Genomic DNA, 55,268 nt, shown 5'->3' with positions numbered 1-55,268 from the left:
AGCAATTCAACCTGCTGCCGTTTCTTTCGGTACGCGAGAACGTCGAGTTGCCCTGCCACTTCTCCAAACTGCGTGCCGAGCGGGCGAAACAGCGTCACGGCAGCGTCGACCAGGCCGCCGCCACCCTGCTCGCTCACCTGGGTTTGAAGGACGAAAGCATCCTCGGCCGTCGCGCCGATTCACTGTCGATCGGTCAGCAGCAACGGGTCGCCGCCGCCCGGGCCTTGATCGGCCAGCCGGAACTGGTGATCGCCGACGAACCGACCTCGGCGCTGGATTACGACGCCCGGGAAAACTTCATTCGTCTGTTGTTCGCCGAATGCCGCGAGGCCGGTTCCAGCCTGTTGTTCGTCAGTCACGACCAGAGCCTGGCGCCGCTGTTCGACCGTCACCTGTCCCTGGCCGAACTCAATCGCGCCGCCACGTCTGCCGAGGTCTGAGATGTATCTGTTTCGTCTGGCCATGGCCAGCCTGGCCAACCGCCGCTTCACCGCCCTGCTCACCGCGTTCGCCATTGCCCTGTCGGTGTGCCTGCTGCTCGCGGTCGAGCGCGTGCGCACCGAGGCCAAAGCCAGTTTCGCCAGCACCATCAGCGGCACCGACCTGATCGTCGGCGCTCGCTCCGGTTCGGTGAACCTGCTGCTGTACTCGGTGTTCCGCATCGGCAACGCGACCAACAACATTCGTTGGGACAGCTTCGAACATTTCGCCAGCAACCCGAAAGTGAAATGGGCAATCCCAATGTCCCTCGGCGACTCCCATCGCGGCTACCGGGTGATGGGCACCACTGAAGCGTATTTCGAGCATTACCAGTACGGCCGCCAGCAGCACCTGGAACTGGCCGACGGCCGCGCCTTCGCCACCGATCCGTTCGAAGTGGTGCTCGGCGCCGAAGTCGCCGAGGCGCTGCATTACAAGCTCGGCGACCAACTGGTGCTGGCCCATGGTGTGGCGGCTATCAGTCTGGTCAAACACGACGACAAGCCGTTCACCGTGGTCGGCATTCTCAAGCGCACCGGCACGCCGGTAGATCGCACGTTGCACATCAGCCTCGGCGGCATGGAGGCGATTCACATCGACTGGCACAACGGCGTGCCGGCCCGGGGCAACGGCCGGATCACCGCAGATCAGGCACGCAACATGGACCTGACGCCACAGGCGATCACCGCGTTCATGCTCGGCCTCAACAGCAAGATTTCCACCTTCGCCCTGCAACGCGAAATCAACGAATTCCGTGGCGAGCCAATGCTGGCGATCCTCCCGGGCGTGGCCTTGCAGGAACTGTGGAGCCTGATGAGCACCGCTGAAAAGGCACTGTTCGTGGTCTCGCTGTTCGTGGTGCTGACCGGGTTGATCGGCATGCTCACGGCGATTCTCACCAGCCTCAACGAGCGCCGCCGCGAGATGGCGATTTTGCGTTCGGTCGGCGCGCGGCCGTGGCACATCGCGAGTCTGCTGGTGCTGGAAGCCTTCGCGCTGGCACTGACCGGCGTAATCGCCGGACTGGCGCTGCTGTACCTCGGCATCGCCGCCGCGCAGGGTTACGTGCAGGCCAATTACGGGCTGTATCTGCCGCTGGCGTGGCCGAGCGAGTATGAATGGACGCTGCTCGGTGGCATTCTGGCGGCCGCGCTGCTGATGGGCAGCGTGCCGGCCTGGCGCGCGTATCGCCAATCCTTGGCCGATGGCCTGTCGATCCGTTTATGAGGATATTCACCATGCCCCGCGCTGTGCTTGCGCTGCTGTTGCTGGTCGCCCTGCCCGTGTGGGCAGCGGCACCGAAAGACCTGACCTGGTCGGAGATGATCCCGCCGGACGCCGCGCCGGAAGTGCCGAACATGACGCCGTTGCACGACCTGTCGAAGATGGGCGACGCGCTGTCCGCCGAGTCGGCGCCGGCGGCGAAACAGGACATGCCCAACGCGCCGGTGGTGCAGAGCCTGGACGGGCAGAACATCCGCCTGCCGGGCTACATCGTGCCGCTGGAAGTCAATGAAGAAGGACGCACTACGGAGTTTCTGCTGGTGCCTTACTTCGGCGCCTGCATCCACGTGCCGCCACCGCCGTCGAACCAGATCGTGCATGTGAAAAGCGAGCTGGGCGTGAAGCTCGACGAGCTGTATCAGCCGTACTGGGTCGAGGGACCGCTGCAGGTCAAGGCGTCCACCAGCGAACTGGCCGATGCCGGGTATCAGATGGCGGCGGACAAGATTTATGTGTATGAGCTGCCGGAGTAATTCCGGCACTTCTGTGATGTTTTTAATGGCCCCTTCGCTGGCAAGCCAGCGAAGGGGTCGGCAAAGGTTCCACAAAAAACCGGGGCATCACTGTTTCATTGAGCTGAGTCAAAAGACCGTATCAGTTGGCTTCATACCATAGGACATCAGACATTTTTAACGTCCTTTTGGAGCTCCCATGAACAAGTCCTTGCTCAGCGCCTCGCTGTTTGCAGTCGCGCTCGCAGCCCCGCTCGCCCACGCTCACGAAGCCGGTGACATCATCGTTCGCGCCGGTGCGATCACCGTCAACCCGAAGGCCGACAGCTCCAGCGTCAAAGTCGATCAGGGTCCGTTGAGCGGCACCAACCTGGGCGGCAAGGCGACCATGAGCAGCGACACCCAACTGGGTCTGAACTTCGCCTACATGCTGACCAACAACATCGGGATCGAGTTGCTGGCGGCCTCGCCGTTCGAGCATGACGTGAAGATCAAAGGCACCGCGCTGCCAGCGGCCAACGGCAAACTCGGCACCCTGAAACACCTGCCGCCCACCCTCAGCGTCGTGTACTACCCGCTGGATGCGAAATCGCCGTTCCAGCCTTACATCGGTGGCGGCATCAACTACACCTGGATCTACGACGAGCACGTCGGCAGCGAAGCTCAGTCCAACGGCTTCAGCAACTTCAAGGCGAAAAACTCCTGGGGCCTGGCCTGGCAGGTCGGCGCCGACTACATGCTGACCGACAACATCATGCTCAACGCCCAGGTGCGCTACATCGACATCGACACCCGCGCGACTGTCGAGAACAACGCCGTTGCACCGGGCACCCGTGCCAAGGTGAATGTTGATGTCGATCCGTTTGTGTACATGGTGGGTCTGGGCTACAAGTTCTAAGCAACATTCGAACATTCGCGTGGTGGTGAATGCGGGCTAATGTGGCGAGGGAGCTTGCTCCCGCTGGGCTGCGAAGCAGCCCTGAACCAGGCAAAAGCGGTGCTTCAGAAAAACCGCGTTGACTGAATTTGCGACTGCTGCGCAGTCGAGCGGGAGCGAGCTCCCTCGCCACAGGGATTGCACAAGCGTCAAAGCGATACCCCGCCCACAAAAAAGGCGCCTGCAAAGGCGCCTTTTTTGTTTTTTCGATTTAGCGTCCCAGCAACCGCGCCAGTCCCACACGCATCGGCGTCGGCTCTGGCAGCTTGAAGCGTTGCAACAAACGCGCGTTGTTCGCCCGCGAATGACGGATGTCGCCGGCGCGCGCCGGGCCATAGCTGACCGGAGGTAACTCGCCGACCACTGCCTGCAGCGTTTGCAACATCTGCTTGAGGTTCATCGCCTGGTTCCAGCCGACGTTCATCGCGCCCACTTCCACTTCAGGCTTGTCGATTGCCTGCACCAGCACGTCGACCAGATCCTCGACATAGAGGAAATCGCGGGTCTGCTCACCATCGCCGAACACGGTGATCGGCAGACCTTTCTGCGCCCGCTCGCTGAAGATGCTAATGACCCCGGAATACGGCGAGGACGGATCCTGGCGTGGGCCGAAGATGTTGAAGAAGCGGAAGATCACCGGCTCCAGACCGTGCTGGCGACGGTAGAAATCGAAGTAGTGCTCGCCGGCCAGTTTGTCCGAGGCGTACGGGGTCAGCGGGGCTTTCGGCGTGTCCTCGTCGATGGACTCGCCCTCGCCATTGTTGCCGTACACCGCTGCGCTCGACGCATAGAGCACACGCTTGACCCCGGCCTGGCGCATGGCTTCGCAGACATTCAGGGTGCCGATGAAATTGCTCTGGTGCGTCTTCACCGGATCGTCCACCGACGCCTGCACCGAAGCGACTGCCGCCAAATGCGCAACGGCGCTGCAGCCTTGCATGGCCTGCGCGACCAGCGCGGCATCGGCGACGTCACCGACGATCAGTTCGACCTTCGGGTTGTCCAGCGGCAGGTTGGCGCGTTTGCCGGTCGACAGATCATCGAGAATCCGCACCGAATGGCCGGTGGCGAGCAATGCGTCCGTCAGGTGCGAGCCGATGAAACCGGCGCCGCCGGTGATTAAAACAGGGCCTTCAGCCATGACGATAAAACCTATCCAGTAAAGCCGGGAGTGCGGCGCGCCAGGCGCGAGGCTTGATCCCGAAAGTGTGCAGAATTTTCTTGCAGGCGAGTACCGCGTGCTGCGGTTCCTCGGCGGCATCCGGCCGCGCGGCATGGGCCTGAGCGGTCGGTGCTTCGATCGCCAGCGGATGCAGGCTGCGTGCTTCGGTCAGAATCGCCTGACCGAGCGCCAGCGGTGTGGTCGCCTCGTGGCCGGCGTAATGGTAAGTGCCCCACAGCGGCGCCGCGCAATCGAGTTGCTTGAGCACCGAAATGATCACTCGCGCCGCATCGTCCACCGGGGTCGGATTGCCCCGGCGGTCATCGGCCATGAGCAATTCATCCGGCTGTTCGGCGCGGGCGAGGAAACGTCCGAGGGTGCCTTCAGGGCTGTCATCGAGCAGCCAGCCGAAGCGCAGCAACACGTGTTGCGGGCAGGTCGCGCGGACACTTTGCTCGATGCGCCACAGCGCCTGGCCGCGCAGGCCCAGCGGCACCGGCTCGTCTTTTTCGCTGTAGGCAGTCGCCCGCGAACCGTCGAATACCCGGTAACTGGACGGTTGCACAAGAATGATGTTGTGGTGCTGGCACAGTTCCGCCAGCCGTTCGATGGCGCGCTCCTGGCCGGCCAGACGGCTTTCGCTGACGGTCTCGGCCTGGAACCAGTCGAAATAGTAGGCGAGGTTGATCAACGCATCCGGACGGGTATCGTCGAGCAGTTGCGTCAGGCTCGCGGCATCCCAGCCGTCTTCTGGCGGGCGGGGGGCGAGGAAACCGATGTCTTCTTCCGCACCGAGGCGAATCAGCGCCTGCCCAAGGGCATTTCCGCCGCCCAGTAACATAAGGCGCATTCGCATAGAGTCAGCAGGCCCAGTCTGATTGGAACGATGGCTTTAGCGACGGTGCTGGTGACACCGTCATCGATAATTGCCGGAATCGTTGCATTTTGCGGGTTTAGTGCGCAACCGTCACCCGTAAAGTGTAGATCGCCGGGAATTGTGCTGAATCAACTGGCCCCATCGCTGGCAAGCCAGCGCCCACAGGGTTCAGTGTTGATTGCCAAACTGTTGAACAACAACAATCACTGTGGGAGCTGGCTTGCCAGCGATGAGGCCCTGATGAACAGCGCAGATCCCCAGCGGTACTTGCATCTTGCCGCCCCCACCCGCATAACTTGAGCATGAATCTGCCCATCCCCAAGGACGCCGCCCTGGCTGGCTTTCACCCCGCCGTCAGCGCCTGGTTCAGCAGCACCTTCCCGTCGGTCACCGCCGCCCAGGCCCGCGCATGGCCGTTGATCCGCCAGCGCCGCTCGACGCTGATCGCCGCGCCCACCGGCTCCGGCAAAACCCTCACCGCATTCCTCGCCGTACTGGACGACCTCGTCCACCGTGGCCTGGAAAACCCCGACGGCGTCCCGGACGAAACCTTGGTGGTCTACGTTTCACCGCTCAAGGCTTTATCCAACGACATCCGCATCAACCTGCAAAATCCGCTGGCCGGAATCACCGAGCAGTTGCGCCAGATGGGCCTGCCCGAACTGCAAATCACCACCGCCGTACGCACCGGCGACACTCCACAGAAAGATCGCGTCGCCATGCGCAAGAGCGCGCCGCACATCTTGGTGACCACCCCGGAATCGCTGTACGTGCTGCTTGGCTCCGAGTCCGGACGCAAAATGCTCGGCAGCACGCGCACGGTGATCATCGACGAGATTCACGCCATCGCTGCCGGCAAACGCGGCAGTCATCTGGCGCTGAGCCTCGAGCGTCTGCAGGCGCTGTGCGCCGAACCCTTGACCCGCATCGGTTTGTCCGCCACACAGAAGCCGATCGAGGCCGTGGCACGGTTTCTGGTCGGCACTGATCGCCCCTGCGAAATCATCGACATCGGCCACGCTCGCCCCCGAGACCTCGGCATCGAAGTGCCGCCGGTGCCGTTGTCGGCAGTGATGGCTAACGACGTCTGGGAGCTGGTTTATGACCGGCTCGCCGAACTGGCCCGCGAACACCGCACCACGCTGATTTTCGTCAATACCCGGCGCTTGGCCGAACGCTTGAGTCGACACCTCAGTGAGCGCCTCGGCAAACACGCTGTGGCCGCGCACCACGGCAGCCTGGCCAAGGAATTCCGCCTCGACGCCGAACAGCGGCTCAAGCGCGGCGAACTGCAAGTGCTGATCGCCACCGCATCGCTGGAATTGGGCATCGATATCGGCGAAGTCGATCTGGTCTGCCAGATCGCCTCGCCGCGTTCGATTGCCGGGTTTCTGCAAAGAGTCGGTCGTTCCGGGCACCAGGTCGGCGGCACGCCCAAAGGTCGCCTGTTCGCCACCACCCGCGACGACCTGATTGAGTGCGCCGCCCTGCTCGACTGCGTGCGCCGTGGCGAACTCGACACCCTGCACATCCCCGAAGCGCCGCTGGATGTACTGGCGCAGCAGATCATCGCCGAAGTCAGTTGCCGGGAATGGGCGGAAGATGTGCTGCTGGCGCTGTTCCGCCAAGCCTCGCCGTACCGCGATCTCGACGAAAAACACTATCAGGCGCTGCTGACCATGCTCGCCGAAGGCTACAACGGTCGTCAGGGCATCCGCAGCGCCTACCTGCACCGCGACGCCGTCAGCCGCACGCTACGCGGCCGCCGTGGCGCGCAACTGACCGCCGTGACCAGTGGCGGCACCATTCCCGACAATGCCGACTACAGCGTGTTGCTCGAACCGCAGGGCCTGAACATCGGCAGCGTCAATGAAGACTTCGCCGTGGAAAGCATCGCCGGTGATGTGTTCCAGCTCGGCAATACCTCCTACCGCATCCTGCGGGTGGAAACCGGCAAGGTGCGCGTCGAGGATGCCCAGGGCCAGCCGCCGACCATTCCGTTCTGGCTCGGCGAAGCCCCGGGGCGCAGCGATGAATTGTCGGCGGCGGTGGCGCGCCTGCAAGCGACCCTCGATGAACTGCTTGGCGTCCGCCCCGGCGATCTGCAACCGGCGCTCGACTGGCTGACCGCAACCCTGGGCCTGAACCGTGCCAGCGCCGAACAACTGGTGGAGTATCTCGCCCGCGCTCGCCTGACCCTCGGCGCCCTGCCCTCGCAGGACACGCTGCTGATGGAGCGGTTTTTCGATGAGTCCGGCGGTACTCAGTTGATCATCCATTCACCGTTCGGCAGCCGCATCAACCGCGCCTGGGGCCTGGCCTTGCGCAAGCGTTTCTGCCGCACGTTCAACTTCGAGTTGCAGGCAGCTGCCAGCGAAGACGCGATCGTCCTGTCGCTGTCCACCAGCCACAGTTTCGAACTGGATGATGTCTGGCGGTACCTGCACAGCAACAGCGCCGAGCACATCCTGATTCAGGCGATTCTCGACGCGCCGCTGTTCGGCGTGCGCTGGCGCTGGAATGCCGGCGTGGCCCTGGCGTTGCCGCGTTTTACCGGCGGGCGCAAAGTCGCGCCGCAGTTGCAGCGGATGAAAAGCGAAGACCTCATTGCCAGTGTGTTCCCCGATCAGATCGCCTGCCTGGAAAACCTCGCCGGCGAACGGGAAATTCCCGAGCATCCGCTGGTGGAACAGACGCTCGACGATTGCTTGCACGAGGCCATGGACAGCGCCGGCTGGCTCACGCTGCTGCGGCGCATGGAGCGTGGCGAGGTGCGGTTGATCAGCTGCGATCTGCCGGCACCATCGCCGCTGGCGGCGGAAATTCTCAGTGCGCGACCGTACAGCTTTCTCGACGATGCACCGCTGGAAGAACGCCGCACCCAAGCGGTGATCAACCGACGCTGGAGCGATCCGCAATCCACCGATGATCTCGGTGCACTCGACGCCGACGCCATCAACGCGGTGCGCGAGCAAGCGTGGCCGACGCCGGCCAACGTCGATGAAATGCACGAGGCGCTGATGAGCCTGGCGTGCGTCAGCGACCTTGAAGTTCAGGCTGGCGAACACTGGCGCGAATGGCTTGACGCGCTGACTGCGAGCGGTCGCGCCTGCCGCTTGACCGTTCCGCCAGCAAAAGAAAAGCTTCGCGAGCCTGCTCGCGAAGACAGCCTCACAGTCACTACTCATCCGCAACCTGGCTCGTTGTGGCTCGCGCGCGAGCGCCTGAAGTGTCTGCAAGCGCTTTATCCACAGGCCACGTTGCAACCGCCGCAAGCAGCGCTGCCCGGGTTCGATGATATCTGGACGGTCGATGACGCATTGATCGAAGTGATCCGCGCCCGACTCGGCGCCTTCGGTCCGCTGCCGTTAGCCGCCATTGCCGAACCACTCGCGTTGCCGATACCGCAGGTCAATCAGGCCCTCGCGCAACTGGAGCGAGAAGGCTATGTGTTGCGCGGGCATTTCACCCCGGGCGTAGCCGTTGAGGAGTGGTGCGAACGGCATCTGCTGGCGCGCATTCATCGCTACACGGTCAAGCGTCTGCGCCGGGAAATCGAGCCGGTGGCGTTGCAGGATTTCATGCGCTTTCTGTTCGACTGGCAGCACCTGTCCGCTGCTACGCGCGGTCAGGGCCACGCGGTGCTGCCGGCAATTATCGGCCAGTTCGAAGGTTACCCGGCAGCGGCTTCGGCGTGGGACAGCGACCTTCTCCCGGCGCGCCTGAAAGACTATTCGCCGAGCTGGCTTGATGAGCTGTGTCGCAACGGCAAACTGGTGTGGACGCGCCTCAGCGCCCGACAGAAAGTCAGCGGCACGGCGTTGCGCAGTACGCCGATTGTGCTGCTGCCGCGCAGTCAGGTCGGCTTGTGGAGTGGACTGGCCGAGCAGACGCCGGTCAGCGAACTGTCGCCGAAAACGCAAAAGGTTTATGAGGCGCTGAGTCAGCACGGCGCGCTGTTTTTCGATGAGCTGATTCACGAGGCGCATCTGCTGCGCACCGAGCTGGAAATCGCCTTGCAGGAACTGGTCGGCGCCGGCCTGGTAAACGCCGACAGCTTCGCCGGCTTGCGCGCCTTGATCACCCCGGCGAGCAAGCGCCAGCAACGCAGCAGTCGTCGTGGGCGCGGCGCGTTTGTCGGTGGCATGGACGATGCCGGGCGCTGGGCGTTGTTGCGCCGCGGGCCACGGCAGGAAAGCGCTCATATGGCCTCACCGGAAACCCTCGAACATGTCGCCATGACGTTGCTGCGCCGCTATGGCGTGGTGTTCTGGCGCCTGCTGGAGCGCGAAGCGGAATGGCTGCCGAGCTGGCGCGAATTGCTGCGCACGTTTCATCGGCTGGAGGCCCGTGGCGAGATTCGTGGCGGGCGCTTTGTCAGTGGTCTGGCGGGGGAGCAGTTTGCCTTGCCCGAGGCGATTCCATTACTGCGCGAGGTTCGGCGCCGGGCGCATGACGGCAGTCTGGTTGCGGTGTGCGGGGTTGATCCGCTGAACCTGGCCGGGACGTTGTTGCCAGGGGCGAAAGTACCGGCGTTGGTGAGTAATCGGCTGGTGTATCGCGATGGGATGCCGGTTGCTGCCGAGATTGCTGGCAAGCAGGTTTTCTGGACTGAGCTGGATCAGGTGGCCATGGAGCAAGTGCGCAGCAAGCTGATCCGGCATTGATGTCGACAGTTCCGGCCCTTTCGCGAGCAAGCTCGCTCCCACAGGGGATCTGCGTCGTTCACAAATCCAATGAGGGAGCGGGCTTGCCCGCGAAGAGGCCGGCAATCCCAGCACAAAATCCGGCGGTCAGGTACTCGACCGTTGTGGCGCCTCGCTCGCCACCAACTCCCCCTCACCCTGCCGCCTCGGCAACAAAACCTGCTGTGGATAAGTCTGCGCGAAATGCACCTCGGCGCTGTTATCCACAAGCTTTTTCAAACGCTGATTGAACGCCCGGCTCACCGCATACTGCCCGCCCGACACGGTACGGAATTGCGCGGTCAGCACCACGCCGTTCAAGTCCATTCTGTCCACGCCAAATACATCCAGCGGCCCTTGCAGGTTGTACTTGAGGAACGGGTCTTCGCGAATTGAATCACCGGTCTGGCGGATCAGTTCGATGGCCTTGTCGACATCGGTGTCGTAGGTGAACTGCACCGAGAAAAACGCGAAGGCAAACTGGCGTGACTGGTTGGTGACTGCCTTGATCTGACCGAACGGCACCGAGTGTACAAACCCCTTGCCGTCACGCAGGCGCAGGGTGCGAATGGTCAGGCCTTCGACGGTGCCGGCATGCCCGGAATCGAGCACCACCCAGTCGCCGATCGACAGCGTGTCTTCAATGATGATGAACAGCCCGGTGATCACATCCTGCACCAGTTGTTGCGAGCCGAAACCGATGGCCAGACCGACCACCCCGGCACCCGCCAACAGTGGTGCGACGTTGATGCCGAGGTTAGCCATGGTGGTGATCGCGCAGATCACCACCAGGATGATTTTGATTGCGTTGCGCAGCAGCGGCAGGATGGTTTTCACCCGGGTGCTGGGCTGGCGCGACGAGCGTTTGCTGACCGGTGGTTTCAGCGCTTCCTGAATCGCCGTGTCGAGCACCACCCACAACAGCCAGGTGACGAGGAAGATCAGGCCGATGCTGCTCAACGCATTGCTGATCGCCCGGCCGACGGTGCTGCTCTGGGCAAAATCGAGCAGCGAAACGCCCCAGATCCGCCCGAGAATATCGATGAAGGCGATCGCCATGACGATCCGCAGCAAGGCGTGCAACAGGCTGAGAAAGCGTTCCTTGTAGGCGCTGCTGCGCTGAATCGCTTCGGCTTTGCGCGACTTGAACAGGTGCTGGAGGATAGTGCTGAGGAACACCGTGCCGATCAGCAAAACCGTGGTGAACAACGCGCAGCGCAGGGCCTTCTGGTTGTCCTCGCCGATGCCGATCAGATTGACCGCCGAAACCAGCACCATCAACACAATCGGCCAGTACCAGAGCCCGGAAAAAATCCGCAGTGATTCCTGCATCGACGGCTGCTTCAGGCGCTGGGCCAGCGGCCGGTTGCGGATCAGATGTGCCACCGGCCGGCGCAGGCGAATCACCAGCAGACCAAAGATGATCGAGGCGATCAGCCCGGTGAACACCGCGACGCTGCTGGTGATGTTGCCGCCCAGCTGACGGGCGATCTGCGGGCTGGTCAACGCGTCACTGAGGGCCGCGAGGAAGCCGATCAGGAACAGCGGTTTCGGGCAGTAGTCGCGGATGATCCGCGCGGCAGGCCGTTTGTGCCCGACGTTGAACATCACCACCACACACAACAACATTGAGGTGGAGAAAATACCGCTGCTGGTGGCATACGCCAGACACAGCGCCAGCGCCCGACCGACCGAGGCCTGCAGAAAGTGGCTGACGTACAGTGTCAGCGGCAGGCAGATCAGCGCTGGCACTGTGTACGGCAGCAAGTAACCCACCAGGTCCTGACTGCGCTGGCGGGTGCGCAGCCAACGGCCCTGACTCAGCCGCTTGGCCAGCAGGCTGCCGAGCACCGTGAGCAGCGCGAAGGCGCCAAGCCACACGCCGGACAACATCAGGAAATCCCCGGCGACACTCCAGCCGGAGCGGTTCGACGGCTGGTTAACCAGCTTGTCGACCTCGTCCGCCGCGCGATCGGCACGCAGGCGCCAGGCGTCGACCAGATGTTCATTGAGGTCGAGTTTGTCTTGCACGTCGTCGATGCTCGAACTGATCGCGCCGAGCAGACCGCCCTGCACAATCGGCTCGGGTTTGGCCGGCTCTTCAGCGGCAGCCGGAACCCCCGGCAGCGCGGCGGCTTCGAGTTCGCTGGCGCCGAGAAACAGCAGCGCTCCCAGCAGAATGGCGATCCTGAACTTGATCAAAACTGCGATCCCTCTTGGCTGAACCTGTAAGGAACTGATCGGTGAATGGCGGACAAGTTCGGTTTTTGCCTGAATAACCCCAGTGCCCACTGCATTCCCCTCACCACAGGGTTCACAGCAGACTGTGGATATTTGCGTCAGCGGCAAATATCAAATGCCCAGCCCTGTATTTTTCCGCACAAGCCAAACCTCGACACTGCGCTCCATTCAAACCTCTACCGGAGTGCTGTCATGCCCATTGCCTTGCTCGCGCTGACCCTCAGCGCCTTCGCCATCGGGACGACCGAGTTCGTCATCGTTGGCCTGCTACCCACCATCGGCGCCGACCTCGGCGTCAGTCTGCCGTCCGCCGGCCTGCTGGTCAGTCTCTATGCCCTGGGCGTTGCCATTGGCGCGCCGGTGCTGACCGCCCTGACCGGCAAAGTCCCGCGCAAACTGTTGCTGTTGTCGCTGATGGTGCTGTTCACCCTCGGCAACCTGCTGGCCTGGCTGGCGCCCAGTTATGAATCACTGGTGCTGGCGCGGATCGTCACGGGCCTGGCGCACGGGGTGTTCTTTTCCATCGGCTCGACCATCGCCACCAGCCTGGTGCCCAAGGAAAAAGCCGCCAGCGCGATTGCGATCATGTTCACCGGCCTCACCGTGGCGCTGGTCACCGGCGTACCGCTGGGCACGTTCATCGGTCAGCATTTCGGCTGGCGTGAAACCTTCCTCGCGGTCTCGGCGCTGGGTGTGATCGCCTTCATCGGCAGCCTGCTGTATGTGCCGAACAACATCGCCCACAGCAAACCGGCGTCGCTGTTGCAACAACTGCAAGTGCTGAAACAACCGCGCCTGTTGCTGGTGTACGCCATGACCGCGATCGGTTACGGCGGCTCGTTCATCGCCTTCACCTTCCTGGCGCCGATCCTGCAGGACATCTCCGGTTTCAGCGCCAGTACCGTCAGCCTGGTGCTGCTGGTGTACGGCGTCTCGGTGGCGGCCGGCAACATCTGGGGCGGTAAAATGGCGGACAAGCGTGGGCCGATCAGCGCCCTGAAAATCATCTTCGCCCTGCTCGCCGCCGTGCTGTTCGTACTGACCTTTACCGCCAGCAACCCATGGCTGGCGCTGGCCACGGTGCTGGTGTGGGGCGCGGTGGCGTTCGGCAATGTGCCGGGGCTGCAAGTGTACGTGGTGCGTCAGGCTGAACATCACACGCCGCAGGCGGTGGACGTGGCATCGGGGCTGAACATCGCGGCGTTCAACCTGGGGATTGCCGGTGGCGCATGGGGCGGCGGGCTGATCGTCGAACACCTTGGCCTGATTCACACAGCGTGGATCGGCGGGCTGGTGGTGTTGGTGGCGCTCGCGCTGACGGCCTGGAGCGGGCGACTGGATCGCCTTGGTCCGACCTATGCCGAAAGCACTACACGAGTCGTCACCGGTCACTGATCAAATAGCTGTCTCAATGATATCCCCCTGTAGGAGCTGACGAAGGCTGCGATCTTTTGATCTTGAAAAACAACATCAAAAGATCGCAGCCTCCGTTAGCTCCTACAGACTACCGTCCGTAACGCCACCGAAACTTTCCCGAACCGCCCACAGTCATCAACAGACACAGGCTGTATGAGGACTGACCACGGGAGGGGCGGCATGGCAACGATTTACATCGGTATTTCCGGCTGGCGCTACGCTCCGTGGCGCGGGGATTTCTACCCGAAGGGACTGACCCAGAAGCGCGAACTGCAATTCGCATCACGGGCGGTCAACAGCATCGAAATCAATGGATCGTTCTACGCCCTGCAACGGCCCGAACGTTATGCGCAGTGGTACAGCGAAACGCCGGACGACTTCGTCTTCAGCGTCAAGGCGCCGCGTTTCATCACTCACGTGCGCCGCTTGCGCGAGATCGAAAAACCGTTGGCGAATTTCTTCGCCTCCGGGGTGCTGGAGCTCAAGGAAAAGCTCGGGCCGATCCTCTGGCAGTTTCCGCCGAACTTCAAATTCGACCCCGAGCGCTTCGAACACTTCCTCTCATTGTTGCCCCACGATACCGAGGCGGCCGCCGCCCTCGCCCGTCAGCACGACGCGCACCTGCACGGCCACGCCAGCCTGAAAGCCTGGCGCAAAAAACCGCTGCGCCATGCCGTGGAAGTGCGCAATGACACGTTCATCGACCCCGACTTCGTGCGTTTGTTGAAACGCTACAACACCGCCCTGGTGATCGCCGACACCGCCGGCAAATGGCCGTACCGCGAAGACCTCACCAGCGATTTCGTCTACCTGCGCCTGCACGGTGCCGAAGAACTCTACGCCAGCGGCTACAGCGAATCGGCGCTGCAGAACTGGGCCAAACGCATCGACGCCTGGCACCACGGTCAACAGCCCGGCGATGCGCACCTGATCGCGCCACGCCTCAAGCCCCGGGCGCGCAAGTCCCGCGAAGTGTTCTGCTATTTCGACAACGACATCAAAGTCCGCGCGCCCTACGACGCGCGCCGGTTGCTCCACTGTTTTGAGCTGGATAAAACACTCGCCACCGCCCCCGGCGAACCCGCTGCCGAAGGGGTGCTGACATGAGTATTCCAGAGCCGGTCGGGTTCACCGACGAGCAGACCAGCGTTGAAGTGTCGGTGCGTCGTTTCACCGTGCTGACGGTCAACACCCACAAGGGCTTCACTGCGCTCAACCGACGTTTCATCCTTCCGGAGTTGCGCGAAGCCGTGCGCAGCGTGGCCGCCGACGTGGTGTTTCTGCAGGAAGTCCACGGCACCCATGAGCATCATCCCAAGCGCTACAGCAACTGGCCGACGATGCCGCAATACGAGTTCCTCGCCGACAGTCTATGGCCGCAATTCGCCTACGGGCGCAACGCGGTGTACCCGGAGGGCGATCACGGCAATGCATTGCTGTCGAAATTCCAGATCATCCGCCACGACAACCTCGACGTGTCGATCAGCGGCCACGAGAACCGCGGGCTGCTGCATTGCGTGCTACGCATGCCGGGCGATGGCGTCGAAGTGCATGCGATCTGCGTGCATCTGGGTCTGCGCGAAAGCCATCGTAATGCGCAATTGAAACTGCTCGGCGAGCGCATCGCGCAACTGCCGGCTGATGCACCAGTGATCGTCGCCGGTGACTTCAATGACTGGCGCCAGCGCGCCGATGCGCTGCTCGAACCCTGCGGCCTGCGCGAAGTGTTCGCCGAACATCACGGCAAACCGGCGCGCAGTTTTCCGGCACGTCTGCCGATCCTGCGCCTGGACCGCATCTACGTACGTAACCTCAAGGCCAGCGAGCCAAACGTGTTGACAACACGGCCCTGGTCACACCTTTCCGACCACGCCCCGTTATCGGTGGAGATCGAACTATGAGCAGCGCACCGCTGGAGAAATCCGCCGTGGAACCGATCAGCATCAACCCGCCGGTACGCGAGCCCGGGCCTGTCGATGTCGAGTACAGCTGGCAGGGCAACAACCGCGTCGAATTGCTGGAAAACGGCGAGGAATATTTCCCCCGGGTGTTCGACGCCATGCGTGCGGCGCAGAGTGAAATCCTGCTGGAGACCTTCATCGTTTTCGAAGACAAGGTCGGCGCAGAGTTGCAGCAGATCCTGATCGACGCCGCCCGGCGCGGCGTGCGCACCACCGTCAGCCTCGACGGTTTCGGCTGTGGTGAGTTGACCACTGGTTATCTCGCGGCATTGAGCGACGCCGGCGTGCACTTGCAAATGTTTGATCCGGCGCCCAAGCACCTGGGTTTTCGCACCAACTGGTTCCGCCGTCTGCACCGCAAGATCGTGGTGGTCGACGGACTGATCGCGTTCATTGGCGGGATCAACTTTTCCGGCGATCACCTGGCCGACTTCGGCCCCGAAGCGAAACAGGATTACGCGGTGCAGGTTCAAGGGCCGGCGGTCGCTGACATCCATCATTTCGCCCTGCTGCAAAGTGGTCGGCCAGGCCGTGCACGCTTCTGGTGGCAACGTCGGCGCCAGCGTCGGGCAGACATGGCTTTCAACGATCACGACGGTCAGGTGCGCCTGGTGTTTCGTGATAACGATCAGCACCACACCGACATCGAAGACGTGTACTTGCACGCATTGCGCCGGGCCAAACGCCGGGTGGTGATCGCCAACGCCTACTTCTTCCCCGGCTACCGCCTGCTGCGCGAGCTCCGCAACGCGGCGCGCCGAGGCGTCGAGGTGCGCCTGATCCTGCAAGGTCAACCGGACATGCTGGTGGCCAAACTGGCGGCGCGCATGACCTACGACTATCTGCTCAAGGCAGGGGTGCAGATCCACGAATATTGCCAGCGCCCGCTGCACGGCAAAGTCGCCTTGGTGGATGAGGAATGGAGCACGGTCGGTTCGAGCAATCTCGACCCGCTGAGCCTGTCACTGAACCTGGAAGCCAACGTGCTGATCCGCGATCGCACGTTCAATCAGCACTTGTTCCAGCGCCTCGAAGACCTGAGCCACAACCACTGCAAGGCGATGGACCCGAGCAAGGTGCCACGCGGACGGATCTGGCACATGACCGTGGGGTTTCTGGTGTTCCACTTCCTGCGGCATTTCCCGGCAATGGCCGGTTGGCTGCCGGCGCACAAACCACGGCTCAAGCCGTTTCGGGGGCGCATGTCATGAGCCATTCCTCAGCGCAAGCAGCGCCCGCCGTGCATTCTCGATGGAGTCGCTGGAAACGCCCACTGACGCTGCTGTTCTTCCTCGCGTTGATCGTGTTGCTGACGATGTTTGCCACGCGCATCGAATGGGCGGAAGTGCTGCAGACCCTGGCCGACTTCAAGGTGCGCACACTGCTCATCGCCGCCGCCGTGACCCTGTTGAGCTTTCTCACCTACGCCAGCTTCGACCTGATAGGGCGCACCTACATCCGCCAGGACCTGACCTGGAAACAGATCCTCCCGGTGGGGATCATCAGCTATGCGTTCAACCTCAATCTCAGCGCCTGGGTCGGCGGGATCGCCATGCGCTATCGGCTGTATTCGCGCCTGGGGGTGAGCAAAGGCAACATCGCCAAGATTCTCGGTTTGAGCCTGGCCACCAACTGGTTCGGCTACATGACGATTGCCGGCGCGGTGTTCAGCAGTGGCCTGGTGAGCATGCCGCCGGGCTGGAAAATCAGCAGCGATGCGCTGCAGGGCATTGGCGTGCTGTTGCTGCTGCTGAGTGCCGGTTACCTCGCCGCGTGCCAGTTCTCCAAGCGCCGCGAGTGGTCGATTCGCGGGGTGGAAATCAACCTGCCGTCCCTGCGCATGGCCGTTCTGCAACTGCTGCTGGGTGCGCTGAACTGGTCGCTGATGGCGGCGGTGATTTTCACCTTGCTGCCGGGCAAGCTGGATTATCCATTGGTGCTTGGCGTGCTGTTGATCAGTGCGATTGCCGGGGTCATCACCCACATTCCGGCGGGGCTTGGAGTGTTGGAAGCGGTGTTCGTCGCGCTGCTGCAGCACGAAGTTTCGCGGGGCAGTCTGGTGGCGGGATTGCTGGCGTATCGGGCGATTTATTTTCTTTTGCCGTTGTTGATCACGGTGGTGATGTATCTGCTGGTCGAGGCCAAGGCGAAGGCGTTGCGGATCGAGAAGAAGCCCTAGTCATCCTTCGCCACAGGGGGATGTGCTCAAGTGGACTGAATGATGCTCAACCGCTCCCCGACCACCATCTCGGTAATCCAGTCCACCAGAATCGAGGTGTAGGCCTGCTGCGAAACCGGGTCGCTCAGCGCATGGTCAGCACCGTCGATGATCCGGTGCGTCAGCGAATGCGTCTGCTGACACGCGGCGCGATAACTCATGATCGTGGCGTGGGGCACGTAGTCATCGGTTTCCGATTCCACCAACAACACATCCCCGGTGAACTGCGAACAGGCGTGCAAGGCGCGGTTACTGTCGGCACGCACCAGCGTCGCCCGATAGTCACGCAGATCAGCCTTGTCCAGATCACGCTTGGGCGTATGCCATTGTTCGTCGCGATACAGCGCCGGCACCCGCAACGCCAGCCAGCGCACCGGGCGCAATGAGGTGAGAATCGACGCGAGATAGCCGCCATAACTGGTGCCGACTACCGCAATCGCCGAGGTGTCGAGCGCCGGATGCGCCAACAGGCGATCATAGGCCGCGAGCAAGTCACGCAGGTTGTCTTCGCGCGTGACCCGGGTCAGCGGAATGCCGGTGCCACCGGTGTGTCCGCGCAGGTCGAAGGTCAGGCACACACAACCCAGCCCGGCGATGCCCTTGGCGCGCTCCAGGTCACGCTCCTGGCTGCCACCCCAGCCGTGCACAAACAACACGCCGGGGACTTTCGATTTGGGACTGAGAAACGTCCCGCTCATCTGTTCGTCATCAATGTCGATCTGAATGCTTTCGCTTCTAGCCGTCATAGGATTTGACCGTTACGTATTTGAGGAGAAAGTCGCTGTTCTCGGCCGGGCCGCGATAGATTTCGATGGCGTCCGCCGGCAGGCTTTGATCACCGTAGGTTTCTACGGTCGACACACGGATCGCCCGCATCTGCGGAGCGTTGACGAAGCTCTGCAGCGCGGCCAGTTCAGCGCTGCTGGCACCGCCCATACGCCAGGATTGTTCGAGCACACCGCTGCGCGGTTTGCCATTGCTGTCCAGGCCTTGAGCGATGTCGTAGTTGCGCCGCGAGGCATAGAAACCCGGGTAGGCCTCGTCTGCCGCCCGGTCAAACATCCGCGCTTGCTCGATGGCCAGCCGCACGTCATCCGCTAAATCCAGCGCCAGCAACTGATCGTAACCGCCCTGCACCACCAGCAGATTCGAACCGCCGTAGACGTCCTCGCCATGGGCGTCCTGAGTCAAGTATTGATCACCGCAGTAGCTCAGCACCTTGCCGCCGATGAATGACTGACCGACGCTGTGGGTGACGACCTTGCTCAAGTCCTGCTCCAGCACCACGCCATCGCGGAACAACGCTGCTGCATCCACTCGAGCGAGGACCTCGTCGAACGCGTCGAGGCTGTTGATAACTTCCTGACCGCGACCGGCACAAGCGTGAATCGGCTTGAGGCGAATGGGGCCGCTGTACAGCAAGTGCTCGGCGGCGGGCCGCGCGTCTTCCAGGGCAAACACGGTCAAGCCATCGAGCACCACGTCGCGCACACGCTCGCAGAACTGCGGCGCCCAGCCTTGCGGCGCGTGGGCCAGGTGGCTGCGCAGGCCGTGACTGATGGCTTTGGTGCAGATGAAATCGTGTTCGACGAATCCGCCCCATAAATCATCCGCGCTTTTGATGCCCAAGGCCTGTGCCTGACTGGCGCCGACAATGGTTTGCGTCGGCAGCCAGTACAGATCCCGACCACGGTGCTTTTCCGGGTCGTAGCTGCCAGCAAATCTGAGCCCGAGAATCTGCGCCAGCCAACGGGCCAGCGCCTTGTTGGTCTGCACTTCATGGTGTGGCGCGCCAGCGCGCACCGAGTGCGCGACGACGATTTTTCTGCCTGGCGTCGGGGTCATGCGTCCCCCTTGCAGCGGATGGGTGAATGGAGTGATGAACGGTGCAGAGATCAGGCCAATCGGGGGTCTGTGGAAAACTTCGGTGAATCAAATGCTTGCGGAAAACGTGATGGCATCAGGCCCGTTTCAATCTGCACGACCGGGCGCCAGGGCCCGGTAATTTGCACGATTTCAGCGCCCCAGATTTCAATGTGGGTGGGGCTTGCTCCCACAGGTCATGGCGTGTCTGGACTATCCCGAGACACCAAACCGCGCCCGATAATCACTTGGCGTCAGCCCGGTGATTTTCTTGAAGATCGCGCGAAACGCTCCCGGGTCCTGATAGCCCACCGTCCATGCAATGTGGTCGATGGTGCCATTGGTGAATTCGAGCAGTTCTCGCGCCTTGCCAACCCGCAGATGCTGGCAATATTCGGTGGGTTTCAACCCGGTCGCCGCACGGAAGCGACGCAGAAACGTGCGCTCCTCCAGCCCCGCCCGCTCTGCCATCGAGGTCAGCGAAACATCAGTGGCGCCGGTGCTTTGCAGCCAATGCTGAACCTTGAGAATCGCCGCGTTGCCATGACTGAGGATCGGTGCAAAATTGCTCCCGCAGGCACTGGCGCTGTCGCTGTGTTCCATCACCAGAAAGCGCGCGGTGCCGCTGGCGATGCTCGGCCCGAGCAGCCGGTCGACCAGGCGCAAACCCAGCTCCGACCAAGCCATCAGCCCGGCAGTGGTGATCAAGTCGCCGTCATCGACAATCGGCGTATCCGCCTTGAGCCGGATGTTCGGATAACGCTCGGCAAACGCCTTGGCCGAGGTCCAGTGCGTGGTGGCGCTACGCCCGTCGAGCAGGCCGCTTTCGGCCAGCAGCATCGACCCCACACAGACACCGCCGAGGGTTGCACCACGGGCATGCTGATCACGTAGCCATTGCAACCATTGCGCTGAAACGCTGGCCGCAGAAAAACTGCCGAGGGACGGTGGAATCAGCACTGCCAGCAAATGACTGTCAGCGCCGGGATGACTGTCGTACACCCGCTGCGGCGTCTGCGCGGCGTCGGCTTTCCAGTGACTGACGCGCAGCACCGGTAACTGCGCCGCCTGACGCTCGGCAGCTATCCGGTTGGCGACCGCAAACAGATCGTTCAGCCCATGCACCGCCGCCAGTTGTACGCCGGGGTACATCAGTACGCCCAGTTCCACCGTGGCGGCCCTTTCTGCGCCCATGTCAGTTTTCCCCTGCTTATTGTCGGTCCGGCCAATCCTCGAAACGTCGGCCAGCGCCAATACTGAATCCACTTCCAGCCCATGCATCGAGGACACACCATGACCAGACAAGCGCTCATCGTAGTCGATATCCAGAACGACTACTTCCCCCAAGGCAAGTGGCCGCTGGTGGGGGCTGAAGCCGCCGCCGACAACGCCGCACGACTGCTCGCCGCGTTCCGCGAAGCGGGCGATCCGGTGGTGCACATTCGCCACGAATTCACTTCGGCCGACGCACCGTTTTTCACCCCGGGCTCGGACGGCGCAAAACTGCATCCCAAAGTACTCAATCGTCCGGACGAACCGGTGGTGCTCAAGCACTTCGTCAATTCGTTCCGGGAGACCGAGCTGCAATCGATTCTCGATGAACAAGGCATCAGGGATCTGGTGATTGTCGGCAGCATGAGCCACATGTGCATCGACGGCATCAGCCGTGCGGCGGCCGACCTGGGCTACGGCGTCACGGTAATCCACGACGCCTGCGCCTGCCGTGACCTGGAATTCAACGGGGTCACGGTGCCTGCCGCTCAGGTCCACGCGGCATTCATGTCGGCACTGGGTTTCGCTTACGCCAGCGTGGTCTCGGCCGAGGAGTTTCTGGGGCGCTGATCCATCACGACACACCCGGTAAAAACTTGCGCCCGCCACGTTGCGGGCGTTTTTTCGTCTGTCATGAAAATCTCACGCGTGAGCCATTGATGGCACTTTGAATTGGTTGTAGTGTGGCTCACGCGTGAGATGTTCATAACGGAGTCATTGCCATGAAAAGCCGCTCCCCCACTGTTGCGTCAGAGAGCCCAAAGGGAGAGCGCTCGAAACCGTCCGCGAAAAAACCGTCGAGCTTCTACATGAAGCAGATGCGCGCGGGCCTGGCTGCCGCCGGTTATGTGAAACACGAAACTTGGGTGCTTCCGGAAAACCGAAGCTTGCTCAAGCAGATGGAGCAACAGCTACGCCAACCGATTCTGGCTGGCTCATTCATGTCGGAGAATTACATGAGCGCAGGCAACAACTGGAACATCGATAGCCTCTTCAACGCCCTCAAGGCTCTGGACGAGGTGGCTTCGCACGAGATCACGCTGTCTCTGATCCAGAGCTCCGAACCCAGCATCAAGCTGGAAATGAACGAATTCGGCGGTCTGCCGATTCACATCGCCGTGGCCGGTCAGCAGATCATCGTCGACACCGTGCTGGTGGACATCGATTCGATCACTGACGTGCGCGCCTTCAACGACGCCGTGCTGCGCAGCCGGGAAATGTTCCCGCTGTCGTCGATCGGCATCGAGTCGATGCCCAACGGTCAGACCGTTTACAACATGTTTGGCGCTCTCAGCGCCGACTCGAGCCTGACCAACGTCGTCACCGAGGTGAAAACTCTGGTCGACAACGTGCAGCGCGCGAGCGAAGCCTTCGAACACTTCTTCAAGTAATCAACAGGGAATATCCAATGACTCAGTCCATCTGGAGCAAGTTGTTCACCGCTCTGCGCGGCGGCGCCAATGAAGTCGGCGAAGCGATCGTCGACCAGCAGGCCCTGCGCATCCTCGATCAGGAAATCCGCGACGCCGACACCGCGCTGTCCAACGCCCGCCGCGAGCTGGTCACCATCATGGCCAAGCACAAGCTGGCCGCCGACCGCGTGAGCGAGTACGACGCGAAGATCAAGGATCTGGAAGCCAAGGCGGTTGCCGCGCTGAACGCTGGCCGCGAAGACCTGGCCATGGAAGTGGCCGAAGCGATTTCGACCCTGACCAACGACCTGACCGCCGAGAAAGCCCAGAGCGACGAGTTCGGCACCTACGCCGAAAACATGCGCAAGGACATCACCAAGGCCGAGTCGCGAATCAAGAGCCTGCGCCAGCAGGTGGACATGGCCAAGGCCCGTGAAAGCGTGCAGAAGGCGCAGGTCAGCGCGTCCATCGCCAGCGGCGGCGCCAACGGCAAACTGGAAACCGCCGTCGGCACCCTGAACCGTCTGCAGGCCAAGCAGCAGCAACGCGCTGCCGAGCTGAGCGCCGCCGACGAACTGGCCGACGCTTCGACCGGCAACGACCTGGAACGCAAACTGCGCGACGCCGGCATCACGCCGAACGAAGGCAGCGCCAATGCGATTCTTGAGCGTCTGAAACAGAAGTCCGCGCAGTAAAATCGCTCTCCTGTAGGAGCTGCCGCAGGCTGCGATCTTTTGATCTTCAATCCAGATCAAAAGATCGCAGCCTGCGGCAGCTCTTACAGGTTTTTTGCACCCAGAATATTTGCATTTTGCCTGCTCGTTCGCCGCCCGGCCCGGTACACTAGCGACGTTTTTTTACCGACGAACACCTCCACCCGGCTCAAGGAATGTACCCATGGGATGGTTAAAAGATTTGCTGGGCACCAGCAACTGGCAGCCGGCTGCGCCCGCTCCGGTAGCCGGCGGCCCACTCGGAATGGCACAGGGCAAAGGCGTGCGATTCGATTCGACCCTGGCCTTACTGCTTGATGGCAGCACCTCGGTGCAGGTTCCGGCGGCAGAGGCAATCTGGAGCGCTGGCTGGATCGACCTTGGCCAATCCAACAAACTGCATCGCTACTACCTCAACAACGAGGATTTCTGGCTGCAGATCCACGTCACCGGTGACGACCAGATCGAGTCGGTCACCCTGTTCAACTACCTCAACTACGTGACCATCAACAGTGACGCCGAGCTCCAGCGCCTGGCCGGTCCTGCAAGCCCGATCGGCCTGCCGACCTACACCCACGACGGCGTCCAGTACAGCCGCGAATGGGGCACCGAGCTGGGCCAGACCGAACTGGTCCCGCTGACCGAACACGTGGTCAATCCGGACGAGAGTTACACCATCGAACACCACTCAATGCTTTATGCGCGCGAGACTGGTCTGACCGATCGCCGCGAATTGCTGCTGTTCTCCGTCGAACAAGACGAAGAAGGCACCGTCAGCCTGAGCACCTCGCTGGGTATTTCGCTGTACACGACTGATCTGAGCACCATTTAAAAAGGACGTTTTCCATGCTGGAAGTGCTGGCCGTTTCCCTGAACAAGACCGCGCTGGTCGGTTTCGTCGTCTACCTGATCGGCGCTGTGCTGCTGTTCATGCTGTTTCAGTTCGTCTACACGCGCATCACGCCACACAAAGAATTTGAGCTGATCCGCTCCGGCAACATCGCTGCCGCGATCGCTTTGTCCGGCGCGATCATCGGTTTTGCGATTCCGGCCAGCAATGTCATCGCGTTTTCGGTCAACGTCCTCGATTTCGTGCTGTGGGCAGTGATTGCGGCGGTGGTGCAATTGCTCGCGTTCCTCGCCACCGGCCTGGTTCTCAAAGGCACCTCCAAGCGGATCGCCAACGGTGAAATCGCTTCGGGCATCTACGTGGCCGCAGTGGCCATCAGTGTCGGCATGCTCAATGCCGCGTGCATGACCCCGTCCAACTGATCGGCAGGAAGCCTTCGATGAAACGCAGCAAGTACGTTCAACTGTCCCTCGCCGCTTCGGTGGCGCTGGCGATTTCCGGCGAGGTTGCCGCGCAGGATCAGCAACGCTTCCAATCGGTCGAGGAGTGCGTCGGCGCCGAAGTGGCCGCCGATGTCTGCTCCAACGCCTACGTCGCGGCATTGACCGAGCACCGACGCATTGCCCCGGCCTACGCCGACAAGGCCACGTGCGACGCTGACTTCGCCGCCGACTGGTGCCAGAAAAACTCCGACGGCCGCTTCGTGCCCAAACTCGGCGGTTTCAAGGTACCGCAGAACGGCGAGCCCCCGCAGGACCTGAATGCGCTTGCCAACGCGCAGATGCCTGCCGATGAAGCAGCGGCTGCGCAGAACGCGCAAAGCATTTCACACGCCTCTGGTGGTGGCGGCAACGGTTGGCTCACGGGCTGGCTGATCGGCAATGCGATGAGCAACAACGCCAACCGCACCGTTTACCGCGATCGCGACACGCGTCAGCCCTACAACACCTCGACGCAGTACCGCAAAATCGAATCGGCGCCGCGCAGTCAACCGGACTACGAGAGCAGCAAAAGCAAACCGGTGAACGTCGCCTCGTCGACCTCCCGTGGCGGCTTCGGCAGCCAGTCTTCCGCTCGCAGCGGTTGGGGTGGCTGGGGCAGCAGTTCCGGACGCTCGAGCAGCTGACCATGAAGAAGATCCACTGCGCCGAGCGCCCAGACTGGAAACAGACAGCCGAAAGCCTCGGCTTTCTGTTCCACACCATCGACGACGAGCCGTACTGGGACGAAAGCGCCTACTACCAGTTCACGCTCGCGCAGATCGAAAACGATCTGGAGGACCCGACCACCGAACTGCACGAGATGTGCATGGATCTGGTCGACCGCGTGGTGCACAGCGAAGAGCTGCTGGATCGCCTGAGCATCCCGGCGTCGTACTACGACATGATTCGTACTTCCTGGCTGGAAGGTCATCCGCATCTGTACGGACGCATGGACTTTTCCTACAGCGGCAATGGCCCTGCCAAACTGCTGGAGCTCAACTACGACACGCCGACCAGCCTCTATGAGGCCGCGGCGTTTCAGTGGGGTTGGCTGGAGCAATGCATCGAGCGCGGAATGTTGCCGCGCCACGCCGACCAGTTCAACAGCATCGATACCAGGCTGCATCAGGCGTTTGCCGAGTTGCAGCTCAAGCGTCCGTTCTACTTTTCCTCGATGAAAGACTCGGTCGAGGACAAAGGCACGACTGACTACCTGCGCCTGATCGCGGAAAAGGTCGGCATCGAATCCCGGCACATCGACATCGAAGACATCGGCCTGACCGCCGAGGGTCGCTTCGTTGACCTTGAGGATCGCTGGATCCCGCACCTGTTCAAACTGCACGCCTGGGAGTTCATCTTCCACGAGCCGTTCGGCGCGGCGATTGCCGAGTGCGATACACAGTTTTTCGAACCGGCATGGAAAGCGATCCTGTCGAACAAAGGCGCACTCCCACTGCTATGGGAACTGCACAAGGGCCACCCGAACCTGCTGGCGGCACACCTTGATCCGAATCCGGCCAGTGCGGTGCCCAAGGGCTGGGTGCGCAAACCGTACTTCTCCCGCGAAGGCGCGAATATCGAACTGCACACGGCAGAAGGTCTGATCGTCAAAGAAGACGGGCCCTACACCGATGCGCCATTCATCCTGCAGGAATTTGCGCCATTGCCGAAGTTCGACGACAGCTACACGCTGATCGGCTCTTGGGTGATTGGTGATCAGGCGGCGGGGATCGGCGTGCGGGAGGACAATAGTCTGATTACAAAGGATTCGAGCCGGTTTCTGCCGCACCTGATCCTCGACTGAGGCACACGCATCCGCTCCCACAAAAAAGGCCCGTCGTTTTGAACGACGGGCCTTTTTTATTCAGCGTGGATGCAGCATCCAATTAGAACGGAATGTCGTCATCGAAGCTGTCGAAATCCGGAGCCGGTTGCGGTGCGGCCTGCTGTGGAGCCGGGGCTGGACGCTGTTGCGGAGCCGATTGCTGCGGACGCGGAGCCTGTTGACGTGGCGCCTGCTGCTGATAGTTGTTGCCACCGCCTTGTTGGTCGCCCTGTTGTGGACGGCCGCCGAGCAGTTGCATGGTGCCTTGCATGTCGACCACGATTTCTGTGGTGTAGCGCTTGATACCGTCTTTTTCCCACTCGCGGGTCTGCAGCTTGCCTTCGATGTACACCTGCGAACCTTTACGCAGGTATTCGCCGGCGATTTCCGCAACCTTGCCGAACATCGAAACACGGTGCCACTCGGTCTTCTCGACCTTCTGACCGGTTTGCTTGTCGGTCCACTGTTCGCTGGTTGCCAGACTCAGGTTGGTCACGGCGTTACCGTTAGGCAGGTAGCGAACTTCGGGATCCTGGCCGCAAGTGCCGACCAATATGACTTTGTTAACCCCACGGGCCATAACGTTCTCCTAGGCTTCGCAAGCAGCCTCGGCCGGGTTGTTCACCAGGCGTTCGAGGGTGTCGCGATCCACTAATTCTTTGTCCAGTTTGATGTAAACAGCTGCTTCATCAGCAACTATCACTGCATCTGTTACCCCTACGAGGGCCTTGAGGCGCTCGACCAGACCCGCTTCGCGGATCGCCTCGGGTGATAACGGCAAGCGCAGGCTCGTCACATAGGGAGGTTCGCGCATGGTAACAGCAAAGGCCAGCCAGATGGCAGCCAGACCGGCACATCCAAGGAACACAACCGACAGACCGCCATGCTGAAACAGCCAGCCGCCGAGTATCCCGCCGAGTGCCGAACCGAGGAACTGACTGGTGGAATACACGCCCATCGCCGTGCCCTTCCCGCCTGCCGGTGAAACCTTGCTGATCAGCGACGGCAGCGAAGCCTCCAGCAGATTGAACGCGGTGAAGAATACCACCGTGCCGATCACCAGCGCCCGCAAGCTGTCACCGAACTGCCAGAAGAATAGCTCAGTGAACATCAGCGTCAGGACGGCGCCAAGCAAAATTCGTTTCATTTTGCGTTTCTTCTCGCCGTAGATGATGAACGGAATCATGGCGAAGAAAGAGATCAGCAGCGCGGTGAGATAGACCCACCAGTGCTGCTCCTTGGGCAACCCGGCTTTTTCCACCAGTGCCAGCGGCAAGGCAACGAAGCTGGACATCAACATGGCATGTAACACAAAGATGCCGAGGTCCAGGCGCAACAGATCCGGATGCTTGAGTGTCGGCATCAAGGCCTGACGCGCCACGCCGGATTCACGATGGCTCAGCGGCCCGGTGGATTTCGGCACCATGAACATAATGATCAGGATGCCGACCAGCGCCATGCCGCCAGTGGCGAGAAACAGTCCGGACAGGCCGAAGGCCCGGGTCAACAACGGCCCGACCACCATCGCCACGGCGAACGACAGACCGATGGTCATGCCAATCATGGCCATGGCTTTGGTGCGGTGTTGTTCACGGGTCAGGTCGGAAAGCAACGCCATCACCGCCGCAGAAATCGCCCCGGCCCCCTGCAGGATGCGTCCGGCAATCACGCCCCAGATCGAATCGGCCTGAGCCGCCAGCACACTGCCGAGGGCGAAGACCACCAGCCCGAGGAAAATAACCGGACGCCGGCCGATGCGGTCGGAAATGATCCCGAACGGAATCTGGAAAATCGCCTGGGTCAGGCCGTAAGCGCCAATCGCCAGCCCGATCAGGGCCGGGGTCGCTCCCGCCAGGTCCATGCCGTAGGTCGCCAGGACCGGCAACACCATGAACATGCCAAGCATACGGAAGGCGAACACCAGGGCCAGACCGCTCGCTGCGCGGGTCTCGCTGCCACTCATGCGTTCGCTGTGGGGATCGTGCATGGAAAAACCTCGTGTGAACCGGCGGCGATTCTACCAGTCCCATCGAAAGACGGGGTATATCGCGACGCTATGACGCGTATAGATGAAACTCTCTTCATGCAAGGCAAAAAACCCTTCGTTTGATAGTGTGCATCCATCCAGTATTTGCCCGTATACTCCTACGTTTTCGACGCCCGCCGAGCGAGGCCACTTTGGACAAGATCCTGATACGTGGGGCCCGTACCCACAACCTGAAGAACATCGACCTGACCCTGCCACGGGACAAACTGATCGTTATCACCGGCCTGTCCGGATCCGGCAAGTCGTCCCTGGCCTTCGACACGCTGTACGCCGAAGGTCAGCGCCGCTATGTCGAATCCCTGTCGGCCTACGCCCGACAGTTCCTGTCGATGATGGAAAAACCCGACGTCGACACCATTGAAGGTCTGTCGCCGGCCATCTCCATCGAGCAGAAGTCGACCTCGCACAACCCGCGCTCTACGGTCGGCACCATCACCGAAATCTACGACTACCTGCGTTTGCTGTATGCACGCGTCGGTACGCCACGCTGCCCGGATCATGACATTCCGCTGGAAGCGCAGACCGTCAGCCAGATGGTTGACCTGGTGCTGGCGCAGCCGGAAGGCAGCAAACTGATGTTGCTGGCGCCGGTTATTCGCGAACGCAAGGGCGAGCACCTGTCGGTTTTCGAAGAGCTGCGCGCCCAAGGCTTCGTTCGGGCGCGGGTCAATGGCCGCATCTGCGAGCTCGACGAGCTGCCGAAACTGGACAAACAGAAGAAGCACTCGATCGATGTCATCGTCGACCGTTTCAAGGTCCGTGCCGACCTGCAGCAGCGCCTGGCCGAATCGTTCGAAACCGCTCTCAAGCTGGCGGACGGCATTGCCTTGGTAGCGCCGATGGACGATGAACCGGGTGAAGAGATGATCTTCTCCGCGCGTTTTGCCTGCCCGATCTGCGGCCACGCGATCAGCGAACTGGAACCGAAGCTGTTCTCCTTCAACAACCCCGCCGGCGCCTGCCCGACCTGCGATGGTCTGGGCGTGAAGCAGTTCTTCGACATCAAGCGCCTGGCCAATGGTGAACTGACCCTGGCCGAGGGCGCGATTCGCGGCTGGGACCGGCGCAACGTCTATTACTTCCAGATGCTCGGCTCACTGGCGTCGCATTACAAGTTCAGCCTGGAGAAGCCATTCAACGAACTGACCGCCGAACAGCAGAAGCACATCCTGCACGGCAGCGGCTCACAGAATGTCGACTTCAAGTACCTCAACGACCGCGGCGACATCGTCAAACGTTCGCACCCGTTCGAAGGCATCGTGCCTAACCTTGAGCGTCGCTACCGCGAAACCGAATCGGCCAGCGTCCGCGAAGAGCTGGCCAAGTTTCTCAGCACCCAGGCTTGCCCGGATTGCCGAGGTACCCGTCTGCGTCGTGAAGCGCGGCACGTTTGGGTCGGCGAGAAAACCCTACCGGCGGTGACCAACCTGCCGATCGGCGATGCCTGCGAGTACTTCGGCGAGCTGAAAATGACCGGGCGGCGTGGCGAGATCGCCGACAAGATCCTCAAGGAAATCCGCGAACGTCTGCAGTTTCTGGTCAACGTCGGCCTGGACTATCTGTCTCTCGACCGCAGCGCTGACACTTTGTCCGGCGGCGAGGCACAGCGGATTCGTCTGGCCAGCCAGATCGGCGCCGGGCTGGTCGGGGTGCTGTACATCCTCGACGAACCGTCCATTGGCCTGCACCAGCGCGATAACGACCGCTTGCTCGGCACCCTCAAGCACCTGCGCGATATCGGCAACACGGTGATTGTGGTCGAGCACGATGAAGACGCGATTCGCCTGGCCGACTATGTGGTGGATATCGGCCCGGGTGCCGGCGTGCATGGCGGGCAGATCGTGGCGGAAGGAACGCCCGCCGAAGTCATGGCGCACCCGGACTCGCTGACCGGTAAATACCTATCGGGCCGGGTGAAAATCGAAGTACCGGCCAAACGCACGCCGCGCAACAAGAAGCTGACGCTGTCGCTCAAAGGCGCGCGCGGCAACAACCTGCGCAATGTCGATCTGGAAATCCCGATCGGCCTGCTGACCTGCGTGACCGGCGTTTCCGGCTCCGGCAAATCCACGCTGATCAACAACACGCTGTTCCCGTTGAGCGCTACTGCACTCAACGGTGCCACCACGCTGGAAGCGGCCGCGCACGACAGCATCAAGGGCCTGGAGCATCTCGACAAGGTCGTCGATATCGACCAGAGCCCGATCGGCCGCACGCCGCGCTCCAACCCGGCGACCTACACCGGGCTGTTCACCCCCATCCGCGAATTGTTTGCCGGCGTGCCCGAGTCACGCTCCCGTGGTTACGGCCCTGGGCGTTTCTCGTTCAACGTCAAGGGCGGGCGCTGCGAGGCTTGTCAGGGCGATGGTCTGATCAAGGTCGAAATGCACTTTCTGCCGGACATCTACGTGCCGTGCGATGTGTGCAAGAGCAAGCGCTACAACCGCGAAACCCTTGAGATCAAATACAAGGGCAAGAGCATCCACGAAACCCTCGAGATGACTATCGAGGAGGCACGGGAGTTCTTCGACGCGGTGCCTGCGCTGGCGCGCAAGCTGCAGACGTTGATGGATGTGGGCCTGTCTTACATCAAGCTCGGGCAGTCTGCGACCACGCTGTCCGGTGGTGAAGCACAGCGGGTCAAGCTGTCTCGTGAGCTGTCCAAGCGCGATACCGGCAAGACCCTGTATATCCTCGACGAGCCGACCACCGGCCTGCATTTCGCGGATATCCAGCAATTGCTCGACGTGCTGCATCGCCTGCGCGACCACGGCAACACGGTGGTGGTGATCGAACACAACCTGGACGTGATCAAGACCGCCGACTGGCTGGTGGACCTGGGGCCGGAAGGCGGCTCCAAGGGTGGGCAGATCATCGCCACCGGCACGCCGGAGGAAGTGGCCGAGATGAAGCAATCTCACACCGGTCACTACCTCAAGCCATTGCTGATTCGCGATCGGGCCTGATCTGAGGGCATGAAAAAGCCCCTGTCACTTGTACAGTGACAGGGGCTTTTTTTGTGTCTGCGCAATCAGGTGTGCGATTGCAGGTAATTCTCGAGACCGATGAGTTTGATCAGGCCCAACTGCTTTTCCAGCCAGTAGGTGTGATCTTCTTCGGTGTCGTTGAGCTGAACACGCAGGATCTCGCGACTGACGTAATCCTTGTGCTGCTCGCACAACTCAATGCCTTTGCACAGAGCGGCGCGAACTTTGTACTCGAGACGCAGATCGGCTTCGAGCATCTCCGGCACGGTGGTACCGACGTCGAGATCGTCCGGACGCATGCGCGGCGTGCCTTCGAGCATCAGGATCCGGCGCATCAGTGCGTCGGCGTGACCGGCTTCTTCTTCCATCTCGTGGTTGATTCGTTCGTAGAGCTTGGTGAAACCCCAGTCCTCATACATCCGCGAGTGAACAAAATATTGGTCACGCGCGGCCAGTTCGCCGGTCAGCAACGTGTTGAGGTAATCGATAACGTCTGGGTGGCCTTGCATCGCCCTACATCTCCCTGCTTGAAAGTCTGTAGTTTGAACCAAGCTGACCGGAAGGTCACCCGTTTCGCGCAATAAAAGCGAAGAAATTCTGAGAAAAGTTGGCTAAATAACGCAAAAACCGCCCTCAATGAGGGCGGTTCTGCTTCTCGTTTAGACTTCGTTAAGCTGTACGTCCAGCAGCTTTGCGATTGCTTCTCCATACGCCGGATCGGCTTTGAAGAAATGCTGCAACTGACGGTCAACCACGTCGGGTGAAACACCGCTCATGGCGCCGGCGATGTTGCTGACCAGAAGCGCTTTCTGTTCGTCATTCATCAATCGGAACAACGCACCGGCGTGGCTGTAGTAATCGCTGTCCTCGCGATGATCGTAACGATCTGCCGGACCGCTCAAGGCCAACGAAGGCTCAGCATAACGCGGCGCCTGCTTCGGTGATTCCACGTAGCTGTTGGGCTCATAGTTAGGCGCTGCACCACCGTTGCTGCCGAACGCCATCGAGCCGTCGCGCTGGTACGTATTGACCGGGCTGCGCGGCGCATTGACCGGCAATTGCTGGTGGTTGGTGCCGACGCGGTAGCGGTGTGCATCGGCGTAAGCGAATACGCGACCTTGCAGCATGCGATCCGGCGACAGACCAACACCTGGCACCATATTGCTTGGACCGAATGCGGCTTGCTCGACTTCGGCGAAATAGTTCAGCGGGTTGCGGTTCAGCTCCAGTTCGCCGACTTCGATCAGCGGGAACTCCTTCTGCGACCAGGTCTTGGTCACGTCGAACGGGTTCTCATAGTGCGCTGCAGCCTGAGCCTCAGTCATGATCTGAATGCACACGCGCCATTTCGGGAAGTCACCACGCTCGATGGCCTCGAACAGGTCACGCTGAGCGTAATCCGGATCGGTACCCGCGAGACGCGCAGCCTCGGCCGGCGCGAGGTTCTTGATCCCTTGCTGGGTCTTGTAGTGCCATTTCACCCAGTGACGCTCGCCTCGAGCGTTGATCAGGCTGTAGGTGTGGCTGCCAAAGCCATGCATATGACGATAGCCGTCGGGAATGCCGCGATCCGAAAACAGAATGGTCACCTGATGCAGCGCTTCTGGAGAATGCGACCAGAAGTCCCACATCATTTGCGCGCTTTTCAGGTTGCTCTGCGGCAGACGCTTCTGGGTGTGGATAAAGTCAGGAAACTTCAGCGGATCACGGATGAAGAACACCGGAGTGTTGTTGCCAACGATGTCCCAGTTGCCTTCCTCGGTGTAGAACTTCAGGGCGAAACCACGTGGATCACGCTCGGTGTCGGCCGAGCCGCGTTCACCGCCTACAGTGGAGAAGCGCAGGAACGTCGGGGTTTGCTTGCCCACGGACTCAAACAGTTTGGCGCTGGTGTATTCAGTGATATCGCGGGTCACGGTGAATGTACCGTAAGCACCTGAGCCCTTGGCGTGCACACGACGCTCCGGAATGTTTTCACGGTTGAAATGGGCAAGCTTCTCGATCAGGTGAAAATCGTCGAGCAGCAGCGGGCCACGAGGGCCGGCGGAGCGAGAATTCTGGTTATCAGCAACAGGTGCGCCACTGGCGGTCGTAAGCGTTTTGATCTGGCTCATACGGTCTTCTTCCTCTGTCAGTCTTGAAACTGCCGGCTAATCGGCTTGCTGGGAAGTATTGATCATCGGTGTAACACCTACAAATTCATTAACTTGTAGTCATCGATAGATAATTACTAATTATGTTTCCCAACACATAGTGACAAAAGAACAATGTCAGAAGCTTGTACAAACAGCGCATTTTCTTGCGGGCACAAAAAACCGGGCACTAGGCCCGGTTTTTCGTTTCAGACTGACGTCTTACTCGGCGGATACAGCTTCGCCAGCAGTAGCACGATCAACCAACTCGACGTACGCCATAGGCGCGTTGTCGCCAGCGCGGAAACCGCACTTGAGGATGCGCAGGTAGCCACCCTCACGGGTAGCGTAACGCTTGCCCAGGTCGTTGAAGAGCTTACCAACGATAGCTTTCGAACGAGTACGGTCGAAAGCCAGACGGCGGTTAGCCAGGCTGTCTGTCTTGGCCAGAGTGATCAGCGGCTCGGCAACGCGGCGCAGTTCTTTGGCTTTTGGCAGAGTAGTCTTGATCAGCTCGTGCTCGAACAACGACACCGCCATGTTCTGGAACATGGCCTTGCGGTGCGAGCTGGTGCGGCTCAGGTGACGCCCACTTTTACGATGACGCATGGTTCATTCCTTACCAAACACTACGTTCGGTGATTACGACGATCAGGCAGTCGCCTTGTCGTCCTTCTTAAGACTTGCAGGCGGCCAGTTGTCGAGGCGCATGCCGAGGGACAGACCGCGGGAGGCCAGAACGTCCTTGATTTCAGTCAAGGATTTCTTGCCCAGGTTCGGAGTCTTCAACAGCTCTACTTCGGTACGCTGAATCAGGTCGCCGATGTAGTAGATGTTTTCCGCCTTAAGGCAGTTAGCCGAACGTACAGTCAGTTCCAGATCGTCAACCGGGCGAAGCAGGATCGGATCGATCTCGTCTTCCTGCTCGACAACCACTGGCTCACTGTCACCTTTGAGGTCGACGAACGCAGCCAACTGCTGTTGCAGGATGGTTGCAGCGCGGCGGATAGCCTCTTCAGGATCCAGAGTACCGTTGGTTTCCAGATCAATAACCAGCTTGTCCAGGTTGGTACGCTGCTCGACACGGGCGTTTTCCACCACGTATGCGATACGGCGAACCGGGCTGAACGAAGAGTCGAGCTGCAAGCGACCAATGCTGCGGCTTTCGTCTTCATCGCTCTGACGCGAGTCGGCTGGTTCATAACCACGACCACGAGCTACGGTGAGCTTCATGTTCAGGGCGCCGTTAGACGCCAGGTTAGCGATTACGTGATCGGGGTTAACGATCTCGACATCATGATCCAGCTGAATATCGGCAGCGGTAACCACCCCCGAACCCTTCTTCGACAAGGTCAGCGTAACTTCGTCACGACCGTGCAGCTTGATGGCCAGACCTTTAAGGTTCAACAGGATTTCAATTACGTCTTCCTGTACACCTTCGATGGCGCTGTACTCGTGGAGCACACCGTCAATCTCGGCCTCGACTACTGCGCAGCCGGGCATTGAGGACAACAGGATGCGGCGCAGCGCGTTGCCCAGGGTGTGGCCAAAACCACGCTCGAGAGGCTCGAGAGTGATCTTGGCGCGGGTTGGACTGACAACCTGCACATCAATGTGGCGGGGTGTCAGGAACTCATTTACCGAAATCTGCATGGATGCACCTATTTTCTAGCCCTTACTTGGAGTAGAGCTCGACAATCAGGCTTTCGTTGATGTCGGCGGACAGATCACTGCGAGCAGGAACGTTCTTGAAAACGCCCGACTTCTTCTCAGTGTCTACTTCTACCCATTCTACGCGGCCACGTTGGGCACACAGATCGAGAGCTTGGACAATGCGAAGTTGGTTTTTTGCTTTCTCGCGAACTGCGACCACGTCACCAGCACGAACCTGATACGACGGAACGTTTACGGTCTGACCGTTAACGCTGATCGACTTGTGCGATACCAGCTGACGGGATTCGGCACGAGTCGAACCAAAGCCCATACGGTATACAACGTTGTCCAGACGGCATTCGAGCAGTTGCAGCAGGTTTTCACCGGTTGCACCTTTCTTGCCAGCAGCTTCTTTGTAGTAGCCGCTGAACTGACGCTCGAGAACGCCGTAGATACGACGGACCTTCTGCTTTTCACGCAGTTGGGTGCCGTAGTCGGACTGGCGACCGCGGCGTTGGCCGTGGATACCAGGTGCTGCTTCAATGTTGCACTTCGATTCGATCGCGCGCACGCCGCTCTTCAGGAAGAGATCGGTGCCTTCGCGACGAGCGAGTTTGCATTTTGGACCAATGTAACGAGCCATTCTTTACAATCTCCTGGATTACACGCGGCGCTTCTTCGGCGGACGGCACCCGTTGTGCGGGATTGGCGTCACGTCGGTGATGCTGGCGATCTTGTAGCCACAGCCGTTCAAAGCGCGGACTGCGGATTCACGACCTGGACCTGGACCCTTGACGTTAACGTCGAGGTTTTTCAGGCCGTATTCCAGCGCAGCTTGACCAGCACGCTCAGCAGCTACTTGAGCAGCGAACGGGGTGGACTTGCGGGAACCGCGGAAACCCGAACCACCGGAGGTAGCCCAGGAAAGAGCGTTACCTTGACGGTCGGTAATGGTCACGATGGTGTTGTTAAAAGAAGCATGGATGTGGGCGATGCCATCAACCACTGTCTTTTTAACTTTTTTACGAGGACGAGCAGCAGGTTTTGCCATGATTAAATTCCTGTCGATTCGCTGGGGCGATTACTTGCGGATCGGCTTACGCGGACCTTTACGGGTACGCGCGTTGGTCTTGGTACGCTGACCGCGTACTGGAAGACCGCGACGATGACGCAGACCGCGATAGCAACCGAGGTCCATCAAGCGCTTGATTTTCATGTTGATTTCGCGACGCAGGTCACCTTCAGTGGTGAACTTCGCCACTTCGCCACGCAGCTGTTCAATTTGCTCGTCGCTCAGATCTTTGATCTTTGCTGCTGGGTTTACCCCAGTGTCTGCACAGATTTTCTGCGCAGTAGTGCGACCGACACCATAGATGTAGGTCAGCGAGATAACAGTATGCTTGTTATCTGGAATGTTAACGCCTGCAATACGGGCCATTCAGTGGGACTCCAATTGACAGCTACCTACGCCCCGGAAGCCAAGAAATAGGGCGCGAGATAATATCGCTGTAATAACAAATAATCAACCCGGCAGCGCACTAGCTGCCGGGCTTGAAGCACAATCACACTCAGCCTTGGCGCTGTTTGTGACGCGGTTCCGCGCTGCAAATTACTCGAACAACACCTTCGCGGCGAATAATCTTGCAGTTACGGCACAGCTTTTTCACCGATGCACGAACTTTCATCACCAACTCCTCGAACCTTATGGGTACTCAGCGCAACATGCCGCTGCCGTAACCCTTCAGGTTGGCTTTCTTCATCAGGGATTCGTACTGGTGCGAAACGAGGTGCGATTGTACTTGGGACATGAAGTCCATCACAACCACGACCACGATCAGCAACGAGGTCCCGCCAAGGTAGAACGGAACGTTTGCTGCAACCACCAGAAACTGGGGCAACAGGCACACGGCCGTCATGTAAAGAGCACCGAACATGGTCAAGCGAGTCAGAACGCCATCAATATAGCGTGCAGACTGCTCACCTGGACGGATGCCCGGAATAAAGGCACCGGACTTCTTCAGGTTTTCCGCTACGTCTTTCGGATTGAACATCAACGCCGTATAGAAGAAGCAGAAGAAAATAATCCCTGCACTAAACAGCAGAATATTCAACGGCTGACCAGGAGCGATCGACTGCGAGATGTCCTGCAACCAGCCCATACCTTCAGACTGACCAAACCAGGCACCCAACGAAGCCGGGAACAGCAGAATGCTGCTCGCGAAAATAGCCGGAATAACACCGGCCATGTTCACCTTCAGCGGCAAGTGGCTTGTCTGCGCAGCAAAAACCTTGCGGCCCTGCTGACGCTTGGCGTAGTGAACAGCGATACGACGCTGACCACGCTCAATGAACACCACGAAACCGATAATCGCTACTGCCAGCAAACCGATGGCAACCAGGGCGAAGATATTGATATCACCCTGACGCGCAGACTCGAAAGACTGCCCGATTGCTCTCGGAAGACCGGCGACGATACCCGAAAAAATCAACATCGAGATACCGTTGCCTACACCACGCTCAGTAATCTGCTCACCCAGCCACATCATGAACATCGCACCAGCCACAAAAGTGGATACCGCGACGAAATGGAAGCCAAAGTCACCAGTGAACGCAACGCCCTGCCCCGCCAGGCCAATGGACATGCCAATAGCCTGAACGAGAGCGAGGACGACGGTGCCGTAGCGGGTGTACTGGCTGATCTTGCGACGGCCAGCTTCACCTTCCTTCTTCAACTGCTCCAGCTGCGGGCTGACGGCGGTCATCAGTTGCATGATGATCGATGCCGAAATGTACGGCATGATCCCCAGTGCAAAGATGCTCATCCGTTCCAGCGCGCCGCCGGAGAACATGTTGAACAAGCTAAGAATGGTCCCCTCATTCTGTCGAAACAGGTCTGCGAGTCGGTCCGGGTTGATACCTGGAACCGGGATGTGTGCGCCTATTCGGTAGACGATAATCGCCAGGAACAGAAAACGCAGACGAGCCCAGAGTTCAGACATACCGCCTTTGCCGAGCGCAGAGAGAGCACCTTGCTTAGCCATTTATTCCTCGAACTTGCCGCCAGCTGCTTCGATAGCCGCACGCGCACCTTTGGTGGCGCCGATTCCCTTGCCGATAGTGACAGCGCGAGTCACTTCACCGGACAGCATGATTTTCACACGCTGTACGTTGACGTTGATCACGTTGGCATCTTTCAGGGACTGCACGGTGACGATGTCGCCTTCCACTTTGGCCAGCTCGGACAGACGCACTTCTGCGCGATCCATGGCTTTCAGGGAAACGAAACCGAACTTCGGCAGGCGACGATGCAGCGGCTGTTGACCGCCTTCAAAGCCTGGAGCAATAGTGCCACCGGAGCGGGAGGTTTGACCTTTGTGGCCACGGCCACCAGTCTTACCCAAACCGCTACCGATACCACGGCCCGGACGATGCTTTTCGCGACGGGAACCCGGCGCTGGACTCAGATCATTGAGTTTCATCGATTAACCCTCGACACGCAGCATGTAGTAAGCCTTGTTGATCATCCCGCGATTCTCGGGAGTATCCTGGACTTCTACAGTGTGACCGATGCGACGCAGACCCAGACCCTTAACGCACAGTTTGTGGTTAGGGATGCGGCCGGTCATGCTTTTGATCAGCGTAACTTTAACGGTAGCCATGATCAGAAGATCTCCTTGACAGTCAGGCCACGCTTGGCAGCAATGGACTCAGGAGATTGCATAGCCTTCAGACCCTTGAAAGTGGCGTGAACCACGTTTACCGGGTTAGTCGAGCCGTAGCACTTGGCCAGAACGTTCTGAACGCCAGCAACTTCGAGGACAGCACGCATAGCGCCGCCAGCGATGATACCGGTACCTTCAGAAGCAGGCTGCATGTACACCTTCGAAGCGCCGTGAGCGGACTTCATTGCGTACTGCAGGGTGGTGCCGTTCAGGTCAACTTGAATCATGTTGCGGCGAGCAGCTTCCATTGCCTTCTGGATCGCAGCAGGCACTTCACGCGACTTGCCACGGCCGAAGCCAACACGCCCTTTACCATCACCAACCACGGTCAACGCGGTGAAAGTGAAGATACGGCCGCCTTTAACGGTTTTGGCTACGCGGTTAACTTGAACCAGCTTCTCGATGTAGCCTTCGTCGCGCTTTTGGTCGTTATTTGACATAACTTAGAACTCCAGCCCAGCTTCACGAGCAGCATCAGCCAGCGCTTTAACGCGGCCATGGTACTTGAAGCCAGAGCGGTCGAAAGCCACTTGCGAGACGCCAGCGGCCTTAGCACGCGTAGCGACCAGCTGGCCAACCTTTGTGGCCGCGTCGATGTTGCCAGTGGCGCCATCACGCAGTTCTTTATCCAAAGTCGAGGCACTTGCCAGGACTTTGTTGCCGTCGGCCGAGATGACCTGGGCGTAGATGTGCTGCGACGAGCGGAACACGCAGAGACGCACGACTTCGAGTTCGTGCATTTTCAGGCGTGCTTTGCGAGCGCGACGCAGTCGAGTAACTTTTTTGTCGGTCATTTGCTATGCCCTACTTCTTCTTGGCTTCTTTACGACGGACGACTTCGTCCGCGTAGCGCACACCTTTGCCTTTGTACGGCTCTGGTGGACGGAAGTCGCGGATCTCAGCGGCCACTTGACCTACCAGCTGCTTGTCGATGCCCTTGATCAGGATATCGGTCTGGCTAGGAGTCTCAGCGGTGATGCCTTGCGGCAGTTCGTAATCCACTGGGTGCGAGAAGCCAAGAGCCAGGTTCAGCACCTGACCTTTTGCTTGCGCCTTGTAACCAACACCGACCAGCTGGAGCTTGCGCTCGAAGCCTTGGCTTACGCCTTGGACCATGTTGTTTACCAACGCACGCGTGGTACCGGCCATTGCGCGAGTCTGTTGATCGCCATTGCGAGCAGCGAAACGCAGCTCACCAGCCTCTTCAACGATCTCAACGGACGAATGGATGTTCAGTTCAAGAGTACCCTTGGCACCCTTCACCGAAAGCTGTTGGCCTGCGAATTTGACTTCGACACCGGCTGGCAGCTTAACGGGGTTCTTAGCGACGCGAGACATGCTTATCCCCCCTTAGAACACAGTGCAAAGAACTTCGCCGCCGACACCGGCAGCGCGCGCAGCACGATCCGTCATCACACCTTTGTTGGTGGAGACGATAGACACGCCAAGACCGCCACGAACTTTCGGCAGATCTTCAACGGACTTGTACTGACGCAGGCCTGGACGACTAACGCGCTTGACTTCCTCGATGACCGGACGGCCTTCGAAGTATTTCAGCGAGATGGACAACGACGGCTTAGCGTCGGTGGTGATCTGAAAATCCGCGATGTAACCTTCGTCCTTCAGGACTTTTGCTACAGCCACCTTCAACGTGGAAGACGGCATGCTTACGACAGACTTTTCAGCCATCTGGGCATTACGGATTCGAGTTAGCATGTCCGCTAACGGGTCCTGCATACTCATGGGCTAGACGCTCCTAATACAGAAAAATTAGCCTTGCGGCTACTACTTGTCGCCGAGAAATTCCGGGCACGAAAAACACGGGCTCAGGCGAGCCGGTCATTCTAGACACACCCCAGAAATGAATCAAGCCCCAAAAGGGGCTTGATTCAAATTCAAGGCCACCGATGGTCAGGTTCTTGCGACCCCGACCATCAAGGCTTTGACAGCGATTACCAGCTGGCTTTAACCAGACCTGGAACGTCACCACGCATTGCCGCTTCACGCAGTTTGTTACGGCCCAGGCCGAACTTGCGGTAAACGCCGTGCGGACGACCAGTCAGGCGGCAACGGTTACGCATGCGCGAAGCGCTTGCGTCACGTGGTTGCTTCTGCAGAGCTACGGTCGCTTCCCAACGCGCTTCTGGACTTGCGTTCAGATCAACGATGATAGCTTTCAGCGCTGCACGCTTGACGGCGTACTTGGCAACAGTGAGCTGACGCTTCAGCTCACGGTTTTTCATGCTCTTCTTGGCCATTTTCCTACTCCAATCAGTTGCGGAACGGGAATTTGAAAGCACGCAGCAAAGCGCGGCCTTCATCATCGTTCTTGGCAGTGGTGGTCAGGGTAATGTCCAGACCGCGGAGAGCATCGATCTTGTCGTAGTCGATTTCCGGGAAAATGATCTGCTCTTTCACGCCCATGCTGTAGTTGCCACGACCATCGAAGGACTTGGCATTCAGGCCGCGGAAGTCGCGAACCCGAGGCAGGGAGATCGACAGCAGACGATCCAGGAACTCGTACATACGCTCACGGCGCAGAGTCACTTTGACGCCGATCGGCCATCCTTCACGGACTTTAAAGCCAGCGATGGATTTACGAGCGTAAGTCACAACGACTTTTTGGCCGGTGATCTTTTCCAGGTCAGCAACAGCGTGCTCGATGACTTTTTTGTCGCCGATCGCTTCGCCCAGACCCATGTTCAGGGTGATTTTGGTAACGCGCGGAACTTCCATCACGTTCGAAAGCTTAAGTTCTTCCTTAAGTTTCGGAGCGATTTCCTTCCGGTAAATCTCTTTTAGTCGTGCCATGGTCTTCTACCTAGCAGTGTTCAAGCATCAACCGCTTTTTGGGTCGACTTGAAGACACGAATTTTCTTACCGTCTTCTACTTTGAAACCAACGCGGTCAGCCTTGTTGGTTTCGCCGTTGAAGATGGCGACGTTGGAAGCGTGCAGTGGCGCTTCTTTCTCGACGATACCGCCCTGTACGCCCGACATCGGGTTAGGCTTGGTATGACGCTTGACCAGGTTCAGACCACCAACAACCAGACGGTTGTCAGCAAGAACCTTCAGCACCTTACCGCGCTTACCTTTGTCTTTGCCGGCGATCACGATGATCTCGTCGTCACGACGAATCTTTTGCATGTCGGATCTCCTTACAGCACTTCTGGGGCGAGCGAGACGATCTTCATGAACTTCTCAGTACGAAGTTCACGGGTCACTGGCCCAAAGATACGGGTGCCGATCGGCTCTTGCTTGTTGTTCAGAAGAACAGCAGCGTTGCCATCAAAGCGGATAATGGAGCCATCAGCACGACGTACGCCGTGACGAGTGCGGACTACAACAGCAGTCATCACTTGGCCTTTTTTCACTTTACCGCGAGGAATTGCTTCCTTCACGGTAACTTTGATGATGTCACCGATACCAGCGTAACGACGATGGGAGCCACCCAGCACCTTGATGCACATAACACGGCGAGCGCCGCTGTTATCGGCCACATCGAGCATGGATTGAGTCTGAATCATATAATTTCTCCGACCCCTAGCCCTTAGACTTCCACAGCGCGTTCGAGAACATCAACCAGCGCCCAAGACTTGGTCTTGGCCATCGGACGAGTTTCACGAATAGTGACTTTGTCGCCGATGTGGCACTGATTGGTTTCGTCGTGCGCGTGCAGCTTAGTCGAACGCTTAACGTATTTACCGTAGATCGGGTGCTTAACGCGACGCTCGATCAGAACGGTGATGGTTTTGTCCATCTTGTCGCTGACAACACGGCCAGTCAGCGTACGGACAGTTTTTTCGGCTTCAGCCATGATCACTTACCTGCCTGCTGGTTGAGCACAGTCTTCACGCGAGCGATGTCACGCTTAACTTGCGAGAGCAGATGAGACTGCCCCAACTGGCCAGTTGCTTTCTGCATGCGCAGATTGAACTGGTCGCGCAGCAAGCCGAGCAGTTGCTCGTTCAGCTGCTGTGCGGATTTTTCACGAAGTTCATTCGCTTTCATCACATCACCGTCCGTTTAACAAAGGAGGTGGCGAGCGGCAGCTTTGCAGCAGCCAGGGCGAAAGCCTCACGCGCCAGCTCTTCAGAAACACCCTCGATTTCATACAGGACTTTGCCTGGCTGAATCTGGGCAACCCAGTATTCCACGTTACCCTTACCTTTACCCATACGAACCTCGAGAGGCTTTTTGGAGATCGGCTTGTCCGGGAATACACGGATCCAGATCTTGCCGCCACGTTTTACGTGACGGGTCAGAGCACGACGCGCTGACTCAATCTGACGAGCGGTGAGACGACCACGAGCAACAGACTTCAGCGCGAACTCGCCGAAGCTGACTTTGCTACCGCGCAGTGCCAGACCACGGTTGTGGCCGGTCATCTGCTTGCGGAACTTCGTACGCTTAGGTTGCAACATTTGGCGTACCCCTTACTTAGCAGCTTTTTTACGAGGCGCTGGTGCTTGTGGCTTCAGCTCTTCTTGGCGACCACCAATTACTTCGCCTTTGAAGATCCAAACCTTTACACCGATCACACCGTAAGTGGTGTGAGCTTCGTAGTTGGCATAGTCGATGTCGGCACGCAGGGTGTGCAGCGGCACACGACCTTCGCGATACCATTCAGTACGTGCGATTTCAGCACCGCCGAGACGACCGCTCACTTGGATTTTGATGCCTTTGGCACCAATGCGCATGGCGTTCTGTACTGCGCGCTTCATAGCGCGACGGAACATTACACGACGCTCCAGCTGCTGAGCTACGCTCTGCGCAACCAGCATACCGTCGAGCTCCGGCTTGCGGATCTCTTCGATATTGATGTGCACAGGCACACCCATTTGCTTGGTCAGGTCCTGACGCAGTTTCTCAACATCTTCACCCTTCTTCCCGATAACGATACCTGGACGAGCGGTGTGGATGGTGATGCGTGCAGTTTGAGCCGGACGATGGATATCGATACGGCTTACGGACGCGCTTTTTAGTTTGTCTTGGAGATACTCACGCACCTTCAGATCTGCGAACAAGTAGTCCGCATAAGTCCGACCGTCTGCGTACCAGACGGAGGTGTGCTCCTTGACGATTCCCAGGCGAATGCCAATGGGATGTACTTTCTGACCCATCTCTTCGACTCCGTTACTTGTCAGCAACCTTGACAGTGATATGGCAAGACCGCTTGACGATGCGATCAGCACGGCCTTTGGCACGTGGCATGATGCGCTTCAGCGAACGCCCTTCGTTGACGAAAACGGTGCTGACTTTCAGGTCATCAACGTCTGCGCCTTCGTTATGCTCGGCGTTGGCTACGGCCGACTCCAGCACTTTTTTCATGATCTCGGCGGCTTTCTTACTGCTGAAAGCCAACAGGTTGAGCGCTTCGCCCACCTTCTTCCCGCGGATCTGGTCGGCGACCAAGCGGGCTTTCTGGGCGGAGATTCGAGCGCCCGACAACTTAGCGGCTACTTCCATTTCCTTACCCCTTAACGCTTGGCTTTCTTGTCAGCCACGTGCCCACGATAAGTGCGGGTACCGGCGAACTCGCCCAGTTTATGGCCAACCATGTCTTCGTTCACGAGAACTGGGACGTGCTGACGGCCGTTGTGTACAGCAATGGTCAGACCGACCATTTGTGGCAGGATCATCGAACGACGCGACCAAGTCTTAATTGGTTTGCGATCGTTCTTTTCCGCCGCCACTTCGATCTTCTTCAGTAGGTGAAGATCAATAAAAGGACCTTTTTTCAGAGAACGTGGCACTGTCGTATCCCTCTATTTACTTGCGACGACGGACGATCATTTTGTCGGTACGCTTATTACCACGAGTCTTCGCGCCCTTAGTCGGGAAGCCCCATGGCGATACCGGATGACGACCACCAGAGGTACGACCTTCACCACCACCATGTGGGTGGTCAACCGGGTTCATGGCAACACCACGAACGGTTGGGCGAACGCCACGCCAGCGTTTGGCACCAGCTTTACCCAGCGAACGCAGGCTGTGCTCGGAGTTCGAGACTTCGCCCAGGGTCGCACGGCATTCAGCCAGGACTTTACGCATTTCACCGGAACGCAGACGCAGGGTAACGTACACGCCTTCACGAGCGATCAGCTGAGCCGAAGCACCAGCGGAACGAGCGATCTGTGCGCCTTTACCTGGCTTCAGTTCGATGCCGTGTACGGTAGAACCGACTGGAATGTTGCGCAGTTGCAGAGCGTTACCTGGCTTGATTGGAGCCAGAGCGCCTGCGATCAGCTGGTCGCCAGCACTCACGCCTTTAGGGGCGATAATGTAGCGACGCTCGCCGTCTGCGTAGCAGAGCAGTGCGATGTGAGCGGTACGGTTTGGATCGTATTCGATACGCTCGACAGTGGCGACGATGCCATCTTTGTCGTTGCGACGGAAATCGACCATACGGTAATGCTGCTTATGACCACCACCGATGTGACGAGTGGTAATACGGCCATTGTTGTTACGACCACCAGTCTTCGATTTTTTCTCGAGCAGCGGTGCGTGAGGAGCGCCTTTATGCAGCTCCTGGTTGACCACCTTGACCACAAAACGGCGGCCAGGGGAAGTCGGTTTGCATTTAACGATTGCCATGATGCACCCCTTCCTTACTCAGCACTGCTGCTGAAATCGAGATCTTGGCCTGGCTGAAGGGAGATAACTGCCTTCTTCCAGTCATTACGCTTGCCCAGACCGCGAGCAGTGCGCTTGCTCTTACCCAGAACGTTCAGGGTAGTGACGCGCTCTACTTTCACGCTGAACAGGCTTTCGACGGCCTTCTTGATTTCCAGCTTGGTTGCATCAGTAGCAACCTTGAAAACGAACTGGCCTTTCTTGTCTGCCAGAACCGTAGCCTTCTCGGAAACGTGCGGGCCAAGCAGAACTTTAAATACGCGTTCCTGGTTCATCCCAGCAGCTCCTCGAATTTCTTCACGGCCGACACGGTGATCAACACCTTGTCGTATGCGATCAGACTAACTGGATCGGAACCTTGCACGTCACGTACATCTACGTGTGGCAGGTTACGAGCAGCCAGGTACAGGTTCTGATCAACAGCGTCCGACACGATCAGAACGTCGGTCAGGCTCATGTTGTTCAGTTTGCCCAGCAGATCTTTGGTTTTCGGAGTTTCAACAGCAAAATCCTGAACCACGACCAGACGATCAGTACGCACCAGCTCAGCAAGGATGGAACGCATTGCTGCGCGATACATCTTCTTGTTCAGCTTCTGGGAGTGATCTTGTGGACGAGCTGCGAAAGTGGTACCGCCGCCACGCCAGATTGGGCTACGGATAGTACCGGCACGAGCACGGCCAGTACCTTTCTGACGCCATGGGCGCTTGCCGCCACCACGAACGTCGGAACGGGTCTTCTGCTGCTTGCTACCTTGACGGCCGCCGGCCATGTAGGCCACGACTGCTTGGTGAACCAGCGTCTCGTTGAATTCGCCGCCAAATGTCAGTTCGGAAACTTCGATCGCTTGAGCGTCATTTACATTTAATTGCATGTCAGCTTCCCCTTAACCGCGAGCCTTGGCTGCTGGACGTACAACCAGGTTGCCGCCAGTAGCGCCAGGAACAGCGCCCTTGACCAACAACAGATTGCGTTCAGCGTCCACGCGCACTACTTCCAGGGACTGCACGGTCACGCGCTCAGCGCCCATATGACCGGACATTTTTTTGCCCTTGAATACACGACCAGGAGTCTGGCACTGGCCGATAGAGCCTGGGACGCGGTGGGATACGGAGTTACCGTGGGTGTTATCTTGCCCGCGGAAATTCCAACGCTTGATCGTACCCTGGAAGCCTTTACCCTTGGACTGACCGGTTACATCAACCAGCTGACCAGCGGCGAAGATTTCAGCGTTGATCAGATCGCCAGCCTGGTACTCGCCTTCTTCAAGGCGGAATTCCATGGTGGTGCGACCAGCGGCAACGTTCGCTTTAGCGAAGTGGCCAGCCTGAGCTGCTGTTACACGCGAAGCGCGACGCTCGCCGACAGTGACTTGCACTGCACGATAGCCATCGGTCTCTTCAGTTTTGAACTGGGTGACGCGATTCGGCTCGATCTCAATGACCGTGACCGGAATGGAGACACCTTCTTCGGTGAAAATACGGGTCATACCGCATTTACGACCGACTACACCAATAGTCATGTTGTAAACCTCATGAGTGTACGGGGCTTTCACCCGCTATGGCCGCCCATTTCAGAGCGTTACACGACCAAGACCGAGTCTTAGCCGAGGCTGATCTGCACTTCCACACCGGCCGCAAGATCAAGCTTCATAAGTGCATCAACGGTTTTATCCGTTGGCTGGACGATGTCCAGAACGCGCTTATGAGTGCGGATTTCGTACTGGTCACGCGCGTCTTTGTTGACGTGCGGGGAAACCAGAACGGTGAACCGCTCTTTACGGGTAGGCAGTGGAATTGGACCACGCACTTGAGCACCAGTACGTTTCGCGGTTTCCACGATTTCCTGGGTTGATTGGTCGATCAGGCGATGGTCGAAAGCCTTCAACCTGATACGGATTTGCTGATTTTGCATTGGATTTCAGACTCCGGCTGCTATTCCCACCGGGCGCAATACGCCCGTTAAAAGGAGGCGCAATTCTATAGACGCCCCAGATAGGTGTCAACCCAATAAAAAAGCCCCCGCTGAGCGGGGGCTTTTTCAATTCATCAAGCAGACTCTATAAAAGAGAATTACTCGATGATTTTTGCTACGACGCCAGCGCCGACGGTACGACCGCCTTCACGGATAGCGAAACGCAGACCGTCTTCCATCGCGATGGTTTTGATCAGGGTAACAGTCATCTGAATGTTGTCACCTGGCATTACCATTTCAACGCCTTCTGGCAGCTCGCAGTTACCAGTCACGTCAGTAGTACGGAAGTAGAACTGTGGACGGTAGCCTTTGAAGAACGGAGTGTGACGACCGCCTTCTTCCTTGCTCAGAACGTAAACTTCTGCAGTGAACTTGGTGTGCGGCTTAACCGAACCTGGCTTGACCAGAACCTGACCACGCTCAACGTCGTCACGCTTGGTACCACGCAGCAGAACGCCGCAGTTCTCACCAGCACGACCTTCGTCGAGCAGCTTGCGGAACATCTCAACACCGGTGCAGGTGGTGGTGGTGGTGTCACGCAGACCAACGATTTCCAGTGCATCTTGAACGCGAACGATACCGCGCTCGATACGACCAGTCACAACAGTACCGCGACCCGAGATCGAGAACACGTCTTCGATTGGCATCAGGAATGGCTTGTCGATCATACGAACTGGTTCTGGGATGTAGCTGTCCAGAGTTTCAACCAGCTTCTTGACGGCAGTGGTGCCCATCTCGTTGTCGTCTTTGCCTTCCAGCGCCATACGAGCCGAACCGATGATGATTGGAGTGTCATCGCCCGGGAAGTCGTAGGTGGACAGCAGGTCGCGAACTTCCATCTCAACCAGTTCCAGCAGCTCAGCGTCGTCTACCAGGTCAGCCTTGTTCAGGAAAACCACGATGTACGGAACGCCTACCTGACGGGACAGCAGGATGTGCTCACGGGTTTGTGGCATCGGACCATCAGCGGCCGAGCAAACCAGGATAGCGCCGTCCATTTGAGCAGCACCGGTGATCATGTTCTTCACATAGTCAGCGTGACCTGGGCAGTCAACGTGAGCGTAGTGACGAATGTTCGAGTTGTACTCAACGTGCGCGGTGTTGATGGTGATACCGCGAGCTTTTTCTTCTGGAGCGCTGTCGATCTTGTCGAATTCAACTACGGCCGAACCGAAAACTTCGGAGCAGACGCGAGTCAGAGCAGCGGTCAGAGTGGTTTTACCGTGGTCAACGTGACCGATGGTGCCAACGTTGACGTGCGGTAGGGAACGATCAAATTTTTCTTTAGCCACGACAATTAACTCCTAGCCTAAAGGGGCTGAATCAGCCTTGTTTTTTGGTTACGGATTCGACGATGTGCGACGGAGCCGTATCGTATTTTTTGAATTCCATAGAGTAGCTTGCGCGACCCTGGGACATGGAACGAACGTCGGTCGCATAACCGAACATCTCACCCAGTGGAACCTCGGCACGGATAACCTTGCCGGACACTGTGTCTTCCATACCCTGGATCATGCCGCGACGACGGTTAAGGTCGCCCATCACATCACCCATATAGTCTTCAGGCGTAACAACCTCTACCGCCATGATCGGCTCGAGCAACTCACCACCACCCTTCTGGGCCAGTTGCTTGGTCGCCATGGAAGCAGCCACTTTAAACGCCATCTCGTTGGAGTCGACGTCGTGGTAAGAACCATCGAACACGGTAGCCTTCAGGCCGATCAGCGGATAGCCGGCAACAACGCCGTTCTTCATCTGCTCTTCGATACCCTTCTGGATAGCCGGGATGTATTCCTTAGGAACCACACCACCTACTACTTCGTTCAGGAATTGCAGACCTTCCTGACCTTCGTCAGCAGGAGCAAAACGGATCCAGCAGTGGCCGAACTGGCCGCGACCGCCGGACTGGCGAACGAATTTGCCTTCGATTTCGCAGTTCTTCGTGATGCGCTCACGGTACGAAACTTGAGGCTTGCCGATGTTGGCTTCGACGTTGAACTCACGGCGCATCCGGTCAACCAGGATGTCCAGGTGCAACTCGCCCATGCCGGAGATGATCGTCTGACCAGTCTCTTCATCAGTCTTAACGCGGAAAGACGGGTCTTCCTGAGCCAGTTTGCCCAGTGCGATACCCATTTTTTCCTGGTCATCCTTGGTCTTAGGCTCTACGGCAACCGAAATAACCGGCTCCGGGAAGTCCATACGAACCAGGATGATTGGCTTGTCAGCGTTGCAGAGGGTTTCACCAGTGGTGACGTCCTTCATGCCGATCAGGGCCGCGATGTCGCCAGCGCGCACTTCCTTGATCTCTTCACGGGCGTTTGCGTGCATTTGCACCATACGACCCACGCGCTCTTTCTTGCCTTTAACCGAGTTGATCACGCCGTCGCCGGAGTTCAACACGCCCGAGTAAACACGGACGAAGGTCAAGGTACCCACGAATGGGTCAGTAGCGATTTTGAACGCCAGTGCCGCGAACGGCTCGTCGTCACTTGCGTGACGCTCCATTTCCTCTTCCTCGTTATCAGGGTTGGAACCCTTGATCGCAGGAATGTCGGTTGGAGCAGGCAGGAAGTCGATAACGGCGTCGAGAACCAGGGGAACACCCTTGTTCTTGAACGAAGAACCGCACACAGCCAGAACGATTTCGCCAGCGATAGTGCGCTGACGCAGAGCAGCCTTGATCTCTTCGATCGACAGTTCTTCGCCTTCCAGGTACTTGTTCATCAGCTCTTCACTGGCTTCGGCCGCAGCCTCAACCATGTTGCTGCGCCACTCAGTAGCCAGCTCGAGCATGTCCGCAGGGATTTCCTTGCGAACAGGAACCATACCCTTGTCAGAGTCGTTCCAGTAAACAGCCTGCATGTTGATCAGGTCGATCTGGCCCTGGAAGTTGTCTTCCGAACCGATAGCCAGCTGAATCGGCACTGGAGTGTGACCCAGACGCTGTTTGATCTGACCGATCACGCGCAGGAAGTTGGCACCAGCACGGTCCATCTTGTTTACGTAAACAAGACGTGGAACGCCGTATTTGTTGGCTTGACGCCATACGGTTTCCGACTGAGGCTCAACACCCGAAGTACCGCAGAATACAACGACAGCGCCGTCGAGTACGCGCAGGGAACGTTCAACTTCAATGGTGAAGTCTACGTGGCCCGGGGTATCGATGACGTTGAAGCGGTGTTCGTGAGGATACTGCTTCTCGGAACCTTTCCAGAAGGCGGTGATGGCAGCAGAAGTAATGGTAATACCACGCTCCTGCTCCTGCACCATCCAGTCTGTGGTCGCGGCGCCGTCATGCACCTCGCCCATTTTGTGACTTTTGCCAGTGTAAAAAAGGACGCGCTCGGTGGTGGTGGTTTTACCAGCATCCACGTGAGCGACGATACCGATGTTACGGTAGCGACTAATCGGAGTAGTACGAGCCATAAAGCCCTCGCAAAATTAGTGAAGCTAAAATTAGAAGCGGTAGTGCGAGAAAGCTTTGTTGGCTTCGGCCATACGGTGCACGTCTTCACGCTTCTTAACAGCAGCACCTTTACCTTCAGCAGCATCCAGCAGTTCGCCAGCCAAGCGCAGAGCCATAGACTTCTCGCCACGCTTACGGGCGAAGTCTACCAACCAGCGCATTGCCAGAGCGTTACGGCGGGAAGGACGAACCTCGACCGGAACCTGGTAAGTAGCACCACCAACGCGGCGCGACTTCACTTCGACCAGCGGAGCGATGGCGTCGAGTGCTTTTTCGAAGAGTTCCAGGGGATCGGTGCCGGCCTTACGAGCCTTCACGGTTTCCAGGGCACCATAAACGATACGCTCGGCAACGGCTTTCTTGCCGCTTTCCATAACGTGGTTCATGAATTTGGCGAGGATCTGGCTTCCGTATTTCGGATCGTCCAGAATCTCACGCTTTGCTGCTACGCGACGTCTTGGCATGATAAGCCCTCAAGCGGTCTTCAGGTTAGTTCGGGACAGATCCAGTGGATGCAAGCCCGACCTTACTCTTATCGACTCAATAAAATGAAAATCTGCAAAACGGCCGATTACTTCGGACGCTTGGTACCGTACTTCGAACGACCCTGGTTACGGCCTTTAACGCCGGAAGTATCCAAGGAGCCGCGAACGGTGTGGTAACGAACACCTGGCAAGTCTTTTACACGACCGCCGCGGATCAGTACCACGCTGTGCTCTTGCAGGTTGTGACCTTCACCACCGATGTACGAGGAAACCTCGAAACCGTTGGTCAGGCGCACACGGCATACTTTACGCAGTGCCGAGTTAGGTTTTTTCGGCGTAGTGGTGTACACACGGGTGCACACGCCACGACGTTGCGGGCAGTTCTGCAGCGCAGGCACGTCGGATTTCTCGACGATACGCTTACGCGGCTGACGTACCAGCTGGTTGATAGTTGCCATCTACTAGCTCCACTGTTGTCTTGCGACGCTATTGTCTTGCAAGAAAAGCAAAATGACAGGAACGGATTCCCGCCAAATTTAGGGGATCAAGAGTCTAAAGAGGATCTTGCCCCCAGTCAAGGCAAGGCCCCGACCTCCCCGCCCGTCGAGCCTTGACAATTTGTCTCGATTCGACGAACGGAGCGATCAGGGCCTCAGCTCATTTACCGCAGAACTCAGTTACCGCTCGAGTTCAGCGCTTCGGTCAGTGCAGCTTCCACTTCACTGGCGCTTACGCGCAACGGTTTGTCCGCATCACGGCGACGCTTGCGCTCGCTGTGATATGCCAGACCGGTACCGGCCGGGATCAGACGACCCACGACCACGTTTTCTTTCAGGCCGCGCAGGTAGTCGCGCTTGCCGGTGACTGCCGCTTCGGTCAGTACGCGGGTGGTTTCCTGGAAGGAAGCCGCCGAGATGAACGATTCGGTGGACAACGACGCCTTGGTGATACCCAGCAGAACGCGAGTGAACTTGGAGACAAATTTGTCTTCCGCGTTCAGACGCTCGTTCTCTACCAGCACGTGAGTCAGTTCCATCTGGTCGCCCTTGATGAAGCTGGAATCGCCGGACTCGGAGATCTCAACTTTACGCAGCATCTGACGCAGGATGGTCTCGATGTGCTTGTCGTTGATCTTCACGCCTTGCAGACGGTAAACGTCCTGGATCTCGTTCACGATGTACTTGGCCAGCGCGCTCACACCCAGCAGACGCAGGATGTCGTGCGGATCGCTTGGACCGTCGGAGATAACTTCGCCGCGGTTTACCTGTTCGCCTTCGAACACGTTCAGGTGACGCCACTTCGGAATCAGCTCTTCGTACGGATCGCTACCGTCGTTCGGGGTAATGACCAGACGGCGCTTGCCTTTGGTCTCTTTACCGAACGCGATGGTGCCGCTGACTTCAGCCAGAATCGACGCTTCCTTCGGACGACGAGCTTCGAACAGGTCGGCAACACGCGGCAGACCACCGGTGATGTCGCGGGTTTTCGAAGTTTCTTGCGGGATACGAGCGATAACATCACCGATCGCAATCTTCGCACCGTCCGCAACACCGACCAGGGCGTTGGCTGGCAGGAAGTACTGAGCGATAACGTCAGTGCCTGGCAGCAACAGATCCTTGCCGTTGTCGTCGACCATCTTCACTGCTGGACGGATTTCCTTGCCCGCAGCTGGACGATCTTTCGCGTCGAGTACTTCAATGTTGGTCATACCGGTCAATTCGTCAGTCTGACGCTTGATCGTGATGCCTTCTTCCATGCCCACGTAGGTCACGGTACCTTTCATTTCGGTAACGATCGGGTGAGTGTGCGGATCCCACTTGGCCACGATTGCGCCAGCGTCGACCTTGTCACCTTCTTTAACCGAAATCACAGCACCGTACGGCAGCTTGTAACGCTCACGCTCACGACCGAAGTCATCAGCGATTGCCAGCTCACCGGAACGGGACACAGCAACCAGGTGGCCATCCACTCGCTCAACGTGTTTCAGGTTGTGCAGACGGACGGTACCGCCATTCTTCACCTGAACGCTGTCGGCTGCGGAAGTACGGCTTGCCGCACCACCGATGTGGAACGTACGCATTGTCAGCTGGGTACCCGGTTCACCGATGGACTGGGCAGCGATAACGCCGACCGCTTCACCGATGTTCACCTGGTGACCACGAGCCAGATCACGGCCGTAGCACTTGGCGCAAATGCCATAGCGGGTTTCGCAGCTGATCGGCGAACGCACGATCACTTCGTCGATGCTGTTCAGCTCGATGAACTCGACCCACTTCTCGTCTACCAAGGTACCGGCAGGAACGATAACGTCCTCGGTGCCTGGTTTGAATACGTCACGGGCAATAACACGACCCAATACGCGCTCACCCAACGGCTCTACAACGTCACCGCCTTCAATATGCGGAGTCATCAGCAGACCGTGTTCGGTGCCGCAATCGATCTCGGTTACAACCAGATCCTGCGCCACGTCTACCAGACGACGAGTCAGGTAACCGGAGTTCGCAGTTTTCAACGCGGTATCCGCCAGACCTTTACGAGCACCGTGAGTCGAGATGAAGTACTGGAGTACGCTCAGACCTTCACGGAAGTTCGCAGTAATCGGCGTTTCAATGATGGAACCGTCCGGCTTGGCCATCAGACCACGCATACCGGCCAGCTGACGAATCTGTGCTGCGGAACCCCGCGCACCCGAGTCAGCCATCATGTACATCGAGTTGAAGGACTCTTGGTCGACTTCGTCGCCGTGACGGTCGATGACTTTCTCTTTCGAGAGGTTGGCCATCATCGCCTTGGAAACTTCGTCGTTCGCCTTCGACCAAAGGTCGATCACTTTGTTGTACTTCTCGCCCTGGGTTACCAGGCCGGAGGCGTACTGGCTCTCGATCTCTTTCACTTCGTCGGTGGCTGCACCGATGATGCGGGCTTTTTCATCCGGGATAACGAAGTCGTTAACACCGATGGAAACGCCGGAGATGGTCGAGTAAGCGAAACCGGTGTACATCAACTGGTCAGCGAAGATCACGGTCTCTTTCAGACCAACCACGCGGTAGCACTGGTTGATCAGCTTGGAGATCGCCTTTTTCTTCATCGGCAGGTTGACGACATCGTACGACAGACCTTTTGGCACAACCTGGAACAGCAGCGCACGGCCGACAGTGGTGTCGACGATACGAGTGTTGCTCACGCTGTTGCCGTCACGGTCGTTGACGGTTTCGTTGATACGAACCTTGACCTTGGCGTGCAGTGCGGCTTCGCCGGCACGGAACACACGGTCAACTTCCTGCAGATCCGCGAACACACGACCTTCGCCCTTGGCGTTGATCGCTTCACGAGTCATGTAGTACAGACCCAATACAACGTCCTGCGACGGAACGATGATTGGCTCACCGTTGGCTGGCGACAGAATGTTGTTGGTCGACATCATCAACGCACGCGCTTCGAGCTGGGCTTCCAGCGTCAGCGGTACGTGCACGGCCATTTGGTCGCCGTCGAAGTCGGCGTTGTACGCGGCGCAGACCAGAGGGTGCAGCTGGATAGCCTTACCTTCGATCAGTACCGGTTCAAACGCCTGGATACCCAGACGGTGAAGGGTCGGTGCACGGTTGAGAAGAACCGGGTGTTCGCGAATCACTTCCGCGAGAACGTCCCAAACCTCTGGCAGCTCGCGCTCGACCATCTTCTTGGCCGCTTTGATGGTGGTCGCGAGACCACGCATTTCCAGCTTGCCGAAAATGAACGGTTTGAACAGCTCGAGAGCCATCTTCTTCGGCAGACCGCACTGGTGCAAACGCAGGGTCGGACCTACGGTAATTACCGAACGACCGGAGTAGTCAACGCGCTTACCGAGCAAGTTCTGACGGAAGCGACCCTGCTTACCCTTGATCATGTCAGCCAGGGATTTCAGAGGACGCTTGTTCGAACCGGTGATAGCGCGGCCACGACGACCGTTGTCGAGCAGTGCATCGACAGCTTCCTGCAACATGCGCTTTTCGTTGCGCACGATGATGTCCGGAGCGGACAGATCAAGCAGGCGC

General features: G+C 58.9%; 61 protein-coding genes (2 of these 61 running past the window's edge). 18 read left to right on the top strand and 43 right to left on the bottom strand.

Features of this window, described 5'->3' with window-relative positions:
- The 4 genes from KVQ82_RS04255 to KVQ82_RS04240 form a co-directional block, all read left to right on the top strand.
- On the top strand, positions 1-440 hold the 3' portion of the coding sequence (locus KVQ82_RS04255) for an ABC transporter ATP-binding protein (RefSeq protein WP_007966120.1). It extends 271 nt beyond the left edge of the window; the window shows 440 of its 711 coding nt (coding positions 272-711); its start codon lies beyond the left edge, outside the window; the stop codon is at positions 438-440.
- A gap of 1 nt (position 441) precedes the next feature.
- Positions 442-1,707 carry an ABC transporter permease gene (locus KVQ82_RS04250; RefSeq protein WP_047296874.1) on the top strand — a complete coding sequence of 422 codons (1,266 nt, stop codon included), beginning with the start codon at positions 442-444 and terminating at the stop codon, positions 1,705-1,707.
- An 11-nt stretch (positions 1,708-1,718) separates the two neighbouring features.
- Positions 1,719-2,237, top strand: coding sequence for a DUF3299 domain-containing protein (locus tag KVQ82_RS04245; RefSeq protein WP_123588906.1), 519 nt, complete (start codon positions 1,719-1,721; stop codon positions 2,235-2,237).
- A gap of 178 nt (positions 2,238-2,415) precedes the next feature.
- Positions 2,416-3,114, top strand: coding sequence for an OmpW family protein (locus KVQ82_RS04240; RefSeq protein WP_041074487.1), 699 nt, complete (start codon positions 2,416-2,418; stop codon positions 3,112-3,114).
- A 250-nt stretch (positions 3,115-3,364) separates the two neighbouring features.
- Here KVQ82_RS04240 and KVQ82_RS04235 read toward each other — a convergent pair whose 3' ends face one another.
- A complete protein-coding gene (locus tag KVQ82_RS04235; protein WP_222018117.1) occupies positions 3,365-4,294 on the bottom strand; it encodes an NAD-dependent epimerase/dehydratase family protein in 930 nt (309 codons plus the stop codon).
- Positions 4,287-5,171: a sugar nucleotide-binding protein gene (locus KVQ82_RS04230; RefSeq protein ID WP_041074483.1), complete on the bottom strand. Its 885-nt coding sequence runs from the start codon at positions 5,169-5,171 to the stop codon at positions 4,287-4,289. The genes KVQ82_RS04235 and KVQ82_RS04230 overlap by 8 nt, the downstream gene beginning before the upstream one ends.
- Before the next feature lie 323 nt (positions 5,172-5,494).
- On the opposite strand from KVQ82_RS04230, the gene KVQ82_RS04225 reads away from it, so the two are divergent.
- On the top strand, positions 5,495-9,859 hold the full coding sequence (locus KVQ82_RS04225) for a DEAD/DEAH box helicase (protein WP_222018115.1): 4,365 nt from the start codon (positions 5,495-5,497) through the stop codon (positions 9,857-9,859).
- Positions 9,860-9,985: 126 nt separating this feature from the next.
- Here the strand turns inward: KVQ82_RS04225 and KVQ82_RS04220 are convergent, their stop codons facing one another.
- Positions 9,986-12,079 carry a mechanosensitive ion channel family protein gene (locus tag KVQ82_RS04220; protein ID WP_222018113.1) on the bottom strand — a complete coding sequence of 698 codons (2,094 nt, stop codon included), beginning with the start codon at positions 12,077-12,079 and terminating at the stop codon, positions 9,986-9,988.
- Positions 12,080-12,310: 231 nt separating this feature from the next.
- On the opposite strand from KVQ82_RS04220, the gene KVQ82_RS04215 reads away from it, so the two are divergent.
- From KVQ82_RS04215 to KVQ82_RS04195, 5 genes are all read left to right on the top strand, one after another.
- Positions 12,311-13,513, top strand: a complete 1,203-nt coding sequence (locus KVQ82_RS04215) for an MFS transporter (RefSeq protein WP_222018111.1) — start codon at positions 12,311-12,313, stop codon at positions 13,511-13,513.
- Positions 13,514-13,714: 201 nt separating this feature from the next.
- Positions 13,715-14,641: a DUF72 domain-containing protein gene (locus tag KVQ82_RS04210; protein ID WP_222018109.1), complete on the top strand. Its 927-nt coding sequence runs from the start codon at positions 13,715-13,717 to the stop codon at positions 14,639-14,641.
- A complete protein-coding gene (locus KVQ82_RS04205; RefSeq protein ID WP_222018107.1) occupies positions 14,638-15,435 on the top strand; it encodes an endonuclease/exonuclease/phosphatase family protein in 798 nt (265 codons plus the stop codon). The genes KVQ82_RS04210 and KVQ82_RS04205 overlap by 4 nt, the downstream gene beginning before the upstream one ends.
- On the top strand, positions 15,432-16,706 hold the full coding sequence (clsB, locus tag KVQ82_RS04200) for a cardiolipin synthase ClsB (protein WP_222018105.1): 1,275 nt from the start codon (positions 15,432-15,434) through the stop codon (positions 16,704-16,706). The genes KVQ82_RS04205 and clsB overlap by 4 nt, the downstream gene beginning before the upstream one ends.
- Positions 16,703-17,674 (top strand): lysylphosphatidylglycerol synthase domain-containing protein, encoded by a 972-nt coding sequence (locus KVQ82_RS04195; protein ID WP_222018103.1) that lies wholly within the window; start codon positions 16,703-16,705, stop codon positions 17,672-17,674. The genes clsB and KVQ82_RS04195 overlap by 4 nt, the downstream gene beginning before the upstream one ends.
- A 26-nt stretch (positions 17,675-17,700) precedes the next feature.
- On the opposite strand, the gene KVQ82_RS04190 is transcribed toward KVQ82_RS04195, so the two are convergent.
- The 3 genes from KVQ82_RS04190 to KVQ82_RS04180 form a co-directional block, all read right to left on the bottom strand.
- Positions 17,701-18,459, bottom strand: coding sequence for a S9 family peptidase (locus KVQ82_RS04190; protein WP_047296890.1), 759 nt, complete (start codon positions 18,457-18,459; stop codon positions 17,701-17,703).
- Positions 18,449-19,558 carry a DUF3182 family protein gene (locus tag KVQ82_RS04185; protein ID WP_222018101.1) on the bottom strand — a complete coding sequence of 370 codons (1,110 nt, stop codon included), beginning with the start codon at positions 19,556-19,558 and terminating at the stop codon, positions 18,449-18,451. Before KVQ82_RS04185 ends, KVQ82_RS04190 begins: the two co-directional genes overlap by 11 nt.
- A 231-nt stretch (positions 19,559-19,789) precedes the next feature.
- The gene (locus KVQ82_RS04180) at positions 19,790-20,770 is read right to left on the bottom strand and encodes a GlxA family transcriptional regulator (protein WP_222018099.1); all 981 of its coding nucleotides are present in this window, start codon (positions 20,768-20,770) and stop codon (positions 19,790-19,792) included.
- 99 nt (positions 20,771-20,869) lie between these two features.
- Between KVQ82_RS04180 and KVQ82_RS04175 the strand changes: the two genes are divergently transcribed.
- The 7 genes from KVQ82_RS04175 to KVQ82_RS04145 all read left to right on the top strand — a co-directional run bounded on the left by KVQ82_RS04175 (position 20,870) and on the right by KVQ82_RS04145 (position 26,109).
- The gene (locus tag KVQ82_RS04175; protein ID WP_108183955.1) at positions 20,870-21,418 is read left to right on the top strand and encodes a cysteine hydrolase family protein; all 549 of its coding nucleotides are present in this window, start codon (positions 20,870-20,872) and stop codon (positions 21,416-21,418) included.
- 239 nt (positions 21,419-21,657) lie between these two features.
- On the top strand, positions 21,658-22,239 hold the full coding sequence (locus KVQ82_RS04170) for a YjfI family protein (RefSeq protein WP_230679397.1): 582 nt from the start codon (positions 21,658-21,660) through the stop codon (positions 22,237-22,239).
- A gap of 17 nt (positions 22,240-22,256) precedes the next feature.
- Complete coding sequence (locus KVQ82_RS04165; RefSeq protein ID WP_041074459.1) at positions 22,257-22,955, top strand: PspA/IM30 family protein; 699 nt, start codon at positions 22,257-22,259, stop codon at positions 22,953-22,955.
- 202 nt (positions 22,956-23,157) lie between these two features.
- Positions 23,158-23,805 (top strand): DUF2491 family protein, encoded by a 648-nt coding sequence (locus KVQ82_RS04160; RefSeq protein ID WP_198758952.1) that lies wholly within the window; start codon positions 23,158-23,160, stop codon positions 23,803-23,805.
- Between the two features lie 14 nt (positions 23,806-23,819).
- On the top strand, positions 23,820-24,245 hold the full coding sequence (locus KVQ82_RS04155; RefSeq protein WP_041074455.1) for a DUF350 domain-containing protein: 426 nt from the start codon (positions 23,820-23,822) through the stop codon (positions 24,243-24,245).
- Between the two features lie 17 nt (positions 24,246-24,262).
- Positions 24,263-24,949, top strand: coding sequence for a DUF1190 domain-containing protein (locus KVQ82_RS04150; RefSeq protein WP_222018097.1), 687 nt, complete (start codon positions 24,263-24,265; stop codon positions 24,947-24,949).
- A 2-nt stretch (positions 24,950-24,951) separates the two neighbouring features.
- Positions 24,952-26,109, top strand: coding sequence for a glutathionylspermidine synthase family protein (locus tag KVQ82_RS04145; RefSeq protein ID WP_222018095.1), 1,158 nt, complete (start codon positions 24,952-24,954; stop codon positions 26,107-26,109).
- An 82-nt stretch (positions 26,110-26,191) separates the two neighbouring features.
- On the opposite strand, the gene KVQ82_RS04140 is transcribed toward KVQ82_RS04145, so the two are convergent.
- Together KVQ82_RS04140 and KVQ82_RS04135 are read right to left on the bottom strand one after the other, a co-directional pair.
- Positions 26,192-26,710 carry a single-stranded DNA-binding protein gene (locus KVQ82_RS04140; protein ID WP_007966163.1) on the bottom strand — a complete coding sequence of 173 codons (519 nt, stop codon included), beginning with the start codon at positions 26,708-26,710 and terminating at the stop codon, positions 26,192-26,194.
- Between the two features lie 9 nt (positions 26,711-26,719).
- Positions 26,720-28,117 carry an MFS transporter gene (locus tag KVQ82_RS04135; RefSeq protein ID WP_222018093.1) on the bottom strand — a complete coding sequence of 466 codons (1,398 nt, stop codon included), beginning with the start codon at positions 28,115-28,117 and terminating at the stop codon, positions 26,720-26,722.
- A 191-nt stretch (positions 28,118-28,308) separates the two neighbouring features.
- Here KVQ82_RS04135 and uvrA point away from each other — a divergent pair, with 191 nt between their 5' ends.
- Positions 28,309-31,143, top strand: coding sequence for an excinuclease ABC subunit UvrA (gene uvrA / locus KVQ82_RS04130; RefSeq protein ID WP_222018091.1), 2,835 nt, complete (start codon positions 28,309-28,311; stop codon positions 31,141-31,143).
- Positions 31,144-31,208: 65 nt separating this feature from the next.
- On the opposite strand, the gene bfr is transcribed toward uvrA, so the two are convergent.
- The 35 genes from bfr to rpoC all read right to left on the bottom strand — a co-directional run.
- Entirely contained in the window at positions 31,209-31,673 is a 465-nt protein-coding gene (gene bfr / locus KVQ82_RS04125; protein ID WP_003228714.1) for a bacterioferritin, read from the bottom strand.
- A 150-nt stretch (positions 31,674-31,823) separates the two neighbouring features.
- On the bottom strand, positions 31,824-33,278 hold the full coding sequence (locus KVQ82_RS04120; protein ID WP_222018089.1) for a catalase: 1,455 nt from the start codon (positions 33,276-33,278) through the stop codon (positions 31,824-31,826).
- A 240-nt stretch (positions 33,279-33,518) separates the two neighbouring features.
- On the bottom strand, positions 33,519-33,905 hold the full coding sequence (gene rplQ / locus KVQ82_RS04115; RefSeq protein WP_003176402.1) for a 50S ribosomal protein L17: 387 nt from the start codon (positions 33,903-33,905) through the stop codon (positions 33,519-33,521).
- 42 nt (positions 33,906-33,947) lie between these two features.
- Complete coding sequence (gene rpoA / locus KVQ82_RS04110) at positions 33,948-34,949, bottom strand: DNA-directed RNA polymerase subunit alpha (RefSeq protein WP_003186012.1); 1,002 nt, start codon at positions 34,947-34,949, stop codon at positions 33,948-33,950.
- A 22-nt stretch (positions 34,950-34,971) separates the two neighbouring features.
- Positions 34,972-35,592 (bottom strand): 30S ribosomal protein S4, encoded by a 621-nt coding sequence (gene rpsD / locus KVQ82_RS04105; protein WP_003176404.1) that lies wholly within the window; start codon positions 35,590-35,592, stop codon positions 34,972-34,974.
- Positions 35,593-35,610: 18 nt separating this feature from the next.
- Positions 35,611-36,000 carry a 30S ribosomal protein S11 gene (rpsK, locus tag KVQ82_RS04100; protein ID WP_002555466.1) on the bottom strand — a complete coding sequence of 130 codons (390 nt, stop codon included), beginning with the start codon at positions 35,998-36,000 and terminating at the stop codon, positions 35,611-35,613.
- A 30-nt stretch (positions 36,001-36,030) separates the two neighbouring features.
- Positions 36,031-36,387 (bottom strand): 30S ribosomal protein S13, encoded by a 357-nt coding sequence (gene rpsM, locus KVQ82_RS04095; RefSeq protein WP_008374135.1) that lies wholly within the window; start codon positions 36,385-36,387, stop codon positions 36,031-36,033.
- 130 nt (positions 36,388-36,517) lie between these two features.
- Positions 36,518-36,634, bottom strand: a complete 117-nt coding sequence (rpmJ, locus tag KVQ82_RS04090) for a 50S ribosomal protein L36 (RefSeq protein ID WP_002555468.1) — start codon at positions 36,632-36,634, stop codon at positions 36,518-36,520.
- A gap of 27 nt (positions 36,635-36,661) precedes the next feature.
- A complete protein-coding gene (secY, locus tag KVQ82_RS04085) occupies positions 36,662-37,990 on the bottom strand; it encodes a preprotein translocase subunit SecY (RefSeq protein ID WP_003228718.1) in 1,329 nt (442 codons plus the stop codon).
- Positions 37,991-38,428, bottom strand: a complete 438-nt coding sequence (gene rplO / locus KVQ82_RS04080; RefSeq protein ID WP_003228720.1) for a 50S ribosomal protein L15 — start codon at positions 38,426-38,428, stop codon at positions 37,991-37,993.
- Between the two features lie 3 nt (positions 38,429-38,431).
- On the bottom strand, positions 38,432-38,608 hold the full coding sequence (rpmD, locus tag KVQ82_RS04075) for a 50S ribosomal protein L30 (RefSeq protein ID WP_003176408.1): 177 nt from the start codon (positions 38,606-38,608) through the stop codon (positions 38,432-38,434).
- A gap of 2 nt (positions 38,609-38,610) precedes the next feature.
- On the bottom strand, positions 38,611-39,111 hold the full coding sequence (gene rpsE, locus KVQ82_RS04070; protein WP_003176409.1) for a 30S ribosomal protein S5: 501 nt from the start codon (positions 39,109-39,111) through the stop codon (positions 38,611-38,613).
- A 3-nt stretch (positions 39,112-39,114) separates the two neighbouring features.
- Positions 39,115-39,465 (bottom strand): 50S ribosomal protein L18, encoded by a 351-nt coding sequence (gene rplR, locus KVQ82_RS04065; protein WP_003186037.1) that lies wholly within the window; start codon positions 39,463-39,465, stop codon positions 39,115-39,117.
- 10 nt (positions 39,466-39,475) lie between these two features.
- Positions 39,476-40,009 (bottom strand): 50S ribosomal protein L6, encoded by a 534-nt coding sequence (gene rplF / locus KVQ82_RS04060; RefSeq protein WP_007966176.1) that lies wholly within the window; start codon positions 40,007-40,009, stop codon positions 39,476-39,478.
- Positions 40,010-40,021: 12 nt separating this feature from the next.
- A complete protein-coding gene (gene rpsH / locus KVQ82_RS04055) occupies positions 40,022-40,414 on the bottom strand; it encodes a 30S ribosomal protein S8 (protein ID WP_007966178.1) in 393 nt (130 codons plus the stop codon).
- A 209-nt stretch (positions 40,415-40,623) separates the two neighbouring features.
- A complete protein-coding gene (gene rpsN, locus KVQ82_RS04050; protein WP_007955639.1) occupies positions 40,624-40,929 on the bottom strand; it encodes a 30S ribosomal protein S14 in 306 nt (101 codons plus the stop codon).
- A 13-nt stretch (positions 40,930-40,942) separates the two neighbouring features.
- A complete protein-coding gene (gene rplE, locus KVQ82_RS04045) occupies positions 40,943-41,482 on the bottom strand; it encodes a 50S ribosomal protein L5 (RefSeq protein WP_003210069.1) in 540 nt (179 codons plus the stop codon).
- Positions 41,483-41,502: 20 nt separating this feature from the next.
- Positions 41,503-41,817, bottom strand: a complete 315-nt coding sequence (rplX, locus tag KVQ82_RS04040) for a 50S ribosomal protein L24 (protein WP_003186046.1) — start codon at positions 41,815-41,817, stop codon at positions 41,503-41,505.
- An 11-nt stretch (positions 41,818-41,828) separates the two neighbouring features.
- Positions 41,829-42,197 carry a 50S ribosomal protein L14 gene (gene rplN, locus KVQ82_RS04035; RefSeq protein WP_002555479.1) on the bottom strand — a complete coding sequence of 123 codons (369 nt, stop codon included), beginning with the start codon at positions 42,195-42,197 and terminating at the stop codon, positions 41,829-41,831.
- Between the two features lie 23 nt (positions 42,198-42,220).
- Positions 42,221-42,487 carry a 30S ribosomal protein S17 gene (rpsQ, locus tag KVQ82_RS04030; RefSeq protein ID WP_003194644.1) on the bottom strand — a complete coding sequence of 89 codons (267 nt, stop codon included), beginning with the start codon at positions 42,485-42,487 and terminating at the stop codon, positions 42,221-42,223.
- 2 nt (positions 42,488-42,489) lie between these two features.
- Positions 42,490-42,681, bottom strand: a complete 192-nt coding sequence (rpmC, locus tag KVQ82_RS04025) for a 50S ribosomal protein L29 (RefSeq protein WP_002555481.1) — start codon at positions 42,679-42,681, stop codon at positions 42,490-42,492.
- Positions 42,681-43,094: a 50S ribosomal protein L16 gene (rplP, locus tag KVQ82_RS04020; RefSeq protein WP_003228729.1), complete on the bottom strand. Its 414-nt coding sequence runs from the start codon at positions 43,092-43,094 to the stop codon at positions 42,681-42,683. Before rplP ends, rpmC begins: the two co-directional genes overlap by 1 nt.
- A gap of 12 nt (positions 43,095-43,106) precedes the next feature.
- Positions 43,107-43,793, bottom strand: coding sequence for a 30S ribosomal protein S3 (gene rpsC, locus KVQ82_RS04015; protein WP_003176422.1), 687 nt, complete (start codon positions 43,791-43,793; stop codon positions 43,107-43,109).
- Positions 43,794-43,806: 13 nt separating this feature from the next.
- Positions 43,807-44,139, bottom strand: coding sequence for a 50S ribosomal protein L22 (rplV, locus tag KVQ82_RS04010; protein WP_003103908.1), 333 nt, complete (start codon positions 44,137-44,139; stop codon positions 43,807-43,809).
- Positions 44,140-44,150: 11 nt separating this feature from the next.
- Positions 44,151-44,426: a 30S ribosomal protein S19 gene (gene rpsS, locus KVQ82_RS04005; RefSeq protein WP_003228731.1), complete on the bottom strand. Its 276-nt coding sequence runs from the start codon at positions 44,424-44,426 to the stop codon at positions 44,151-44,153.
- A gap of 16 nt (positions 44,427-44,442) precedes the next feature.
- On the bottom strand, positions 44,443-45,267 hold the full coding sequence (gene rplB, locus KVQ82_RS04000) for a 50S ribosomal protein L2 (RefSeq protein WP_003228734.1): 825 nt from the start codon (positions 45,265-45,267) through the stop codon (positions 44,443-44,445).
- Between the two features lie 14 nt (positions 45,268-45,281).
- The gene (rplW, locus tag KVQ82_RS03995) at positions 45,282-45,581 is read right to left on the bottom strand and encodes a 50S ribosomal protein L23 (RefSeq protein WP_002555488.1); all 300 of its coding nucleotides are present in this window, start codon (positions 45,579-45,581) and stop codon (positions 45,282-45,284) included.
- On the bottom strand, positions 45,578-46,180 hold the full coding sequence (rplD, locus tag KVQ82_RS03990) for a 50S ribosomal protein L4 (protein WP_003228735.1): 603 nt from the start codon (positions 46,178-46,180) through the stop codon (positions 45,578-45,580). Before rplD ends, rplW begins: the two co-directional genes overlap by 4 nt.
- Before the next feature lie 12 nt (positions 46,181-46,192).
- Positions 46,193-46,828, bottom strand: a complete 636-nt coding sequence (rplC, locus tag KVQ82_RS03985) for a 50S ribosomal protein L3 (protein ID WP_003228738.1) — start codon at positions 46,826-46,828, stop codon at positions 46,193-46,195.
- An 80-nt stretch (positions 46,829-46,908) separates the two neighbouring features.
- Positions 46,909-47,220, bottom strand: coding sequence for a 30S ribosomal protein S10 (rpsJ, locus tag KVQ82_RS03980; protein ID WP_003186070.1), 312 nt, complete (start codon positions 47,218-47,220; stop codon positions 46,909-46,911).
- A gap of 158 nt (positions 47,221-47,378) precedes the next feature.
- A complete protein-coding gene (tuf, locus tag KVQ82_RS03975) occupies positions 47,379-48,572 on the bottom strand; it encodes an elongation factor Tu (RefSeq protein ID WP_095668187.1) in 1,194 nt (397 codons plus the stop codon).
- 31 nt (positions 48,573-48,603) lie between these two features.
- Entirely contained in the window at positions 48,604-50,709 is a 2,106-nt protein-coding gene (gene fusA / locus KVQ82_RS03970) for an elongation factor G (RefSeq protein WP_047296931.1), read from the bottom strand.
- 30 nt (positions 50,710-50,739) lie between these two features.
- Entirely contained in the window at positions 50,740-51,213 is a 474-nt protein-coding gene (gene rpsG / locus KVQ82_RS03965; protein WP_003228745.1) for a 30S ribosomal protein S7, read from the bottom strand.
- A 107-nt stretch (positions 51,214-51,320) separates the two neighbouring features.
- Entirely contained in the window at positions 51,321-51,692 is a 372-nt protein-coding gene (rpsL, locus tag KVQ82_RS03960; protein ID WP_003186084.1) for a 30S ribosomal protein S12, read from the bottom strand.
- A gap of 215 nt (positions 51,693-51,907) precedes the next feature.
- On the bottom strand, positions 51,908-55,268 hold the 3' portion of the coding sequence (gene rpoC / locus KVQ82_RS03955) for a DNA-directed RNA polymerase subunit beta' (protein ID WP_041074962.1). The gene runs 839 nt beyond the window's last position; the window shows 3,361 of its 4,200 coding nt (coding positions 840-4,200); the start codon falls outside the window, past its right edge — the gene reads right to left on this strand; the stop codon is at positions 51,908-51,910.

The organism is Pseudomonas sp. AO-1 (assembly GCF_019775695.1).
Taxonomy (GTDB): Bacteria; Pseudomonadota; Gammaproteobacteria; order Pseudomonadales; family Pseudomonadaceae; genus Aquipseudomonas; species Aquipseudomonas parakoreensis.
This window is presented reverse-complemented; position numbering and strand designations above follow the sequence as displayed.

Bases quoted from the DNA above. Each gene is read 5' to 3' on its own strand.
- KVQ82_RS04250 (WP_047296874.1), top strand. From the start codon at position 442: ATGTATCTGTTTCGTCTGGCCATGGCCAGCCTGGCCAACCGCCGCTTC.
- KVQ82_RS04245 (WP_123588906.1), top strand. From the start codon at position 1,719: ATGCCCCGCGCTGTGCTTGCGCTGCTGTTGCTGGTCGCCCTGCCCGTG.
- KVQ82_RS04240 (WP_041074487.1), top strand. From the start codon at position 2,416: ATGAACAAGTCCTTGCTCAGCGCCTCGCTGTTTGCAGTCGCGCTCGCA.
- KVQ82_RS04235 (WP_222018117.1), bottom strand. From the start codon at position 4,294: ATGGCTGAAGGCCCTGTTTTAATCACCGGCGGCGCCGGTTTCATCGGC.
- KVQ82_RS04230 (WP_041074483.1), bottom strand. From the start codon at position 5,171: ATGCGAATGCGCCTTATGTTACTGGGCGGCGGAAATGCCCTTGGGCAG.
- KVQ82_RS04225 (WP_222018115.1), top strand. From the start codon at position 5,495: ATGAATCTGCCCATCCCCAAGGACGCCGCCCTGGCTGGCTTTCACCCC.
- KVQ82_RS04215 (WP_222018111.1), top strand. From the start codon at position 12,311: ATGCCCATTGCCTTGCTCGCGCTGACCCTCAGCGCCTTCGCCATCGGG.
- KVQ82_RS04210 (WP_222018109.1), top strand. From the start codon at position 13,715: ATGGCAACGATTTACATCGGTATTTCCGGCTGGCGCTACGCTCCGTGG.
- KVQ82_RS04205 (WP_222018107.1), top strand. From the start codon at position 14,638: ATGAGTATTCCAGAGCCGGTCGGGTTCACCGACGAGCAGACCAGCGTT.
- clsB (WP_222018105.1), top strand. From the start codon at position 15,432: ATGAGCAGCGCACCGCTGGAGAAATCCGCCGTGGAACCGATCAGCATC.
- KVQ82_RS04195 (WP_222018103.1), top strand. From the start codon at position 16,703: ATGAGCCATTCCTCAGCGCAAGCAGCGCCCGCCGTGCATTCTCGATGG.
- KVQ82_RS04190 (WP_047296890.1), bottom strand. From the start codon at position 18,459: ATGACGGCTAGAAGCGAAAGCATTCAGATCGACATTGATGACGAACAG.
- KVQ82_RS04185 (WP_222018101.1), bottom strand. From the start codon at position 19,558: ATGACCCCGACGCCAGGCAGAAAAATCGTCGTCGCGCACTCGGTGCGC.
- KVQ82_RS04180 (WP_222018099.1), bottom strand. From the start codon at position 20,770: ATGGGCGCAGAAAGGGCCGCCACGGTGGAACTGGGCGTACTGATGTAC.
- KVQ82_RS04175 (WP_108183955.1), top strand. From the start codon at position 20,870: ATGACCAGACAAGCGCTCATCGTAGTCGATATCCAGAACGACTACTTC.
- KVQ82_RS04170 (WP_230679397.1), top strand. From the start codon at position 21,658: ATGAAGCAGATGCGCGCGGGCCTGGCTGCCGCCGGTTATGTGAAACAC.
- KVQ82_RS04165 (WP_041074459.1), top strand. From the start codon at position 22,257: ATGACTCAGTCCATCTGGAGCAAGTTGTTCACCGCTCTGCGCGGCGGC.
- KVQ82_RS04160 (WP_198758952.1), top strand. From the start codon at position 23,158: ATGGGATGGTTAAAAGATTTGCTGGGCACCAGCAACTGGCAGCCGGCT.
- KVQ82_RS04155 (WP_041074455.1), top strand. From the start codon at position 23,820: ATGCTGGAAGTGCTGGCCGTTTCCCTGAACAAGACCGCGCTGGTCGGT.
- KVQ82_RS04150 (WP_222018097.1), top strand. From the start codon at position 24,263: ATGAAACGCAGCAAGTACGTTCAACTGTCCCTCGCCGCTTCGGTGGCG.
- KVQ82_RS04145 (WP_222018095.1), top strand. From the start codon at position 24,952: ATGAAGAAGATCCACTGCGCCGAGCGCCCAGACTGGAAACAGACAGCC.
- KVQ82_RS04140 (WP_007966163.1), bottom strand. From the start codon at position 26,710: ATGGCCCGTGGGGTTAACAAAGTCATATTGGTCGGCACTTGCGGCCAG.
- KVQ82_RS04135 (WP_222018093.1), bottom strand. From the start codon at position 28,117: ATGCACGATCCCCACAGCGAACGCATGAGTGGCAGCGAGACCCGCGCA.
- bfr (WP_003228714.1), bottom strand. From the start codon at position 31,673: ATGCAAGGCCACCCAGACGTTATCGATTACCTCAACACGTTGCTGACC.
- KVQ82_RS04120 (WP_222018089.1), bottom strand. From the start codon at position 33,278: ATGAGCCAGATCAAAACGCTTACGACCGCCAGTGGCGCACCTGTTGCT.
- rplQ (WP_003176402.1), bottom strand. From the start codon at position 33,905: ATGCGTCATCGTAAAAGTGGGCGTCACCTGAGCCGCACCAGCTCGCAC.
- rpoA (WP_003186012.1), bottom strand. From the start codon at position 34,949: ATGCAGATTTCGGTAAATGAGTTCCTGACACCCCGCCACATTGATGTG.
- rpsD (WP_003176404.1), bottom strand. From the start codon at position 35,592: ATGGCTCGTTACATTGGTCCAAAATGCAAACTCGCTCGTCGCGAAGGC.
- rpsK (WP_002555466.1), bottom strand. From the start codon at position 36,000: ATGGCAAAACCTGCTGCTCGTCCTCGTAAAAAAGTTAAAAAGACAGTG.
- rpsM (WP_008374135.1), bottom strand. From the start codon at position 36,387: ATGGCCCGTATTGCAGGCGTTAACATTCCAGATAACAAGCATACTGTT.
- rpmJ (WP_002555468.1), bottom strand. From the start codon at position 36,634: ATGAAAGTTCGTGCATCGGTGAAAAAGCTGTGCCGTAACTGCAAGATT.
- secY (WP_003228718.1), bottom strand. From the start codon at position 37,990: ATGGCTAAGCAAGGTGCTCTCTCTGCGCTCGGCAAAGGCGGTATGTCT.
- rplO (WP_003228720.1), bottom strand. From the start codon at position 38,428: ATGAAACTCAATGATCTGAGTCCAGCGCCGGGTTCCCGTCGCGAAAAG.
- rpmD (WP_003176408.1), bottom strand. From the start codon at position 38,608: ATGGCTACCGTTAAAGTTACGCTGATCAAAAGCATGACCGGCCGCATC.
- rpsE (WP_003176409.1), bottom strand. From the start codon at position 39,111: ATGTCAAATAACGACCAAAAGCGCGACGAAGGCTACATCGAGAAGCTG.
- rplR (WP_003186037.1), bottom strand. From the start codon at position 39,465: ATGACCGACAAAAAAGTTACTCGACTGCGTCGCGCTCGCAAAGCACGC.
- rplF (WP_007966176.1), bottom strand. From the start codon at position 40,009: ATGTCTCGCGTCGCTAAGAACCCCGTTAAGCTGCCAGCCGGTGTCGAA.
- rpsH (WP_007966178.1), bottom strand. From the start codon at position 40,414: ATGAGTATGCAGGACCCGTTAGCGGACATGCTAACTCGAATCCGTAAT.
- rpsN (WP_007955639.1), bottom strand. From the start codon at position 40,929: ATGGCCAAGAAGAGCATGAAAAACCGTGAGCTGAAGCGTCAGCTCACT.
- rplE (WP_003210069.1), bottom strand. From the start codon at position 41,482: ATGGCACGACTAAAAGAGATTTACCGGAAGGAAATCGCTCCGAAACTT.
- rplX (WP_003186046.1), bottom strand. From the start codon at position 41,817: ATGCAAAAGATTCGTCGTGACGACGAGATCATCGTGATCGCCGGCAAA.
- rplN (WP_002555479.1), bottom strand. From the start codon at position 42,197: ATGATTCAGACTCAATCCATGCTCGATGTGGCCGATAACAGCGGCGCT.
- rpsQ (WP_003194644.1), bottom strand. From the start codon at position 42,487: ATGGCTGAAGCCGAAAAAACTGTCCGTACGCTGACTGGCCGTGTTGTC.
- rpmC (WP_002555481.1), bottom strand. From the start codon at position 42,681: ATGAAAGCGAATGAACTTCGTGAAAAATCCGCACAGCAGCTGAACGAG.
- rplP (WP_003228729.1), bottom strand. From the start codon at position 43,094: ATGTTGCAACCTAAGCGTACGAAGTTCCGCAAGCAGATGACCGGCCAC.
- rpsC (WP_003176422.1), bottom strand. From the start codon at position 43,793: ATGGGTCAGAAAGTACATCCCATTGGCATTCGCCTGGGAATCGTCAAG.
- rplV (WP_003103908.1), bottom strand. From the start codon at position 44,139: ATGGAAGTAGCCGCTAAGTTGTCGGGCGCTCGAATCTCCGCCCAGAAA.
- rplB (WP_003228734.1), bottom strand. From the start codon at position 45,267: ATGGCAATCGTTAAATGCAAACCGACTTCCCCTGGCCGCCGTTTTGTG.
- rplW (WP_002555488.1), bottom strand. From the start codon at position 45,581: ATGAACCAGGAACGCGTATTTAAAGTTCTGCTTGGCCCGCACGTTTCC.
- rplD (WP_003228735.1), bottom strand. From the start codon at position 46,180: ATGCAATTAAATGTAAATGACGCTCAAGCGATCGAAGTTTCCGAACTG.
- rplC (WP_003228738.1), bottom strand. From the start codon at position 46,828: ATGACTATTGGTGTAGTCGGTCGTAAATGCGGTATGACCCGTATTTTC.
- rpsJ (WP_003186070.1), bottom strand. From the start codon at position 47,220: ATGCAAAATCAGCAAATCCGTATCAGGTTGAAGGCTTTCGACCATCGC.
- fusA (WP_047296931.1), bottom strand. From the start codon at position 50,709: ATGGCTCGTACTACTCCGATTAGTCGCTACCGTAACATCGGTATCGTC.
- rpsG (WP_003228745.1), bottom strand. From the start codon at position 51,213: ATGCCAAGACGTCGCGTAGCAGCAAAGCGTGAGATTCTGGACGATCCG.
- rpsL (WP_003186084.1), bottom strand. From the start codon at position 51,692: ATGGCAACTATCAACCAGCTGGTACGTCAGCCGCGTAAGCGTATCGTC.